Genomic DNA, 46,215 nt, shown 5'->3' with positions numbered 1-46,215 from the left:
AATCAGTAATCAGTAATCAGTAATCAGTAATCAGTAATCAGTAATCAGTAATCAGGGAGGAACTACATTTCTTGAATGATTATTGTCTTTTAAGTCAAAAAATTCGTAATTCTAACATATTCTTGAATGAAAATTTTTATTTATTTTTTTATCTCATTCTCTCTCATTTCTTTTTCAACCTTTGCCCAAGAAAAAGGACAAGCCAATGATATGTCGGAGGAAGAAGAAAAACTAGAACTCCCACGCAAAAGTTCTATTTCAACATTGATGCAGGAAATCGGACTAACAGAGTTTTATGTTCGTTATAGTCGCCCAAGTGTGAAGGGAAGAAAAGGCGATATTTGGGGAGAACTTGTGCCTTATGGCAAAGTTTGGCGAGCAGGTGCAAATGAGGCGACAACTATGGAATTTTCTAGTGATGTAAAAATTAATGGAAGACCATTGAAGAAAGGAAAATATGCTATTTTTGTTATTCCACAGAAAAGAGGAGACTGGACATTTATTTTCAATACGGCAGTAGATTCTTGGGGAAAAGAGGCATACGACTCTAAAAATGATGTTTTGCGTGTCAGTGCGACTGTTGAAAAATCAAAATTTCAAGAAACTTTAGCGTATGATTTTGATAAAATATTGGAAAACGAAGCTACTTTTATTTTGCGTTGGGAATGCAAATTAGCAAGAATTACAATCCAAGTAAATACAGTAGAAGAAGCCAAGAAAAATATTGCAGAAGCTATTTCAAAATATCCAAACGACTGGCAGGTATTAGTACGTAGTGCAGGATATTACAAAAACGAAAAAATAGAACTTCGTCAAGCACTAGACTGGGCAAATCAAGCTATAAAACTCAAAAATGACCACTACCTTCCCTACTGGGTAAAAGCTGAAATATTAGCCTTAGGAAATGACTACAAAGGAGCAATAGAAAACGCAAAAAAAGCATTAAAAGTAGGACAAGACGATGCCAATTTTATTTACCAAGAGACTATTCAAGCACAGATAGATACGTGGATTCTGAAATTAAATTAATGACGTAAAAAGCATTTATTCCAACTTATTAAAGACATAAACAAAAACTTTTTGTAATAGAATCCGTTTATCTAGGTACAGATTTTGCTAAAAAGGCGATTGCCTTTTATTTTTAATAGCATTCTCTTGCTTTTTATCTTACACATTTTTTTAACTTATTTCTTATGAATTACTTCCCATTTTACAAGAGATTTTTTCTTCTTACATTTTTACTCGCCTTCTTATTTCTTACTTTTTCATCTTGTAAACGAGACAAATTCGGACATACTACCGAAGAAATAGATATTGCTTACCTCATCCCAGAAGCTGAAATAGATACAGAAGAAGCTGAAATTTGGATAAAACAACTCATAGATGCCAAGCAAAGTGAGCTTTACTTTCCAGATTCTTTTGCTAGAAGTTTTTTGAAAGAGCAGTTGTATTTATTTTATCAGAAAAATAACTTTCAACCTGTTTGGTACTCTGCCACTACTGTTCTTCCTCATACACAATCTCTGATGGGCTACCTTAAAAGTGCAGGTTCGGAAGGACTAAACGAAGATGCTTATGCACTTGCTGATATAGACGAAACACAAACTGCTTTGTTGGGAACAGATGGAGATTATGACTTGCCTAAGCTCATGAAACTTGACGTTTTCACAACAGCTATGGCTCTCACTTACTTAAATCATATTAAGGCTGGTAGAGTCAAGCCAGATGAAGTAGGAGATGAACTAAATATTTGGCTAGAAGACTATCATCCTGCTGATTTTGTAGATGTGCTTTACAGTGCTACCCAAAACAATACATTTGATGATATTATCAAAAAGGCAGAACCTCAATACGAACTCTATGCAAAGCTAAAAGAAGCTAGAGAAGAGTATAAAAAAATAGTAAGAGAAGGAGGTTGGGAAAAAATTAATATTGAAAATTATAAAAAGATTAAAATAGATAGCACAGAAGAGTTTAACCGTCATGAACTTGTTCCTACTATTAGAAATATATTGAGCAAAACAGGAGACCTACAACTTACAGAAAATGATGCTTCTGATACCTCACAAGTATATGATAAAAAACTACAAGAAGCTGTCAAAAATTTTCAAGAACGCCATACTTTAGAAAGAGATGGAGTAGTAGGAAATAATTTGCTTAAAGAACTGGCTACTTCGGCAGAAACAAGATTAGAGCAAATAGAACTCAATATGGAACGTATGCGCTGGCTCAGAGATTCTTTGGGAGATAGCTATATTATTGTGAATGTTCCTTCGTATTGGATGCGTTTGTACGATTATGGAAAACGAAATTTTGAAACCAAAGTAATGGTAGGTCGTTCTTTTCACGCTACTCCTCTCTTTGTAGATACAATGAAATATGTCGTGATGAGTCCGAAATGGCATGTTCCTGTCAGCATTGCCACCAATGAGATGTTGCCTAAATTACGTCGTGGAGGTAGCTATTTTTCAAGGAATAATTTTAGTATTTATCAGCGCACCAGTAGTGGAGTAAGAGAAATTAGTCCAAGTTCTGTAAATTGGAGTAATGTAAGCAATATGGGTAATTATTCTATCGTACAAAATTCGGGAGCAGGAAATGCACTTGGTAGAGTAAAGTTTATTTTTCCAAATGCAAACAACGTTTATATGCACGATACACCTTCTACCCAGTTTGACAAAGCAGATAGAGCCTTGAGCCACGGTTGTATTCGTTTGCACGAACCAGAAGCATTAGCCAATTATATTTTAAAAGAAAAACCAGAAACATGGACTCCAGAAAAAATACATGAAACGATGTATGGTGGAACGACAACTAATGTTTACCTAGACAGGCAATGGGTTGTTCATATTGTCTATTGGACAACGTGGGTAGATGATAATGGAAAAGTTCATTTTTCAAAAGATGTTTATGGTTATGACCAAGCACAGAAGGATATTTTAGCAAAGCGTGATAAAAACCTAGAAGAATGGATGCAAAAACGTTCTAAGGAATTTAGTGTCTTGAAAAAAAATGAATTAGCAATGAAATAAAAGCATTCAGTGTAAATGATTATCGGTGAGATACCGACAATGGCGAAAAGTTTAGCACATTGAAACAGAAGCATTTATTCTAAACTAAACAATCTTTATAGTAAACCTCAAGAGAATTTATTTTCTTGAGGTTTGTTTTTTTGTAACTTTATAAAGAAGTTGTTTAATGCATTCTGCTTGGACTCACTTCTTCGTCAGTATATGCTGACGAAACGGTAAGCACAAGATGGAATCTTGCGCTAGAAAACCATCCTTAAACAAGTTCAAAGTTTCAATTCTTTAATTTTACTCAAATGCCAACTATCTATCCACCTTCTTCATTAGAAATCCCCTCAACCCATAAAAGTATTTTCTTAGCAGGCAGTATTGATATGGGAAATGCTATCGATTGGCAACAAGAAATCATTGATAATTTTGAAGAAAATCCAATGTTACATTTTTTCAATCCACGCCGAAAAGACTGGGATAGCTCTTGGGAACAAACCATTGAAAACACCTATTTCAAAGAACAAGTAACGTGGGAACTAGACGCACTAGAAAAAGCTGATTTGATTGTCTTTTATTTTGCTCCCACTTCAAAAGCTCCTATCAGTCTGTTGGAATTAGGACTTTTTGCCAGAAAAGAAAATATCGTAGTCTGCTGTCCGAAAGGCTATTGGCGAAAGGGAAATGTTGATATTGTCTGTGAGAGGTTTGGTATAAAACAAATAGAAACTCTAAAGCATCTGATAGAAGAAATAGAAAAAATAACTCATTGAAACAACAAGACCTACATCTTTTCAGATATAGGTCTTATTTTTATTTCTTGCTATCTAAAAAATTATTTTTTGTCTTTTTTAGGAGCTGGTTTTTCTGAACGTTTTGCAGGTGTTGGTTTAGAAGGTGTTTGTTTACCTTTCTGCGTGTTCGGAGTGTTTTCTTTCTTTGACATAATAAATAGAATAATAACAGATAAAAATTTGCCTACTCTATGAGCTTTTCGGCTACTGCTCCTCTATTTTACATCGTACAGGTAGATGTTCTGATTTGCAAATCTGATAGTATAACGCAAAGGCAAAAAATAAGTTGTTATTTGGACGAAAAAAATCAATTATTTTTTTACTTTTTTTCTACAAAAGAATGTATCTCACTGAGAGCTTGTAAAGCTCCTGTATCAATGCCAATATGTGGAGGTTTTATCTTGAAATCCTTTGGATTAATACGAACTACATTTGCCTTATATTTATTTTTTAAAAGACGTGTTTTCATACGAACAGCCTGCACATGTGGTCCTGAACCTATTTCAAAAACAATAATATTCTTTCCTTCATTGGCTTTCAGAAAGGTTTGAAAATTTTGTTCCTGTGCCTTTGTACGTGTATTGACAAACGTATCATCTCTAAACATATAGACATTTGGACGAGCCATTACCTTCGAATATGGACACATCGGAAAACGATTGTCATAAATTCCTAGGCGAATAACTTTGCCAGTCAGCTCAGTTTTCCAAATCTTATTAGAAAGTTTTGGGTTACTACTTTGAAAGTAAGCTAGTGAACCGTGTAGTTCTCTAATTTTTTCTTCCTCAAAACCAGCTTTCTGAAAGTGAGAATCTATATTTGAGGTAATGACAAAATAGTCTAAATTAAATTTTTCAATCCATTCTTTCAAGATATAAAATCCTTGATGTGGCTGTGTATTTTCATATTCTTCCATTCGCTTACCAAACAAATCCCAACTATACGCAGGGTTTTCCAAAAAAGCAGCAGGATTGACGGTTTCAAAAACTGTTTTCTCCGTTTCGGCTTCTACTTGTCCCCATTGTCCTCCTTCTTCTCCACGGTAGTCTGCCAGTCCAGAATCTACGCCCATTCCAGCCCCTGCCGTAATGACGAGGGCATCAGCTTCTTTGAGCCAGTTTTTGATAGTTTGTAAGTCTTGTGTTTTCATTTTTTATCAGTTTAGAATTTGCTGTGTATCTAATAGAAATATTTTATATTGTTAATAATTTTAACAAATGTTCATTAAAGTTGCAACTATTTTTTTTATCACTGCGTTGCGATAAAATAAACAAATTAATTCATAAATAATACAGAGATGAATAACATAGAAGAAATATTAGATAAAATATCTGAACAAAGTACAACACTAGTAGAAAGTATTTTAAGTGCAAATAAAATAAATCTCTCTAACTCTAATTTAAGTAGACATTACAGTAACAATGTGGATAAGTGGCTCATAAACTTACAAAGTCAAATAGATAAAAATCCTCGTAAAATGTCCATTTTACTTCAACACCTGTGGATGAGCAACTTTACTGTTAAATTTGCTAATGATTTTCAGCATATTAAAAGCTTTGAAATAAATAACTGGAGTGCTAAAGAAAAAATAGATTTTATCTCTCAAACATTTGAAAACTCTTATCATTATTTCATCTTAATTCTATTATCACAAGAAAATTGTAATACTTGCGACTTATATGATTCTTGGTACATTATAGAAAAAGCAATACAGAATAAATGGAGATTAGATGACAAAAAAACTTCTGGTAAAAACTGGATAATATCAGAACTGAAATTGTTTGATTTTTACGCAGGGGATATACTAAGACTTAGGGTGATTAGAAATCTGAATTCACACAGTAATATTATTATCAGAGATGAAGTTATATTATCACTTGAAGAAGATGAAACACAGGATATAACATTAGAGGTTAATCTTCTTACTAATTTTCTTATGGATGTTTTAACTGTAGGATTACACTTCACATACAAATTGATAATAGAAAAGAGTGCTTGGATTTATCCACTAACAGTACTCTATTTAGAGAATGAATCTAATATAAAGAAAGGGAATTTCGAAATTTTAAATAAGAAGGAAAACGAATATAGACTTTTTCTAAAAGATAAACCCAATTTAAGCCGTACGTTAGACTTCTGTTTTGAATTCAGAGATACGATTCTGTCATTTATAGATAGAAATTTTGATAAAGACAAGATGAAAAGTTTGGGAATTGATAGCGAAGATTTATTTTTAGGACTTCTAGGTTTGATATTCCACTACACTAGTATAGGTATTTGGAGAATTTTGTACAAAGGTACAGTAGATAAATTGCTTGAAGAATTTGGATTTATAGTGGACAAGAAAAAAATATCTAAGCTACACGAAAAATCTTTAAAGAAAATTCCTAAAAACTTTTTTGAGTATTCATTACTAATGAAAAAAATGATTTTAAGGCAAAAATTATCAAAGAACGAAGTAGCCTTGAAAAAAATAATTGCAAAGCCTAATAGTTCGCCAAACCTTAGTTTGTCGTTTGCAAAAAAAATTATGACACAGATGGTTAAGAAAGACACTAAAGTTGCATATGGTTTTTTATTATTGTTTATAATATTACAGATAGGGCTAAATATTGATGATTTTGATGGAGCAATTTCAAAGCTAGGTACAGATTAATTTTTATAGCAACTATTATTTACCCCTCCCACCCTCCAATCTATCAAAAATAGCTTCAAAAAGCTCCGAATTAAAATAAGGGACAGCAGCAAACAGATGGTCAAAAATATCAAAGATAATTTTTTCATACTCTGCCCTCTCTTTTGTATCAAAACGTATAAATCTATATCTCTTAGTCAAAAAGAACTTAATTTCGATACGTTTTTCTGATTCATAGTAAGGTCTGCTAACAATACTAGCATTTTTTTTTTACCTTTGTGAATTGTTTATTTATGGACAGTAAATAATCCTAAAAAATTGCCTGAAAACACTATCAATCCCTTTTAATTTTATCCCTTATCTTAAAAACTTAAACACACATATCAGAATGTATAAAATTAGTTTAAAAATAACTACACTTGTGTTAGCCTGTGTAATGTTTACAGGTTTTGCTCGTGCCGATGAAGGCATGTGGTTGCCTATGCTTGTCAAACGCTTAAATGAAGCTGACATGAAAGCAAATGGCTTAAAGCTAACAGCCGAAGAAATTTATAGTGTAAATAACTCTAGCCTTAAAGATGCTATTTTTGGCTTAGGGTATGGCGACCCTTCTTGGAACTTCTGTACTTCAGAAGCTATCTCTTCAAAAGGACTTTTACTAACCAATCATCACTGTGCTTTTGATATGATTCAGAATCATAGTACAGTAGAAAATGACTATCTAACAGATGGTTTTTGGGCAAAAACAATGGCAGAAGAACTTCCAAACAAAGGAATTACAGCTTCTGTACTTGTAAAAATGGAAGATGTAACTGAGCGCATCAAAAAAGAGCTTGATGGACTTAGTCTTGATGAGCAAGCAGAAAAACTAGAAGAAATTAAAGCTCAAATTATTGAAGAACACACAAAAGACACCCATTACAAAGGTTATATCAAAGATTTCTTTTTTGGAAATGAGTATTACCTTTTTGTATCAGAAGTATTTTTAGATGTTCGCTTAGTAGGTGCGCCTCCTTCATCTATTGGTAAGTTTGGTGGCGATACAGACAACTGGATGTGGCCACGCCATACAGGAGATTTCTCTTTGCTTCGTATTTATGCAGACAAAGACGGAAAGCCAGCCGAATATTCTACTGACAATGTTCCTTTGCAGCCTAAACACTCTTTACCTGTTTCGATGAATGGCGTAGAAGAAGGCGATTTTGCTATGGTTTTTGGTTTCCCTGGAGGAACAGAGCGTTTCAAAACTTCTTATGGATTAGATGTAGATTATGCTGTTACAAATCCTGCTCGTATCAAATTGCGTGAAAAAAGACTTTCTCTTATGAAAGAACAAATGGACATAGACGATGCTACTCGTATTGCTTATGCTTCAAAATATGCTTCAATTAGTAACTACTACAAGTATTTTATCGGACAAAATGAAGGTTTAAAGCGTTTGAAAACAATAGATAAGAAAAGAGAACAAGAAAAAGAGTACCAAAAATGGGCAGATGGCTTGGATAAGCAAGAGTATAGTAGCGCACTTTCTCGTGTTGAAAAAGCCTATGCAGGTTCGACAGATTATATGCTTTGGAGTGCCTACTGGCAAGAAGCATTCTTTGGAAGTGAAATCGTACAGTTTGGTTTGAATTTCAGACAATTAGATATGGCTTTAGCTGGTGGAAATAGTGAAGAAGCTGATGCAGCTATTGAAGGTCTGACAGCAAAACTGAAAGAAACTACTAAAAATCACTTTGAAGAATACAATGCAAAAGTAGATAAAAATGTTACTGGTGCTTTATTGGGAATGTTTTACAACGACATCAATGAAAAATATCATCCAGAGATATTTGCAACAGTAGCTAATGAATATGGAAAAGATTTTGACAAATATGCTGCTTATCTTTTCGAAAACTCTATTTTTGCCAGTGAAGAAAAAGCTATTAAGTTTTTGGAAAATCCAAATTCAGAAGTGCTTTCAAAAGACCCTGTAATGGAACTCATTCAGTCTGTAATTGCTAAATATAGAACTATTGCACCTCAACTTATGGCTGCTAATCAAGAAGTTGAATTAGCTATGAAAGACTATGTTGCAGGACTTTTAGAGAAAAACAAAGACAAGAAATATTATCCAGATGCAAACTCTACATTGCGCCTCTCTTACGGAAACGTAAAAGCCTACTCTCCAAAAGACGGTGTTAAATATCAGTATTATACTACGTTAGAAGGAGTGGCTGAAAAGTATGTTCCTAAAGACGATGAGTTTGATGCACCAAAAGAGCTTTTGGACATGCAAAAGAATAAAAACTATGGTAAGTATGCTGATAAAGATGGAAACTTGCGTGTAGGATTTATTACTAACAACGACATCACAGGTGGTAACTCTGGAAGTCCTGTTATTAATGGAAAGGGAGAACTTATCGGACTTGCCTTTGATGGAAACTGGGAAGCTATGACAGGCGACTTAGTGTTTGATGAGCAGTACAAGCGTTGTATCAACGTAGATATTCGTTACGTACTTTTCTGCATAGACAAACTTGCTGGTGCAACTCGCCTTATTGATGAGATGGAATTGGTTTCTACTAACAATCATAAGCACGAGTGTAAAAAAGAAAAATGCAAGAAGAAAGGAAAATGTGTGTGTAAAAAATCATAATTACAAAAAAAGCGATACTAAAATTTTAGTATCGCTTTTTTTATTGAATTTTTTAAGCTTCAAGAAAAATCAAAACCTATAAAAGAAATAAATCAGACCTTCTAACGAAAGTCTGATTTATTTTTAAGTTGTTCTACAACTTATAAGTTATAACTTGAGAGTTAATTACATACCAGGGCGAATAGAAAGAACTTCTTTCTTATTTTCTTGATAACGCTCTTGGCATTGCTTTACAATCTCTACGGCTTGTTTTTCATCTTGCCAATCTTCTACTGACACTTTCTTTTTTTCTAAGTCTTTATAAACTTCAAAGAAGTGTCCAATTTCTTTCAATAAGTGAGGATTTACATCTTCAAACTTATGAATACTATTCCAAATTGGGTCGGATACAGGAACACAAAGAACTTTTGCATCAGGACCTTTCTCATCTGTCATATTAAAAATACCAACAGCACGTACTTCAATCAAACAACCTGGGAAAGTTGGTTCAGAAACAAGCACCAAAACATCTAGTTCGTCGCCATCTAAAGCAAGCGTTTCTGGCACAAATCCATAATCGCTTGGGTAGTGCATAGAAGAAAAAATCATACGGTCGTAACGAATCATACGCTTTTCAGCATCGTATTCATACTTATTTCTACTTCCTTTAGGTATTTCTACAATTACATCGAAGGTAAAGTCATTCTGTTCTGCCATTATTTTTTTATTTATAATTAATATAAAATGATTACTATTTTTTCGGTGTGTTCCTCTTTTCAAATCTTAATTTAATAAAAAGGGAGTGCAAAGGTAGTTTTTTTAGTGTAATTTATCAACTTCTAGGCAAAGTTATACTTTACAAATTCATTAAAATTATCTTCCTATCATCACAAAAGCTCCCCAATATATTGGGTCTGCATAGTTCGGATTCTGACGTAGCTCTCGTTTTGCTTCTCTGATAGCAACTCGCTTATCTTGTGTTTCTTTCCATTTTTTATAGAAAATTTTCATTAACTCTTGTGTCGCATCATCATCTACTTTAAACAACGACATCAGAAGCGCATCTGCACCAGCTATCAAAAAAGCACTTTGCAAACCATATACTCCTTCTCCTACTTTGGTTTCGCCACGTCCTGTTTCACACGCACTCATTATGACAAGTGGAGAATTGAAATTAAGCGTAGCTACTTCAGAAGCTGTCAAGATACCTTCATCTCGGTTATACTCGTGAACACTTCTATTCTGTACCATATTTCCTCCTGCTTTAAAAAGAAGTCCAGAACGCATATAAGGGTCATTGTATGTTCCTAAAGCTGTCGAACGCTCACGTTCTTCCCTAGAAATGTCTTCTTTAAATACGCCATGTGTTGCAATATGATACACTGTATTCTCTCTAGCACTCAAATTTTTCATTTGATTTTCTTCAGCATTCTCATTCAGATAGGTAGTTACATTTTTATTTTCGCCTTTTAATTGTGAAGAAATAATCTCTACCTCACGTTCTGCTCCCAGCAATGTTGGATAACTCTGTGCGCCTTGATAATCTACATAAAAGAGTGGGTTTCCAAACAAAACAAAATTATTAGGAAAAACATTATTGACTTCCTTTTCTACAATTTGACGTGTACTGGTAAGCTGAGAGATAAAGTAGTTATCTATAACAAAATCGCTTTCGCCCATTCTGAATGTTTCGACATTGAGCTGATTATAAACTCCATCACAAGCAAGATAAATTTTACCTGCATCTTTTGCTATCTTGTCGCCAATAGGTTTCCAGTATATGTCATACGAATCATAATCTTCTAAAGAAAACTCCACTGTATTTTTATAATACTGCAAATCTCCGTCTTCCATTTTATTCCCATTCGGCATTTTTGCTAGTTTGATTTGTCCAGAAGAAGGCAAAACCAAAGCAATATAATTTACACTATCTGTAAAGTCTTTTTCAAACTGACGATAACGAATAATTTCGACAGCATATTCTTTATTTTTCAGATTTTTCTGAACATCTTTCCAAGTGATTGCCTCTTGTTGGGTGGCTGCTGCAAAATCAGAAGACTGGCGAGATAGTATCTTTGATAAATCTTCAATTTCCTTTTGCAAGCTACGAACATCTATATTTTCTTGTTTGAGTTGTTCTGGGCTTAGTGCCAAAGCAGAGTTGAGTTGTATCTTTTTCACTTGCCATTTTTCAAAATTTACACGAAGCGTATCGTCTGGACTTCGTTTATAAATTTCGTTACGCAACTTTTGCGACTGACCTAATAAAATTCCTTTTGTAAGGAGAATATTATCATACAAATCTTGTAATAGCTTTTTCTTTTTAGGTTGTAATTTGACAACAAGATGTGTAAAAAACTCAAAATCTGGACGAATCTGCTCCCAGTTTTTTGCTTTTTCTCTATCACTAAGTACTGCAAAAGTAGTGTTTATATACTCTTTGTGTTTGTCTAATACCTCACTCAAATATTTTTCTGCTCGCTTATAATCATTTTTTACGTAGTACATACGAGCAATTCGCCCTAGCACTCCTACATATTTCGGATGAACTTGACTAAATACTTTTGAGTATTTTTTACGAGCATCTTCATAAAATTCTTGTGCCGTTTCAGGATTATTTTGTTGAATTTCCAAATCTCCTAGCAATACATTTATTTCTGCCAAACTTACCAAAGATGCCGATGGTATTTTTTGTAAGATAGATAATGCTTTTCCTAGTTGGTCTAAAGCTGTTTGAATGTCTTTGTGAGCAACATATAGCTCTGCCGAAGTTTTCAAAAAACCTGCATATACTGGTGTATTCTCTCCTAAATTTTTTATTAAGGTCTTGTCTGCCTCTTCTAATTCTTGTGTTACTTCTTTCCAATCAGCATCAGAATAAAAATTAATTTTAGCAAGTTGAATCAGTGTGTTTGCCCTGTCTAAATGGTCTGCTCCTAATACATCTGTTTTTATTTTTAGTGCTTTTTGGGCAAACTCTTGTGCCTTTTCATAATCTCCAATAGCTAGATTATAATCTGCTAAAAGACTTAAACTTGTTACGGTACGGATAGAATTATCACCAAAAATATTTTGAGCAATAGATAGAGCTTTGTTGGCAAACTGCTCTGCCTCTACGTATTTTCCATTGGCAAAGGCTAAATTCGCACTCTGATTATACGTATTTATTAAAAAACGGCTGTCTCGTCCATATCTTTTTTCTTTTTCTGCAACTGTTTCTATCAAAAGCTGTTCGGCTGCACTAAAATCTGCCGTTTCTATGTAAAGAAAGGCTAATTCTTCGGCAGCACTAGAGTTAGCAATAGACTGGCTAGAACGGCTAAATCTTCTTTCAGCTTGGTTCAATAATTCTTCTGCACGGTCGTAAAGCCCCATCGTTACGTAATAATGCGCTGCTGTTTCCAATGCTTTTGCGTGTTCGAAGGCTAAAGAAGGATTGTACTGCTTATCATATATTTGTAGCATCTGAAAAACTTGTGCATCTACTTGCTTATAATTACTTTGTTGCATATTCAAGCGAGCAGCAACTTCTAACTGAGCAGCATAACGAGGATGGTCTGTACCATATCTTTTTTCAATAATTTGTAAGGCTTCTTTAGATTTTTCATTGGCTTTTTCAAACTCATCGTTTGCCATATAATAGTCTATCCAATCATTTAAAGAGCTGAGATAGATAAGACTTTGAGGTTCTACAAAGTTTGTCAGTTCTTTCATATGAAGATTGTAAAGCTCTCCTGCTCTTTTAAATTTCTCTGTATAATTAAAATAAAACTTTGCTAGTTTTATATTAGCAAGATGATAGCCTAATGTTTTTATACCGTGGATACGAGCATGAGAAGCCACCCACTCTTCCATAAGTTTTCCAGCTTCTTCATAATCATCAGCTGCCAAACGAACATAATAAATATCTTCTATGATGGCTAAACGCCTTTCTGTATCTTTTGGGACAAGTTTGGTATTTTTATACATATCAGTCAATAATCTAAGCGACTGTGCATAACGCTGATTTTCATAGTTCCACATAGCATCAGCTTGAAGTGCAATAGAATATTGCAAATGTCCTGTACCATAATATTTTGCTGCATTGCGTTCTAACTCCCAACGCTGTCTAACGTTTTGAGTATTGTACTGTATGTTTTGAAAAATTTTTGGCTTTAAAGAAAACCCTTGTTTTTCTATACTTTGCTGAATTACGAAGCCACTATTGATGTAGTAATCTATGAGTAGAGTATGTAGTTTGATATAATCTTTATGCACAGTTCCGACCGTTCTTTCAGCACGGTAGAGCGTTTTTTCTAGTAGCTTTCTTATTTTTTCTCTCTCACCTCCATTGTCTATCATTAACTGAATTTTGACATATTGATTTCGGACGTAGGCAAGCTGGCGAGTAGAAAGTTCCGATTTGATAAACTCATCTGCTTGCTCTACATATTTTCCTGCTTCTACATATCTTCCTGCCAAACGAGCAGCATCTGCACGAAGCGATATTGCTTGGACATAATCTGTTTTTTTGCGATTTTTTTCTCTTTCTGAAAGTTTGCGTGTTTGAGTCTGTTTGTTTGCATCGCTATAAAATTGAGCCTCATTAGCGATTAAATTTTTCCTAACACTTATCAAATCTTCTATTTGGTTATCCAACAGATTTAGGAAATTACCTCTTTGAAAATCGATAAGCACTTGGGTATAATACACCTCTGAAAGAATATACTCTTCAGTAGGTTTTTCCCCCAATATTTTTTTAGCTTCTGTTAAATATGTTTCAGCTTGCTGAGTAAAAGAATATTCAGCATAATATTTTGCAGCCTGTAAAAGAGCCAAGCCATGTCCTTTTCCATTCTCTCCTTGTTCTTTACGATGTTCTATAAATTTTTTTACTGTATTATGGAAATTTGTAATCTCTCCTGTTGCTTCATAATATTTAATAAGATATTTTTCTATTTGAGTGGCTATATCCTTTTTTCCTCTTTTATTGGCTTTCTTATACAGTTTTTCAGTTTCGGAAAGTGCTTTCTTATAGTCTCCATCTTCAAAATAGTGTTCAGAAATTTCTAAGTTTCTCAATAGCTGTTTTTCTGCTCCATCTCCTTGTGCAAAACTAGAAAAAGATAGAGTAGAGATAAGCAAAAGTATAAGTAGTGTATTCTTTTTTAGCATAAAATTATTTTCTTGATTTTGTTGAGAATGAGACTCTATTTCTAAAGTACTGGATGTTGAAGTAAGTATCGTCAGTCAGACACCGACAATGGCAAAAACATATACCAAAAAATGCCGTTGTTGGTGTTTTATTGTAGCGACACCACCAACTTTTTTATATCATGTCCAGCACTCTATTTTTTTTCATTCTAGCAAACCGTTAGTATCTTATTTTCACTTAAAGTTAGTGTATTTATATCTAAACTAAAGCGTTCAGTTATTTTCAGATTTATAGATACATCTAAATTACAAAAAATAATTATATAGAATGCCACAGCTTATTCTGTTTGTGATATATTTGTCTATTTATGCACTTTAACTTCTAATTCTTTATGTTTTATTTTTTATCCAAAACGCTTTTCTATTTTCTAATGCCTATCACTTGGATAACACTATTTTTACTAATTGCTGTTTTTTCTAAAAAATGGCGCACAAAATCTTTAAAAATAGGCGTAGTATTATTTCTAGTGGTTACGAATCCTTTTTTAGCTAATGAAATGTATTTGCTTTGGGAAGTTGCTCCCACTCCTATAAAAAAAGTAGAAAACTATCAAATAGGAATTGTCTTGACAGGAATGAGCAACTCAGGAAAAGAACCAAAAGATAGAGTTTATGCACAAGCAGGCATAGATAGGCTTTTACAGGCTATACGTTTATACAAAGAAGGAAAAATAAAAAAAATTTTAGTAGTGGGAATGTCTGAAGAAATAAACCTTACTACTGGAGAAGAAAAACTACCCAAACGCACCTACAAATATAAAGATATGCTCCAAGATATGTGCATTGCAGAAGAAGATATTTTAATAGAATCATTATCTAAAAACACCTATGAAAATGCGCAGTTTTCTGCTATTTTTTTAAAGGAAAAACTAAATTATCAGCCAAATAATAAAAATCAGATTTTAGTCATTACATCTGCATTTCATTTGAGAAGGGCTTTAGGTTGTTTTGAAAAAGCAGGTTTGAAAGTAGATGGGTTTTCTACGGATTTTATGGCAAACGAAAGAAAGAATATGCTTACTCTATTAAACCTAATTCCTACTGAAGATGCGATGGCAAAATGGGGAAAGATAATCCACGAAATTGTGGGCTATATTGTTTATGATATTACAGGGAAATTATAAAAAAAGGTAGAAACAACTGAATCCTGTCCCTACCTTCATATTTTCTAACCGTAAACGAGGACTAAAGCCGTCGTTTAGAATATTTTATTTATCGCTTCAAATTGATATTTGTACAGTTTTCAGAATAAATATCATATTTCAAAATAGACATAATTGCCAAAACTTCATCGTTAGGATGCGATTTAGCAACCAAATCTCCTTGTGTTCCATCGTCTGCAAGTCTAAAGATATCTCCTGTTTGTGTCCAACTATACATATTATCTCCTACTCTAACAGTGCGCTTTCCTCCTTTTCCATCTGGGTTTTCATAAACAAATTCAAAGTTACTTACCATAGTAGAATAGTTTTTTCCACTCGGAACAATCGTCTTTACTAAGTAATTTCCAGAATTAATGCCTGTACTAGATTTATAAAGTTCACACGAACAAACACCCTTGATGCGCTCGTCTTCTGTTCCAATCACTGAATAATGAGCTATTTTCCACTCTCCAGTACGCTTGTCGTTTCTAAAAACCATTGAAACCGTTTCTGTTCCCTTCGACCAAATCTCTTTATTTTTGGTAATTTCATATTCAACTAAATAAACAATGATTCCTATTGAGCCTCTTACATCGTTTCTCAATATTTCTGTTACATCATAATTGATTTTTAGACCGTCGGTACGTACAATTTTGGTAAGGTAACTATAAAAGCCTTCGTAATCGCTATTCAGTACAGAACCTCTGTCTGAAATATTAAAGGTTACGAGCGTAGAAGTAACATCTTTTGCCATGTGCTGCATAACAGCCTTAACATCTTTTGTTTCGCCTAGTTTTGAGTAAGCAGCAGCAAACTCCATTAGATTTTTTTTGATAATTACTTCGGCAGCTTTGTCTCTAGCTTTTTGTTTTTCTTCTTCACTTATTTTTCCTTTTTGGGCGTATAAGGTTGAATAAGACAGAGAAAGTACCATTAGCAATAAAAATTTAGAAAAAATGGTCTTGAAGGTTTTCATTGAATAGAAGGAAAAAAATGAATATATCATAAGAATATAAAAATAGGTTAAATTAAAGGGATTAACATCGATTAGGGAATCAATGTTTTTTCATTGCATATTTAAGATTGAGTAAATAGTAAAGTTAAAAATAACTTTATTTGTATGAAATACTTGTTTTTCTAGCTGTTTTTAGATAAAAAATCTTTGAACATAGGTAGTTTTACAAGAATTAATCCAACTGAACTACTTTACATTTCATAGTTTTTTAAAGTTACTGAGTATCATATTTTGACTTTCTTTGATTAAGATAGAATAAAGTTAGTTAAACTATTTTTGAAATAAATATTTCTATGAAAAATGTCCGTTCACAGAACTAAAGTCTATTTTTGTCTAAAAAGCATAAGTTAAACAAATTTGTAGTTCGATAAGGTTGTATTATTGCAGAGAAAGATGTAAAATTGTAAAGGTGTTTATAAAATTGTATATTTATAATTGGTTTAAGATAAAACACAAATCAAGTAAAGCTATATTTTGATTTGTCAAACTCCTTTTTAGTAGGATTCGGAAGACAAATTTAGAACATAAATTAATCAAAGCAAGACGCATGTCTGAACAACTATCTCCTATTCAGGTACTTATTGTAGATGATGTTCCGAGTAATTTATTTACTCTAAGGGCATTATTGGAAGAACATTTTGAAGAAATTGAAATTGTAGAGGCAAATTCGGGTATTGAAGCTCTTGAGGTTTTGATGCGTGAATCTATTGACCTTATTATTTTGGATATTCAAATGCCTGAAATGGATGGTTTCCAAACAGCAAAACTTATTCGAAGCCGAAAAAAGACAAGAAATATTCCGATTGTTTTCCTTACAGCAGCCTACAAATCAGAAGAGTTTAAAGAAAAAGGTTTTTCATTAGGAGCAACTGATTATCTTACCAAGCCAATTGACGATTATCAGCTTACAAGCCGAATCAATGCCTATTTGAGCATTATAAAGCTAGAGAAAAACCATAAATCAGAATTAGAAAGAAGAGTAGAAGAGCGCACTTCCGAACTCAAAAAAGCCCTCTCACAGATAAAAGAAACTAATCTCAAACTAGAAAGCACACTTAGCAAACTAAAGAATGCGCAAAAGCAAGTAATCGCACAAGAAAAACTAGCTTCTTTAGGAGAGCTAACAGCAGGAATTGCGCACGAGATAAAAAACCCATTGAATTTTATCATCAACTTTTCAGAACTTTCTAAAGAGATGATTAGCGAACTCAACGAAACCTTTACCAAGTTTAGTAACAGTATTGTTGATGGCGTATTAGAAAATATTTCGCAAGATGATGTAGAAGATATCACAGATATTCTACAAAATCTCAATGAAAACTCTGAAAAAATCCACGAACACGGAAAACGTGCTGATAGCATTATCAATAACATGCTTATGCACTCACAAGACCGAAAAGGAGTTTATCAGAAAACGCATATCAATACGATGTTGCAAGAGTATATCAGTTTGGCATACCACAGTACAATCAATAACTACAAAGGTTTTGCTGCCAAAATAGAAACCAATCTTGATACGAATGTAACTGATATAAAAATTATCCCACAAGATTTAGGACGTGTATTTTTAAATGTTGTGAGTAACTCTTTGTATGCGCTCTACAACAAAAAACGTAAGTTAGGAGATAGTTTTGAGCCTATGCTGACCGTAACCACTATCAATCATGATGATAATGTGGAAATTATTTTTAGAGACAACGGAACAGGCATTTCACAAGAAATGATGGATAAGATTTTTAATCCATTTTTCACCACCAAACCAGCAGGCGAAGGGACAGGCTTAGGGCTTTCTATCTGTTATGATATTGTCAGAAATATCCATAAGGGAGAGATTCAAGTGGATTCGAAAGAAGGAGAATATACAGATTTTAGTATTTTCTTGCCTAAGAATGTAGAATCAGAAGAAGGTGAAGAAAATGAAAGCGTGAAAGTTTCGGAGAAATAACATGGTAATGTAAAGTTACTACAATTCTATTTTTCTTTTTATATTAAGCACTAGTAAGAAAGATGATTTGATAAAATTGGTTTATTTGAAATTTAAGCCGTTTAACTAACAACTTTTTAGCTTATATGGCAATATCAAAAAAAGGTTTACGTACTATTATTGTAAATGATAAAAAATATCATTGGAAATTCAATGAGAAAGTTTTTATTGTTCCAAGTGAGAATGAAGATAATCTTTTAATAGTTGATTTTGGCTGGTATGATGTATTAGAGCCTAGTAGAAAAAATGCACAAATAGATTTTTATCCTAAAATTGCTACACCAAAGTTTGTAGAACGTTCTATTTTATTTGCTGTAGATAACGAGTGGAATGAAGAAATTATGGAGTTAAAATATAGAGAAGGAAACTACAGTTTGATTAAATAAATAACTAAAACTTCACTGACACACTTTTTGGGATACTCCCTTCTTTCAAATTTCTACTATTTTTATATCCTGCTCAATACAATACTTTCTTAACTTTTGTATTTTTTCTTCAAAATCAGTATAGGTCTTGATAATACGTTTTGGGGGAATATCAATCCAACGGCTGTGTGTTCTATATTCTTCAATACCTTTATTTCTAGTAATCATCCGATTTTTTTCAGAGAGAATAAAAATAACATCTACCTTAACACCCTTCTGAATCAAATATACTAGCTCCTCCAAATAATAAAAAGCATCTTCTATGTGTATGTTATGGTCAAACTGATTATCAAATACAAATTTGCATACACAGTCTAAAAATACCTCTCGCTCATCAAACATTGAATTGTAATCACAACCTAGTTCTGCTTTTTCGAAAGTTTGATAGCCTTTAGTTTTTTCAGAAATAGAAAAGTCTATTTTTTCCAAAAACAAACTAAAGGCTACATTTTTTCTGTGGGAGGAAAATAATGAAGGAGTATTCATTTGACAGATTACATTTCACGAACTGTTGTATCAGTACTTACTGGTTCTTCTTTTTCTTGCTGAGTATCTTGATTTTCTGTTTCTGTATTAGAATTTGTTCGACTATCTTCTTTGTTATTTCTTAACTCATTATTTTTCTGTCTAATCACATTGGTAATAAAATATTTTGTATCTCCACGCCACGCAAACGTACGATACCTTTCTACGTAAGAAATTCGGACACGCTCTCCAGTTAGGGCAGCGTCTTTCAAGTCTTCAATGACTTTGGTTTGGTCATCTTCTACCGAAAATTCAAACTTTTCTATGGTATTTCCTTGGTCATTGAGGTTCATTTCGCCTTCCCAAGTTTTGAAAAGATACCCTCTTTGGCTTACCTTAATAACTACTCCAGCTCTGTCGCCATTACTAAACGTGCCAAAATAAATAAAGCTACCTACTCCAAAAAATAAAAGTAAAATCACTGCTATTGTAATGAGTGATATAGATTTTGCTCTGCTCATTGCCATATTGATAAAATTTTAAAAGTGTTATGATAAAAATAAATTTGATTGTCGTGTGGAATGAATCGTTGGCAGGGACACCAACAATGGCTAAAATGATTCCTTTAAGATAAAAACGTTTTTAGCATGAATAAGTTTTTTCTCTAAAAATCACTAATATACACCATTTCTCCATTCACATAAGTTTGTAAAACATGGGTATTCCTCAAAAGGCGATTGTCTGTATTCATAATATCAGTATCAATGATAATAAAATCAGCAAACTTTCCAGCTTCAATGCTTCCTTTTTCGTTTTCTTCGAAAGCTGCATGAGCTGCCCAAATAGTCATTGCCTTTAAAGCTACTTCACGACTAACAGCATTTTCCATTTGAAAACCCTCTTTTGGATTTCCTAAGCCATCTTGCCTAGCCACAGCAGCATGGAAAGTAGCAAATGGATTGACAGCTTCTATCGGAAAATCTGTTCCAAAAGCTATCATATTGTTTTGTTCATAAAGTTCTCTGTATGTGTAAGCGTGGCGAACACGAACCTTCCCTAAGCGAGTTTCTACCCATGGCATATCCGAAATAGCATGTGTAGGCTGAACCGAAGGAATAACTTTAAATGTTTTGAATTTTTCTAAATCATCGTGATGAATCACTTGTGCATGTTCAATACGCCAACGTAAATCTTTATTTTTGTTTTCTTCTTTTCCTAAAAACTCGCCATACAAATCTAAAAATATACGATTAGCAGAATCGCCGATACAATGTGTATTGACTTGAAAGCCTTTGCCTGCAAATTTTTTGATAAGCTGTCTGTATTCGTCTGTACTTCTCCACATTGCTCCATAGGCTGTTTCATCGTCTGAATAAGGTTCTAACATTGCAGCACCATACGACCCCAATGTCCCATCAGCAAAAAGTTTTAATGCTCCTGCGTGCAAACGTTCAGTTTTGATAGTTCCTTTTTCTAAAAAATATTCTTGATTTTCTTCTGTTGGGTCAATCATCACATAAATACGCAATTTTAGAGAACCTTCACGGTGCATAGTGTCTAATAGCTCAAACATTTTCTTATCCATCAGTGCATCGCCTACTGAAGTTACACCATTCTGAAAGCAGGTTTTTTCTGCTCCTTGAAAAGCTCTTTTCATTTCATCTTCTGTTACTGGAGGCATTTTTTCTGTGGCTAAATTGATAGCTGTTTCATACAAAAGTCCGTTAAGCCCTTTCAAACCTTTCTCTTTGTTTTCTTCATTTTCTTCATACTCTCCCAAAGTTCCTCCTTTTGGCATTTTAGAGTATTTCGTAATTCTAGCTTCTGAAAGTGCTTTCTGATTTACTAAAGCTACATGTTCGTCTATTCGCTTTAAAAATACTGGAATATCTGGAAAGGCTTCATCTAATAACTCTTTGGTAGGCAGAGTGGCTGGTGTCCAATTATTCTGATTCCATCCATATCCTTTGAGCCATTTTTTATCTGGATTTGATTCTCTATATTGTTGTAAAATAGAAATTACTTCTTCTAGTGATTTTGCCCCACTTACATCAGCTTCTTCTAGCTTTTGTCCGAGCCAATACAGATGAGCATGTGCATCAATAAGACCAGGTAAAACATAATTTTTTTGAGCATCTACAATTCTTGGACTTGTATATTTTTTCAGAATTTCTTTACTCTTCCCCACTGCTACAAATTTTCCATCACGAATAGCAAAGGCTTCTTTTTGAGAAAACTTTTCATCTACAGTATAAACATGAGCATTATGGACAATCAAATCAACGACTTCTTTGGAAGAGCAAGAACTAGACATAATTAATAGTAAAAGAAATAGTGTGATATAGTGAGAAAAAAAAGATAAATGTAATTTCATAGTTTGATTTTCTTTAGCAAAATAAGTGGAAACAAGACGACAACTAAACTAGACTACTGGATATGAGATAAAAAGTTGTTGGTATCGCTACACGAAAACACCAACGAACAGTATTTTTTCCTATTCTGTGCCACACAGAAGAGAAAATATCTATTGATGTCCAGTACTCTACAACTAAACAAGTTTCAAACGACTATCAAAATTAGCTAATTTTAATCGTTTTTTGTTGCTTTTTGGTAAGACAGTTTGTGAGTTATATATTTTAGCGATAAAAATCTATTTTCAAATTCTGTAAATCTAAATTCTAAGTTCTACCTTTGCAGTATGGAAAACACAGAAAACTCTACATCGCTTTACCTTGTTCCGACTCCTATTGGAAACTTAGCAGACATTACATTACGAGCTTTAGAAACACTCAAGAAAGTAGATGTAATCCTTGCAGAAGATACACGCAAAACAGGTGTTTTGTTAAAACATTATGAAATAAAACAACCTCTACAAAGCTATCACGCTCATAATGAACATCATACAGTTCAGAAGTGGGTAGAACAGATGCAAGAAGGAAAAACGATTGCTCTTGTTTCTGATGCAGGAACGCCAGCCATCTCTGACCCTGGTTTTTTGCTTGTGCGTGAAGCCTTGAAAGCTGATTTACAGATAGAATGTTTGACAGGGGCAACAGCTTTTGTTCCAGCATTGGTAAAATCTGGCTTGCCGAGTGAGCGTTTTTGTTTTGAAGGATTCTTACCTCACAAAAAAGGTAGAAAAACGCATTTAGAAACCTTAGCCGAAGAAAAAAGAACTTTTATTTTGTACGAATCTCCTCACAGACTTCTCAAAACTCTTACACAACTTGCTGAATTTTGTGGAAATGATAGAAGTGCCTCTGTTTCTCGTGAACTGACAAAAGTATATGAGGAAACTAAAAATGGAACACTAGAAGAACTGATTACTTATTTTTCAGAAAATGGAAAGGTAAAAGGTGAATTTGTAATTGTGGTGGGAGGAAAAAATTAATAGTTTTTGATTACATTTGAGTAAAAACAACTTCAACAACAGCTTGAATCTGTACAAATTTTTACTGATTTGCTAAAAAATAACTCTGCTTAGAAAAAATGCTAGAAAAACTAGAAACTATTGATTGGCACAATCTACAACATGCTTACGGAGCAGCCTCTGATATTCCTGCAAATATACGTGCGCTTGCTAGTCCACATAGAGAAGTTCGAAAACAGGCTCTTTGGATACTTTATGGAAATATTTTTCATCAAGGAACACGCTATGAAGCAAGTCCTTATGCCATTCCGTTTTTGTATGAACTTGTGGAAAATGAAGAAGTTGAGGACAGGCATAAAATAATCTACTATATTGTTCAATTAGCATTAGGATATGAGAGTTCATATCTACAAGAAGGAATTAATCCAAGACAGATAAAAGCAGAACTACGACAAGCTCACGAAGGTATGTCGGAACAAGAAATCCAAAATAGCAAAGAATATGGCTATAGTTATTTGGCTCTTTTAGATTGTTACTGTTTTGCAGAAGATGGAGTTCCTATTTTACAAGAAATTATACTAAAAACTCCAAAAGACGAAAAAATAGAAAACCTAGCTTTGGTTAATGCTGCTGTCTATGCACTAGGTTGGTTTGCAGAAAAAGGAACAAGCTCGGCAGAACTTATAAAATCTCAAATTCCTTTGTTGAAAGACGAAGAAGATATAGCAAACTGTATTTTGTCAATTGGTTTGCTTGCAAAAAATACAATTCCACAGATAGATATGACTTTTTTAAAAGATTATCTACATTCTTCTTCTCCACTTTTAAAAACTTCGGCAGCGATTGCTTTGGCTGAAATGCCACTTACAGATACAATTATAGATATTCTCATTACAGCCATTACTTCTAATGAAGAATTGAGAGATGTAGATGTACGATTCAATAAAGGAGATTTGAATGGTTATGCTAGTGGAATCTTGACAAGATACGCTCAGACAAAAGAAGAAGAACAGAAAATACTTTTAGCTTTAAGCAAAGCATTAGCAGAATTGAATATGTATCAAGCTACATCTACTACCAGTTTTGTTTTGGAAATTTTGAATAAAGATAGAGAAATTCCCATCAAGGAAACCAAACTCAAAGACTTAGAAGAAAACGAAATTATTGCGCTAAAAGCCATTGCCAATTCCAATGGCTGGGGAGAAAATGGTGTCTCATTTGGCAACTTCAAACTTTTATTAAGAGATGCAGGCTTACCAGATGCTAAGAAAGAATTTTTGGAGTTTTTGGAAGAGTAAGTTCTACATCATAGATTAATTATAATCTGTAATGATTACACTTGCTATAACTATTATAAATAGTATGAATACCAAAATCATTGAAATACCAATAGACTTAAAATAAGATTTGAGATATTCGACAGCCTTTTGCAGAATAAAACTATCTGATTCTCTAAGTGCACTTTCAGCTTTCAAGGCAAAAACAAACAAATATACCAAGGGAATAATAAAAAAAGCAAGCATAATCCACATAACAACGGCATCACCTAAAATCATTTCTCTTTCAATTACCGACAAACCAAATAAAAGAGATAATAATACTACTGCCAGAAGCCCTAATATTGAGATAAATTTTGCCCAAAATACTACTCTTTTTAGCAACTTCTTCGTTTGACTATTCAGCCCAAAATGAATAGATTCTTCAAAAATATCTTTATCTAAATTTTCCATTAAAAAAGCCTTACCAAATTAGGGAATAAAATAATTAAAGTCATTAAAAGTAACTGAATAATAATAAAAGGAACAATTCCACGATACAAATGTCCCGTCTTGACTTCTGGAGGAGCAACACCTTTCAAATAAAACAATGAAAATCCAAAAGGAGGAGTTAGAAAAGAGGTTTGAAGATTCATAGAAACCAAAATAGCAATCCAAATCAAATCCATCTGATAGGCTGCAAAAATAGGCGTTACGACAGGCATAAAAATAAAGACAATCTCAATAAAATCAATAAAAAAACCAGCCACAAACACCAAAACCATCACTAAAGCTAAGAAAGCATAAGGACTAAGATTTGCTCCTTCAATAAAATCTATCAAAATTTTATCGCCTCCCATTCCACGAAAAACAAGCCCAAAAGCCGTTGCACCTACCAAAATTATAAAGACCATACAAGTAAGATACATCGTTTCTTTATTGACTTCCTTAATGATTTTCAGATTGAGCTTCCCTTCAAAAGCTGTTAGAATTGTAGCCACAAGTGCGCCCACACCAGCAGCTTCCGTAGGTGAGGCAATACCAGAAAAAATAGAACCTAATACTGACAAAATGAGTAACAATGGCAAAACAAAAGCCTTGAAAAGTAATGAGAAAGTCAGTTGGTCTTTAAATTCAGCTTGTTCTTCTTTCGGAATAGGTGGGGCAGCATTTGGGTTTTTCCACGCTGTAAAGAAAATATAAAGGATATATAAAATAACAAGCAAAATACTGGGTACAATAGCTCCCACAAACAAATCTCCGACTGATACGTTCATCACACTGCCCAATAAAACCAATACCACACTTGGAGGAATAATCTGCCCTAAAGTTCCTGCACTTGCGATAGTTCCTGTGGCAAGTTCGGGTTTATAACCACGTTTGAGCATTGTGGGAAGGCTGAAAAGTCCCATCGTTACGACAGTTGCTCCAACTACGCCAGTAGAAGCAGCCAAAAGCGCACCCACAATTACAACAGCAATTGCCAATCCACCACGCAAACGCCCTAAAAGCAAAGCCATTGTTTCTAAAAGCCGTTCTGCAATGCCCGATTTTTCTAGCATAACTCCCATGTAAACGAAAAGGGGTACAGAAATCAAAACAAAGTTTGTCATCGTACCATAAATACGAAGGGGAAGCAGATTAAAAAAGTCCCATCCAAAAAGATAAACACCAAACAAAACAGCTACTCCACCCAATGTAAAAGAGACAGGATACCCTTTAAGAAGCAGGACAAAAAGACAAGCAAATAGCAATAAGACGAGCATAGAAATATATGGATGTAGTTCCCTTTTAAGTCAAGCGAATACAGAAAGAATTATTTTTATGCAAATTAATGAAAAAAATGAAAGCTAAGGCTTCAAACCCACAACCAAAATATCATCTAGTTGAGATTGATTACCTTGCCACTCTTTCAGATTATCTTCTAAAATTTCTTTCTGTTTTTCAAAGGTAAGTTGATGATTCTGCTCTAATAGCTCTGTTAGGTAATTAGACTGAAAGCGTTTTCGGTCGGTTTGGTTTCCTCCAAATTGGTCTTGATAACCATCAGAAAACATATAGAAACAAGTAGAATCTTCAATAGAAATTGTATGGGTAGTAAACTCTCTTTTGAGTTCTTTTTGCTTTCCTCCAATAGTTTTTTTATCTCCTCTTATTTTTTGAGTAATTCCATTTTGAATATAAATGAGTGGAATTTTTGCTCCTGCGTAAGATACTTGTTTTTCTTCTTTATCTACCACCAAAATAGCTACTTCCATTCCATCAGAATTATCTTTTTGTTCTTGTTTGAGGGCATATCGCACACCTTTGTGCATACGCTCTAGTATTTTGGCTGGGTCAGTTACTCGGCTTTCTATTACAGCGTGAGTAAGCAAATCATTTCCTATCATAGACATAAACGCACCTGGAACGCCGTGTCCTGTGCAGTCTCCAACAGCAAATATTTTTTTATTGTCCAGTTCTCCAAACCAATAAAAATCTCCACTCACAATATCTCTTGGTTTAAACAAGACAAAATGTTCTTCGAAGGCTTGATTAAGCCTATTGGCTTTTGGAAGAAGGGCAAACTGAATATCCTTTGCATACCGAATACTGTCTGTAATGAGGCGATTTTGTTCCTCCATTTTTACATTTACCTTTTGGAGTTCCATGTGTTTGGCTTCTATAAAATCTCTTTGAGCCATTATTTCTTCCTGTTGCTGATGTAGCTCTTCATTTTGTGTCAGTATTTCTTCTTGTTTGAGAGTGATTTCTTGTGTGCGTTCCTTGACTAGAACTTCTAGCTTTTCAGTTTGCTCTTGTTGCATTTCCAAAAGTTCTTTTTGCATACTTTCTTTTTCTTTCTTGAAAATACGGTATCTATCACTCAAAGCCACCGAAAACAATACAATTTGAAGAATAAAACCAATATCAGAACCATATCTAGTGATGAAATTATCTGTGATAATGCCTTGTATCGATAAAGAACTTAGCACAGCTCCTACAAAAAAGCAGCTCCAAGCTAGTAAAAAAATACGAGTTGCTTTGACTCCTTTTCTCCATGTATAAATACAAACTCCCAGCATTAAAAATTGAGTAAAAATAGTAAATAAAACTCCTATTTTGGCAACTGTGCTATATGAAAAAATAAAACTAGACAATATGAAAACTCCTCCCAATACTGATAGAAATATAAAAAACTTATCTAGAGTCTTGTTTACCTTGTTTAAAGAAAGAAAAAAGCGAGTAAACATATATACAAACACATAATATACTCCCATTGACATAGATATTAAGGAGTGGTCAAGCCAACTAATATGTCCATGTACAAACAAATATCCGTGTCCAAACAGATTGAGAGCATACGTTCCAGCTCCTGCTAACAGAAAAATATAGGCTAAATAAGTTCTATCTTTTAAGAAGATAAATAAAACCAAATTATACACTATCATTACCAAAAACACTCCGTAGTATGCTCCAACAATAACATTGTATAGCAAATTACTCCAAACTAATTCTTCTAAACTTTTTATTTGTAAAGGAATGGTTACTTTTCCATTAGAAACAACTCTGATAAATATTTCTGTTGGGTCTTCTGCTTGTTTTTTAAGAAGAAAGAGGGGTTGATAGTGTTTATAATTAATGTCTTGTATTGCTCTTGTGTCTCCAAAATATTCTTCTTTCCACTCCCCATTCTTTTGATAGAAAAAAGTAACAGAATCTAAAGCAGGATAACCTACTTCTAAAAATACTGGGTTTGATGTAGATATATCTAACTTTAGCTTTGCCCAATAAACAGAGGAAGAAATACCAAAATTATGTTCTGTAGTAGAAGTAAACTTTGCATCTTTGATTTGCTCAAAAGTAAGTTTGTGCGAAGCATCTTCTATATACCATAGTGTATCTAACACGATAGTCTTGCTTTTATCAGATACATAAACAGTATTTTGTCCTTTTAATAATGAGATAAAAAACAAAAAGAAACTGCTAAGTAGTATTATTTTTTTGTATAATGATGTGTGCATATATTTAGACTATCATACAAGTTGTTCAATAGTGATTTATTAAGATACATTTTTTTACTGATACAGACAACACTTGAAGTGATATAATCTTCAATGATTTTATCTATATTTTTAAAATACCTCATTGATATGCCCTTTACTTTTGCTCATCCTGCTATTGTTTTGCCTTTCGGCACTATTTGGAAACGCTATTTTTCACTAACAGCTCTCTTTGTTGGAAGCATGACACCAGATTTTGAGTATTTTTTACGCCTAAAAGTGCGTAGCGAATATTCTCATACCATTTTTGGAGTCTTTTGGTTTGACTTGCCTTTGGGAATTATCCTTTGTTTTATTTTTCACTTGTTTGTAAAAAAGCCCCTTTTTCAAAATCTACCTCATTTTCTACAAACTCGTTTCAAGCAATTTATCAACTTTGATTTTACAAGTTATTTTAGATACAATTATGTAGTTGTTATATTCTCGGTTCTTTTAGGAGCTTTTTCTCATCTATTTTGGGATGCTTTCACACATCACGACGGATTTTTTGTAGAGCAGTTTTCTATTCTGCAAACAAAGAGCAGACAAGAAGTCATTAGTGTTTTTTCTATACCTATATTTTCTTTTCCACTCTATAAATTTTTACAGCACTTTAGTACGTTTGTAGGTGGAATTACGATTTTATTTTGGATATATAAATTGCCAAAAAATTTGGAAGTAGTATGTCCTGTTTCATTAAGTTATTGGCTTTCTGTCGTTGGAATTTTTGTCTTACTTTTTAGCCTTCGTATTTTATTTATGTCTCATTTACATATTGGAAATTTTATTGTCAGTGGCATAGCTTTCATGATGCTTTCGCTCATTTTGGTAGGTCTTTTTTATAAAAACCGATAAACTGTCAAACTATCTTTGCCTACAAGGAGTTTAGCTGTCTATTTCGTATTTTTGCAATTCATTATTCAATTAGCTACAAAAAGCATTACAAAACATAAATTAATGTCTATACAAGTTACAAAAGAAGGAGTTTTAGAAGCACTCTCCACAGTAGATGACCCAGATTTGAAAAAAGATTTGGTAACGTTGGGAATGATAAAAAATATATCTATCGAACAAGAGCCTAGCCGAACCACAGTTCATTTTACAGTTGTTTTGACAACACCTGCCTGCCCTTTGAAGGAACTGATCAGAAATAACTGTGAAAAAGCCATTCATGAAAAGTATGATGAAACAGTTCGTTGTCAGATAGAAATGACTTCAAATGTTACCAGTATCCGAACAGGAAAAATACTTCCAGAAGTAAAAAATATTATTGCTGTTGCCTCTGGAAAAGGTGGTGTTGGAAAATCTACGGTAGCTTCAAATTTAGCTGTTGCGCTTGCTCAAACTGGTGCTAAAGTAGGCTTGATAGATGCCGATATTTTTGGACCTTCTATTCCTACAATGTTTGATTGTGAGACGGCACGCCCTGGTGTTCGTCAAGAAGGAGAGCGTTATATCATCTTGCCTTTTGAAAAGCATGGTGTAAAACTTCTCTCTATCGGATTTCTTGCCCCTCCAGATGATGCGATTGTGTGGCGTGGTCCTATGGCAAGTTCTGCCTTTCGTCAGTTTTTAGCTGATACAGATTGGGGAGAATTAGATTATCTATTCATTGACCTTCCTCCCGGAACGAGCGATATTCATCTCACATTGGTTCAGACTGTGCCTGTAACAGGAGCAGTAATAGTAACTACGCCTCAAAGAGTTGCCCTAGCAGATGCACAAAAAGGAGTGGCAATGTTTACACAACCTAAAATTAATGTTCCTATTTTGGGAATTATAGAAAATATGGCATATTTTACTCCTGCCGAACTTCCAAACAACAAATATTATCTTTTTGGAGAAAATGGAGGAAAAGTGTTGGCAAAGCGCAATGATGTGCCGTTCTTGGGAGAAGTTCCATTAGTACAGGCAATTCGTGAGGCTGGCGATGAAGGCATTCCACTAGCAGCCCAAGAAGCTGAAGGAAAAAGTCTTGAAACTCAGTCAGAACTTGTTACAGAAACATTTAAAGAAATTGCTCAAAAATTGGCACAAAGTGTAGCCCTAAGAAATGCAGAGCAAAATCCAACAGAAGCCGTTTCGCTATCCTAAAATTGTTTCAAAAATTAGTTATCTTTGAATAAGAATAGTTTTTATAGAGCTTTTACAAATTAGTAGAAGCTCTATTTTACAAAAAATATAAAAGTAATACCATTATGAGTTTAACAGAAAGAGTAGAAAAAGCGTTGGACACAGTACGTCCTTATTTGAAAGCAGATGGAGGAGATGTAAAAGTAGTAGAAATTACAGAGGATGGAATAGTAAAAGTAGAAATGATTGGAGCATGTGGTTCTTGTTCTATTTCTCCTATTACCCTCAAAACAGGCATAGAACAAGCGATTTTAAACGAAGTAGAAGAAATAAAAAGTGTTGAGGCTATCAACCTAACAGGTAGAGAACAAAAAAATGTAGCTGTTTAGAAAACTTAAAATGTAAGCAAAACAGAAGAGAACTTACTCAAAAAAGTTTTATCGTTGGTTTGTTGGAAAGATTGTATAACCTTGTGTATTTGAACTTTAATTAGGTATAATATAAAATAATTTCAATTTTTTAACCAAATTTTAAGAAATAGCTTGCAATTATCAGTATCAAATCATACATTTGAGAATAGAAATATACTTATACTTGGTATAAGAAAATTTCTAAGCTTTTTCATAGCTGGTTGAAAGCCTTGAGGGGGAGGCATTGCTTCCCTCACAAGTTTCAAAAAAGGATTATTTCTTGTATGGTTTCGAATGAGGCAAGCCTTATCCCTACACAAATAATCATATAGCTTTATGGAATTTTTTTTTAGCTCTTCTCTGATTGCTGCATTTCGCCCTCTCAATTTATTTCTCATTGTTCTTACGCAAACACTAAGTAGTGTTTTTTTATTAAACCATTCACTTTGTATTTCAAAATTATTTAATCAAAATCAGTACATAAATTTTTATCTGATTGTTTTGGCTACTGTTTTGAGCGCAGCAGGAGGCTATATTTTAAACGATTGTTTTGATAGAAAAATAGATGCCATTAATACTCCTGAGCGTAGTCAGTTTACAGAAAAAAATCTTTCTTTACTCTATTTTTTTAGCTTTATTTTATTTGGAGTCTCTATTTTTATAGGATTTGTTATTAATTTAAAAATTGGTTTTTCAGTTTTACTAAGTATCTTGATACTCATTTTTTATGCTAAATACAGTAAGAAAGTAGGAATTTTAAAACCAATTTTAGTTTCCTTTCTGACAGCTTTTTCGATTTTTATTGTTAGTATTTTAGAATCTTCTATTCCTGTTTCTATTTACTTTTTTAGCCTGTGGGCATTTTTTCTATCTATGCTTAGGGAAATTGTCAAAGATTTGGAAGACTGGAAGGGAGACGTTTTTCAAAACAGCTTTACTTCTGCCATTCAGTTGGGAAAACAGAAAAGCCATTGGTTTCTCTATATTCTTTCTACTTTGCTGATTTTCTCAATACTTCTTTCCATATTTTTTGTTCCCAATACAGTTTCAAATACGACACATAAAATTATAATGATAAGTCTGATACTATTTTTTATGATTAAGCTGAATAATGCACATTCTGTTTCTTATAAAAAACTAAGTTTGTTTTGTAAAATTATGATGCTTGTAGGAATTTTGGGAATGGTCGTATATTAATAAAACCCTAAGGGTCTTGAAGCCCCTTAGGGTTTGTATTTTATTCATCCTCTTTCAAAGAAGCTGTCTGTACATTCGTTTCTGTCTTTTTACTAAGAGAATCTACCAACGCTGTGAGTTGCTTTTCTAGTTGCTCTACTTTCTTAGCTAGAGTAGAATTAGCATTTTGGTTTTCTTCAAGAGAAGCAACTAATGTTTTAAGCTCTGAAAGCTGCTTTTTGAGCATTTCTATTTCAGACTTTTGTGTTTGGATTTCCTCTTTTTGGTTCTCTATGATAGTTTGCTGCTCTTTAGTCGCTTCTATCAAGACAGGAATTAAATCTATATAGTGAACAGACTTAAATCCTTCTGAATCTGTACGTACCAAATTAGGAAAAACCTCTTCTACTTCTTGTGCAATTACACCAAATTGTAATCTGTTACCTCTTTTTTCCTTGTTCTTCCAAAAATACTGAGTTCCACGTAAAGATAAGATATTTTGAAGAGAATTATTAAGTGTACTTATTTGTGTTTTATAGCGCATATCACTAGAGAAAGGACTATTTGTTGTTGTTCCTGCAACATTTAAGTCTCCTGCGATATCTACATCTCCATTATTTTCGACAAAAAACCTATCTACACCACTATTTTGAAGTGTCAATATTCTTTGTGTTCCTATTGTACTTCTAGAGTTTACAGAAAGAGCTGCTGTACTTGTGTTGCCACCATTGATACGCAGGGTAGGTGCTGAACTATCATTGTTACCTTCGTTTATGAGGACTATAGGTTGTGGTGATATGTTTCCTGTACCTGTTCTACTAAAAAAAGCAGCCCTAGACTGTCCTACTGATGATGCTTCCAGTGTGTTGATTGTACTTGCAGTATTAGTTCCTACTAGAGATAATACATCTCCATTATTTTGCACATTCAGCTTTGCTGTTCCTGTTGTTGTTCCCATGTTTACCAAGCCATTACTTCTTATCCTCATATTTTCTACTCCATTTGTATAAAAGCTCATCTCAGCCTCCAAAGAAGGAGAAATAGCAGTAGTAACCATTTCTATTCTTCCTACATCTTGAAAAGTAGAGCCATTATATCCATTAAAAACTACTTCTCCTATCTTATCAGTTATTGCAAGTCCAGCAGGAGAACCAGCAGAACCATTAGCACTAGAAAGTTTAATATTTGCAGGCAATCCTGTTCCTTCTCTCTTAATATGTAAGTCGGCATCAGCTACTGTCGAAAAGTCTCCTATTCCTACTTTACTTTGTCTTATTACATCTCCACCTAATTCTTGCCACAAAGAAGCTCCACCAGAGAGGTCTTGATTTCCCCAGAACAGGTTTCCTCCATCTGCATATAAGAAATTACCAGATATAGGTGTAACACCTCCAAAATTTGGCATATTAATTAAGCCGTTTACTTGAAGTTCAGACTCTCCTCTTCCTATTTCTACATTTCCCTCATTAAAAAACTGTAGAAATACTGTTCCTTGATTTCCATCTCCTGCTCCTGCATCTAAAAACACATCTCCTCCTCTAAGAGATCCATCTGCATCTGCTCCCTGTAAGTCTAATTTCGCTCCTTCATAGATATTAACTCCATCTGTTATATCTTGAGCTTTTAATTCTATGCTTCCACCGAAAGACGAAGAACCTATATCTACACTAGCTAATTGAACCTCAAATTCATTCACTCCAACTGCATCCCTTCCTAAAAACAACAATTCATTAGGTGTAGCCTCATCATCTTCAATAATAAATTCAGCCTGTGGAACAAGCGTTATTTGCATTGCATTATCTGCAATATTCATTTTTTTATTTCCATCTACGTGAAAGCTAAGTTCATTTTTAGAATTAGCGAAATTTAAAAGACGAGTTTCTATTTTAGCTCCTTCTTGAAAACTTCCATTGTAGCCTTCAAAAATAATTTTACCAAGTAATTGATTATCTGCTATATCCTGCTCATTGTCTGTAACGCTTCTTCTAGCTGTTCTGAGTACAATTTTGGAAGCATCATTTAAATTAGCTGCTCCTACTAAAGTTGCTATTCTCATTTCAGCTTCTGTTCCTAAACTTCGTATGTGTAAATCAGCATTTGGTAGTGCAGAAGTGAAGTTTCCAATACCTACATTTCCTAAATCATAATAAATATTACTTCCTTGAAAAAGCCAAGGATTTGTAGCTCCAGCAGAAATGTTTTGTCCATCCCAAAATAAATCTCCACCATTCGCATATAAATTATTAGTTCCAGTAGGTGCAGATATATTAGATAAGTTCAAGCGTCCATTAAGAAATATTGGTCTATTATTAGTAAAACTGCCTATTGTTGTGTTACCTTGAACACTCAAATCGCTACCTAGGGTTGTAGTTCCTGATATATCAGTATCACCAGAAAGAAATATTCCTCCGTCTCCTGAATCCCCTGTTCCAGCAGTTATGTTCACATTTCCTCCTATTCCATTACCATTACCACTAATTTCATTACCTGCTGTTATATTTACATTTCCACCTTGAAGAGAAGGTCCAGAAAAGGTTTCTCCAGCATCAGCAGCTTTGAGTGTGATAGAACTTCCATTAAAATCAGTAGCAGTTCCTAAATCTAAATTAAATAAACTTGTTCCATTGCCAATAAGGTCTATATCACTTCCAAATGTTCCTCCTAAGTTTATGTGATTACCTGCAGCAGTAGTTCCATTACCATCAGTTAGTGTACTGCTTGTAACGATTTGACTTCCATTCCAAAATAAATTTCCAGTTTGTGCATATAAATTATTTGAACCAATAGGTATGGTAGAAATATCTGGCAAATTTAACCACCCATTTAAAAGCAACTTAGAATCTAGATTGACATCATCTCCAATTTCTACATTTCCTCCATTGTCTTGTAGAAAAACTGTTCCGATAGTTCCTGTACTGGCAGCAAAACCTCCTCCTTTTAAATATAGATCTCCCCCTTTGGTATTAGAGGTTTCACCTCCTTGTAGATTTAGACTAGCTCCTTTATAAAAATCACTCCCACTTGTTGTGGTTTGCGCTACAATATTTATAGTTCCACCTGTGTTTTCTGTAGTTTGTCCTAAAACTAAATCTGAATCAATTCTTTCTGAAGTTGTTTTAATAATTTGAAATATACTTGTATTTGTCGCTTGATTTCTAATATCAAATTTGCTACCCACTAGATTTGTTAGATATGAATTTGTTGTATATGTTCCACTATTGGTACTAGTAAAAAATGAAGCATTTGCTCCATCTGTAACGCTAAAGGGAGCGTTTATGATAGACAAATTAGATGGAGAACCACTAGCAGTTGAGAAAACAAAGTTCTGATTATTCAAATCAATCGTAGTGGGTCCAGTTAAAGCTCCTCCTAAATTTATTTGATTGCTTGGACTTGGACTAATGGTGATTCCATTTCCAGAACTCAAAGCAGCACCACTAAGCTGAGTAGCAACATAATTTTCTACAGCTGCTTCTGTTACTAAGTTTAGATTACTTGTCGGACTACCTATAGAAGTTGCAATATTATTTACACTATGAGAGTTTAATATCAAGCTATCACCTATACTCAAATTTTGGCTAATAGTAGTAGTAGTAGAATTTATACTTACATTTCCACTAGAACTTAGTGAAACCTCTCCCCCTGCATTTACAGAAAAATCAGCACTTGGATTCACCTCAACATCACTTCCATCATCTGTAATAGAACCATTTATTAACTCTTGATTTGTGTTGTCCCAACGAGGAACAGAACCATCTGATAAAGTCCCTACTTTGGGGTCAGTTTCCAAAGAAGAAATAGGCTGCCATTCTACTATGTTACTAGCATTGGTTGATAGTACTTCATTTACTCCTCCTGCTTCCATATCTTCTGCTTTGATACTTCCATTAATTATTTTATTACTTGTTATAGCATTATCTGCAATTTTTGGTTCTGTAACGGCATTATCTTCTAAATCTAGCCTATTAATAGTTCCATCAGCTATGTCATTCCCATTAATAGAACCATTAACTATATTAGTAGAATCGATGACATCATTTGCAATAGTAGGATTGGGAAAAGTCCCTGTCAAATCTCCTCCTGCTGTTCCAGTTGGTACAGAGGCTGCACTTCTATCAATCCAAACTACGTCTCCATTGGCATTCGTCCCCAAAATTTTATTTTGTCCTCCACTCGCTATATCTATGGTTTGAATAGTTCCATTATCTATTTTTATAGAGGTTATGGAATTATTGGCTACTGAACGTGCTGCATGTGCATACGGAACAGCACGCAAAACAGTAAGAGGGGTTAGTGTATTTCCATTTACGCTTACCCGTAAGCCCAAAGTAGGATTGTTTACAAAAAAATTGGGAGCAAAAGGAGCATCAGTACCTAAAACAACAGAATAGAGTCCGTCTTCCACATTTACCGTCTGTGTTTCAGTCCATTCAATAGCGTTAGTCGTGGGATTGATAAGTTCGAATACCATCGTTACAGAACCTGAAAAAGGAATTCCATTTTCTACCAGTTTTCCTTGATAGGTAATTTGTTGTGATGGTGTTTGGGCTTGCAGTGTAGCAACAAACAAACAAGTAAACACTGCTATCAGCAATGCCATTTTTACTAAACCACTCCTTTTTAAATGGTTAGTTTGATGTAATAATGAGTAGTACAGATTCATAGAAGTAGTATTGATATTTAATTAATTAATAAGTTTGATAAAAATAGTTTTTATCTGTGTATATGATTACACTAATTTACATTTTTTTCATAACAATATTTATAACAACGTACCCACAAATTCAAAAGTTCGGTTTTTAGAGTACTGGACATAAATATAAAAAGTTGTTGGAGTCGCTTTGCTAAAACACCAACGAACGGTACTTTTCCCTGTTCTGTGACTCGCAGGACAACAAATATCTATGGATGTCCAGTACTTTATTCGGTTTTATCTTTAGATGCTTACTTAAAATTTTTCCATAAAAAAACCTTTGCCTACCCACTAAGCAAAGGTTTTTTATTTATTTCAAAAGCAGATTTTTAATTCTAATTCTTAGAATAACTAAGTATTTTTTCTATTACATTATTTGATGGTTTGTGCCTTGTTTGACAATCATCCATTTGCTTCTTTAAATTTACTACCTCATAAAAAAATTGTTTTAATTTTTCGTTTGATTGAAGCAATGATTCTATGTCTGTATTTTCTATGGATGATGTTTCTTTGTACACATAACGTACTATCATATTTTGTAATTCTTGAAAATTATTTTCTTTCAGAATAGATGATAAGTTATGATTTTCTGATAGGATTGGATTTTTCATACGCTTTTTAGCTTATATGGTAGAATAACCTTTGTTTTTTTGAGTTGTCCTGATTGTAAGCTCGTATTCAATCCCTTCCAACGATTATGCTTAATGAGTAAGTTTATTTAGATTTTTATTCATCTCTTCACTTGCCTCCATAAGTTTTCTAAGATTGATAAGAGCATAACGCATTCTTCCCAAAGCAGTATTTATACTAACATGTGTTGCATCTGCAATTTCTTGAAAACTCATATTAAAGTACTGACGCATAATCAAGACTTCTCTTTGAGCATCAGGAAGCTGACGAACATGTTTTTTCAAATTCTCACAAATCTCTTGCTCTATATGAGCTTCTTCCGAAGATTTTTGAGTAAATTCTATAGTATTAAAAACCGTACTACCGTCTTCTACGGTAATGGTAGGGTAGCGTTTTTGCTTTCTAAAGTAATCTATTCCCAAGTTGTGAGCAATACGAGACAACCAAGGCAAAAATTTACCCTCTTCATTGTATTTGCCCAAACGAATAGTATCTACTACTTTTATAAATGCCTCTTGCATCAAATCTTCTGCGATATAAGTATCTTTTACAATCGTAATAAGAATAGTAAAAATTCTATTTTTATGGCGATTGAGCAAAACAGCAAAAGCATTGTCGTTACCAGCTTTGTATAAACTGATGAGTTGGCTATCGTCTGCTTGTAGTAAATCTTCTAAAGGAAAAGCATCTATTTGCTTCTTGACCTTATTCGTTATTTTCTTTGATTTTAAATTACTCTTAGTTTGCATCTTCTTAACGTGGCTTAATAGTGGGTATTGCTTTAAACAGAAGTACAAAGCGTACTGCATCTGTAATAATTGCTTGATATAGACAAATATAACAACGTTTTATTAAAAATAAAAGTTACACCTAAAATTTATTGAATTAAAAAACAAAACCCCTTATCATGAATAGTGCCATTTACGACAAACACAACCTTTACATCGGTAAACAAATCTTTATTTTCGACGAATGATTAATAATTAACGATTAATTTTACAAATAAATAGACTGATTTGCGATTTAGCAATCAATTTTATATGTATTTATAACAATTTTTATTACACAAATAATTTATAACAAAAATGAGTACTTTTTTAACAAACTTCTCTCACGATTTTTTTATGTATGAAGCCTTGAAAGAGGCTCAAAAGAGTTTTGAAGTAGGTGAAATTCCTGTGGGAGCTATCATCGTTCACGAGAATACAATAATAGCTAGAGCGCATAATATGACAGAAAAACTACAAGATGTAACTGCTCACGCAGAACTTATTGCCATTACTTCGGCTTCCAATACCTTAAATTTTAAGTATTTGACAGGTTGTAAGTTGTATGTAACCCTTGAACCCTGTGTAATGTGTGCAGGTGCGCTGGCGTGGTCTCAAATTTCGGAAATCTATTATGGGGCAAATGATTTGCAACGTGGTTTTTCTGTGCTAACAGATTCAAAATTATTTCCAAAAAAGATAAAAATAGAAAATGAAATCTTGACGCAAGAATGTGAAGAGTTATTAAAAAAATTCTTTAAAAAACTTCGTCATTAGTTATTTATTTTGACAAAACCATTTTCAACCAAACCTTAATTGGTTTAAAAAGCAAATGCAAATGATACGATTTTGCTATCAGTTAATTTTTTTTCACTTTTTTTTCTTGCCGTTTGTATGAGAAAAATTCTTTGATAATAGCAAATAAAAAAAAGTCAATTTCAAAACTGTATTCTACAATTTTAAAACTGACTTCAAGTTAAAATCATCTTATAATTTAACTTTTATTAACTTATTATCACCTAAAATATATTCTGTTTTGAGATACTTTACTCAAATTTGGTTACCAAATTAGCCATTTCTAAGAATGGAGTTGGTAGTTCTTCAATATTGCTTATCAAATTAGGATGTTTTGTATTATAGGTGTGGTCTGCTTTTTCAATCAAAACTAGCTTTGCATTTTGGTTCGGATTTGTACCTGTATTAGTCCATTCATAAATCTCTTCTGCATCTTGTTGTGTAACAGATTGGTCGTCTGCTCCGTGGATAATCAGTTGAGGCATTTTTACTCTTGCTAATTTTTCTGTGGCATCTTTTACAGAGTAGTTTTGAGGTTGCTTTTTAAAATCTTCGTAAAAAGATTCAAATAAAGGCATATCTTGATTGGTTCGTCCGTTTTTGATAATTACAACACCTTTTGAATGCCATTGCTTTTTGTTTTGCTCATTGAAATAACGTTTTTCTAAATCGCTAACGGCTGAAAGTGTAATTACTTTTTTAATTCTCTGGTCTTTCGACGCATAAATAATAGCTGTGCTTCCTCCTCTGCTATGCCCAACCAGACGAATATCTTCTATATTGCGTTTTGGCAGGTCTGAATTTTTGTTGTAAATAAAATTTATTACTGTAGCTGTATCAGAAAGTTCTTTTGTTATGGTATTTTGTCCGAAGGCTTCCAAATCTTCAAAATCTACAGGGTTTTCAGCAGTTGTTCCATTGTGTGAAAAACTGACTTTAAAAACCAAAAAACCTTTTTGTGTCCATATTTGTGCAAGCTGGTCGAAAGCTCCCCAATCTTTAAAGCCTTTAAAGCCGTGTAAAAAAACAATAACTGGGGTTTTGTAACTTGTCCTCTGTTCTGGAACGTGATAGTCTATAAGAATAGATTTTGCAGGAGCTAAAGTATTAGGTAATTTTATTTCAATTTTTTTCATGTGTGTGAGAGGTTTGTCGTTGATGAAAACATCAAAAACGGCTGAATTTTGAATTGCTAATTTACTCAGTTGCTGACTTTCAAATCTTTTACAAACGAAAAATAATCAGACGAAAAATTAGTAAAGTTTTTATATGAAATCTTTGGTGTTTTTTCAAAAAGATGAGGATACATCTGTCTCCACGTTTCTAAAATAAAATCTATACGCTTTGTAATCAAGTTTTTATTTAATACAGTTTCATCTTCTCTAGTGTCTGCAAAAGTATGTTTTGCTCCAAGTGCATCGAAAAAATCAGCATGTATAATTTGAAAATAAAGGTGTAAGCACTCTTTTGTAGGACGAGCCAAGCCATAATTAAACAAACAATAGCCAGCAATATATTCAAATACAAAAGGAGTAAGATGTTCTTGGTCATTTTTTTCAAACCATAGGGCAGCCTGCAACTGTTTTTCTATAATTTCTTTAATATCTTGCTCATAAGCAGGTTTTGCTATGCCGAAAGTAGATTTGGTTTCATAGAAATTGAGTAAGAGTTCTTTGTCTGACATCGTCAATATTTTCTCAAACTCTTTAATGGCATAGTCATTTCTCTGAACAGGCAAACGGTTTTGGTCGTAAAAAACAATTTTATGAATATCTTCTAAAATGGCTGTTAGTGTTCCCTCTGGCGTAAGCAAATAATCTATTCTATATAGCAGTGTAAGGAGCATATACGATATAGCCGAAGCCAATCTCTCTGTGTGTAGCGTCTTTACTTTTTCTAAAGTTTCTTTTATCCATTTTTTCAGAAAGCGTAATTTTACTTGTTGCTGCTCTTCTGATAAGTATTCGATGTGTTTGTCATCAATAGCTTCCAACTGATTTTTAAACTCACTCAAAAGTAAATCGTCTTGAGAATCTGAACGAGTTGCAATTTCTCTAAGTCCGTTGTAGAGCTTGCCAGCAAAACTATCTACTGTATTGGTTGTGAAACGAATCCAAATCACGCCATTTTCATCTAATGAAAAACCACTATATAAAAGTTCGTAATTCATTTCCATCAGTCGTCGTCCAAGTGCTACGTGTAGGTTGTCTTTTATCTTTACGAGCTTCACTTCTCCAACAAACTCTTCCGAATTGGCAAAACCACGAACTATCTTTGAGCCTTGCTGAAGGGTAAAATCTATTTTAAAATCTGTAATATCTCCACCTTCGTTTACTTGCACAGTTTCGTAACTCAAATTACTCTCATCGTCATCTAACAAGTAATTAAAAAACTCTAAATAGGCTTGCAAATAGTTTTTTTGTTCGAAAAAGCTCGTCGACCTTGCCCAAGCATCATATTTTTCTAATGTTTTGTGTGCATCAGAATATCTGCCAAAGCGTATCGTAATTCCGTCGCTAGTATCTGTTTGTCCGACAAAAGCAGTTATTATTTTTTTAAAAAGCATTTAATTAATTGAAAATGGACAATGGATAATTGTAAAAACTTCAACTTCAAGTATGTGAATTACATAAAAAATAATACACACCAGTTCTACACAGTTCCTTTAATTCTTAGAAAGAATATCAAAAATAAGACTTAATTTTTTGAAATTCGGCTTGATTGTTCGTATTTTTAATAAAAAAAGAAACGTTACTCATCTAAAAGACTTTAAGATAAGGATAAAACCCTAACTTTGAAACTTATCTTGTAAGTATGAGTTTTCTAATCGTTAAGCTACTTTCAATTTTCCATCAAAGAAAATTTAGCCAATATTTATGAACCTATTTTTCTACAAAAAATATATTTTTCTGTCTCTCTTTTTTTTAGGTCTTGTCGTAGGCTTTTTTAGGTGTGTGCCGATTGAAGACCTTTTGCCTCCTGTCGTTAGAGACTTTACGATAGAATCAGAATATAACGTAACGGAAACCATTTTCTTAAATGCTGCTCTTTCAGATAATTTCGGCATTGGAAGTGTACGAATAGAGATTGAATACACGGGAACAGGAAGTAGTACGCTAAACGATACGATATTCTTAGATAGCGATAGCATTAGAGCTAGATTGGTGAGTTTGAATGAATATAGAATCAAAACCATTCCAGTAGATGCAAAAACAGGAATATATGACTTTAGACTTATCGTAACTGACCGTCAGACTGCAGAAGGAAAAGAACCCAATGTAACAAGAATTGAAAGGACATTTGCTGTTGGGGGAGATAATTCTATACCAGACCCTTCTGGCTTAAATATAAATATAGATTTGAATTCAGAATTTAATATAGAGGAAAATTTGCATATTATACTTTTAGACGAAGCAAATAGAAAGTATCAAGCCTGCCGAGGAAGCGTCATACCTATATCAGGTTCAGTAAGTGATAATGTTGCTTTAGACAAAATATCTGCTCGTTTTGAAGGATTTTCTGATTCCGTTCTTATTGACTTAGAGAACCAAAATTCTGTACAATTAAAAGAGCTATTTCAACGAGAGCAAGTTAAAGTCCCATCCGTGCCTAATAGAACAACACTTAACTTGATATTTAGAGTATGGGACGGTGTTGGTAACATTAGCACAACTAATTTTTCTTTTTTGGTAGACTGTGATGATCAAAGTCCAGAGATAAAAAATGTTATCACTAACCCTAACAACATAAACGAGGAAGGAGAAATAGAAGTAATAGAAGGACAAGAATTATTTATTACTAGAGTAGAAGTAATTGATAAACTCGAATCAAGTTCTCTTGATAATGATGGTAAACTAAAAGACTTATTTATTTATTTTGATAGTCAAGAAAATAATCCTTTTTATAGTCTTATAGATATTAATAAATCTGACACTATTATTACCTCTTTTAATGATTCTATCGTACCTATCCCCTCTGATGCACAAAAAGGAGACATGTACAAAATTATTACAGTAGCTACTGACACTGCTGGTAATGCTCCTACTACTCAAGAGACAGTTATTAGAATCATAGAAAATGCAGCCCCTAGTATAAACGTCAATAATATTGGTAAGGATAATTCAAGTGAACTAATTCCTATTGGTTCAGATACAACAAATATTTTGGCAGGTACTACTTATAGGTTATTTGATAAAATTATTGATCTTTCAATATTGAAAAATTACGTAGCTACTTGGCAAAAGGAACAAGGATCTCCAATTACAATAGGACAATTAAATGATATAAACTCTGTTGAAATTAACTTTGTAGCTAGAAATATTATCGATATTAATGATCCAACGAAACAATATGTTCCATTTACAGTAGAAGATGGTATAAGGAGTGGTACTGTTTATACTCTTACGATACAAGCAGAAGATATTTCAGGTAAAATAAGTCGAAGAATTTATTACTTCAAGGTAGAGTAAAACCACAAAATCAAAAACTCATACAAAAAACGAGGATAACCCTATCAAAAAGTTATTCTCGTTTTTGTTTTAAATAAAATGAAAACTATTTTTTTATTGTTAGGAGGAAATCTAGGAGATAGAAATGAGAATCTTGCAGCAGCAAGAGAGTATATTTCTGTGCAAATAGGAACAATACAGAAGGTTTCTTCTATCTATCAAACGGCAGCGTGGGGCGTAGAAAATCAGCCTGCTTTTCTCAATCAAGTGGTGGAAGTTTCGTCTTTACTCTCTTCTCAAAAAACTCTCACTCAGATAAATGAAATAGAGAAAAAATTAGGTAGAAAGCGTTATCAGAAATGGTATGCTCGTACGATAGACATTGATATTCTCTACTATGAAAATGAGGTTGTAGATGAAGAAAATTTAAAAATACCTCATCCATTTTTACATCAGCGTCGTTTTACACTTGTTCCTTTGGCTGAAATTGCACCTAATTTTGTTCATCCTACTTTGAAAAAGACGAATCAAGAGCTTTTGGAAACATGTGAAGATGATTTGCCAGTGGAGTTGCAATTAGTAGAAAGCAGATAAAAACTGGTTATTTTCTATTATTTTTGTATTCTATTCTCAACTATTCACTACCCTACATTTATAAAATGAAAAAAATTCTCTTTATAGACCGTGACGGCACTATCATAAAAGAACCTGCCGATGAACAGATAGATTCATTGGAAAAACTAGAGTTTCTGCCAACCGTTTTGAGAAACCTTTATGAACTAAAAGCCAGCAACGAGTATCATTTTGTGATGGTAACAAATCAAGATGGATTAGGAACAGTAAGTTTTCCAGAACATACGTTTCATCCTGCCCACAACAAAATGCTCAAAACGCTAGAAAATGAAGGCATCGTGTTCGATGAAATTTTAATTGACAAAACGTTTCCTCATGAAAAATCGCCTAATCGTAAGCCAGAAATTGGATTAGTAAAACATTATCTAAACAACCCTAACTTTGATATACAAAATTCTTTTGTTTTAGGTGACAGATTTAGTGATATTCAACTAGCTAAAAACTTAGGTTGTAAAGGAATTTTGATTGCAGAAGATGATAAAAAAATCAAGGAAGAAAATCCAGAGCTTGCTAAAACTTGTACTTTCGTAAGTGAAGACTGGACAGCAATAAAAGACTTTTTACTTGCTCCACAGGCAAAATTTGGTTCAAGAATCGGAAAAGTAAAACGCACAACCAAAGAAACAGATATTGATATAGAAATAGATTTGGATGGCACAGGAAAAGCAGACATCCATACGGGTCTTGCCTTTTTTGACCACATGTTAGAGCAAATTGCCAAACATGGAGAAGTAGATTTGAAAATTCAGACTAAAGGAGATTTGCATATAGACGAGCATCACACTATCGAAGATACAGCTTTAGCTCTTGGGGAAGCTCTTTTGAAAGCCTTTGGAAACAAACGAGGTATCGAACGCTATGGTTTTTGTCTGCCAATGGACGAAGTTTTGGCACAAGTTGCCCTTGATTTTGGAGGCAGACCATGGCTAGTTTGGGAAGCTGATTTTAAGCGAGAAAAAATTGGAGATGTTCCGACAGAAATGTTTATGCACTTCTTCAAATCGCTTAGTGATACATCAAAATCAAATATCAATATCAAGGCAGAACCAAACGAAGGAGCTAACGAGCATCATAAAATTGAAGCCATCTTTAAAGCTTTTGCTAAAGCCCTAAAAATGGCAAAAACTCATACAGGCTCTTCCGAATTGCCTTCTACAAAAGGAGTTTTGTAACAAATCCTCTACAAAAAATTTTAAATAATAAACCCTCGTTGAGGTTCAAACGCAACCATCAAAGAGGGTTTTATTTTTAGTTTCTAGCCAACCACTTTTTAAGCTCTGTTACTTTTTCTGTGTTTTCCTCTACCCACTTGGCAGCCTTTTCACTAGAAGACTGACTAACCCAGTAACAGTATGTTTCCAGATGCTCAGACTCTGAGAGTGCATGAAAAATAGGTGCATACAACGACCACCAAATATTTTCTTTATTATCCTTAGACTCTAAGAGACTAAAAAAACTTTTTGTATTAAATCTGAATTTTCCTTCTTCTGTATCTAAGTCATCAAACAACACTATTTTTTCTGTTTTGGTGCTGTCGTTTTCTTCTAGTTTTTCATTGATAGAATCTTCTAATTCTTTGCTAGAATACATAGCTTTTGTAGCATTGACTAATGACATTGCCATCTCAATGACTGTAAACTCATCATCTTTTGCTCCTCCAATATTAATCGTAAACTCATTATTCCCATTTTTCTTTACATTACCTACAAGTTGTTTTTGTAATATTTCGAATGCTTTTTCTGACCTCTGGGATGAAGGTTCTAAAAGCAAGAAAAAATTTAAAGCCATCATACTAGGAATTTTTCGTCCCCTATCATACTCTACAAAACCAAGTATGAGGTGACTACTAGCATGCTCTGGATTCAGACCAATAGAGTTCATCAGTTCTTCTTCAGCTTTCTTTAAGTCTCCTATTTTATAATAATTGAGAGCAAGATTGTAGCGTATTAGATGATTCTGAGGGTATTTTTTAGCTGCACCATCAAGCAATTTGATAGACTTTTTGGTCTTTCCGAGCATATCTAATGCAGAGCCTTTAATAATATAGCCTTGTTCTGTACTTGTGGAGTTAGATTTAATAACCTTATCACTATACTTGATAGCCGTCTTATAGTCTCGTTTGTGAAAATAGGTAAGTGCCATTTCATAGAGAATAACTGGCGATTTAGGAACTATTTTGAGAGCTTCTTCATATTTTTTTAAGGCTTCATTGTATTTTCCTTTGTCGTGCAGAGCTATTCCTTCTTGCAAAAGCTGATTAGCATCTTGGGCATACAGACTAGAAAAACTCATAAAAAACAAACAGAAAAAGAGCGAAAAAGCAAATAACTTGGGTTGTAATAACTTCATAGATAAAATAAGATAAGGAGTAAATAGATAATTTCTAAAAGTACGAATAAATGTACAATTTCAAGTTACAAATACATAAAACAGGAGAAATTGGATGTTATTGTAGTATTGGAAAATAAAAAATAGACATCCTTTTAGAAAGAATGTCTATCTCATTAGAGTACTGAATATCAATAGATATTTGCTGTTCTGTGAGCCACAGAACAGTGACAAGTTGTTTAAGACCTGAAAAACGGTAAGCACAAGATAGAACCCTTATCTTGTCCCATAAAACTTTGAATTTTGGCTATTGTTTTGCGCTGTTCT

The 46,215-nt window shown here is 33.5% G+C and carries 35 protein-coding genes; 18 read left to right on the top strand and 17 right to left on the bottom strand.

Annotated elements, in window-relative coordinates:
- The first annotated feature begins 126 nt into the window (after positions 1-126).
- The 3 genes from QZ659_RS12010 (at position 127) to QZ659_RS12000 (ending at position 3,790) form a co-directional block, all read left to right on the top strand.
- A complete protein-coding gene (locus QZ659_RS12010; RefSeq protein ID WP_291726064.1) occupies positions 127-1,029 on the top strand; it encodes a DUF2911 domain-containing protein in 903 nt (300 codons plus the stop codon).
- Positions 1,030-1,193: 164 nt separating this feature from the next.
- Complete coding sequence (locus QZ659_RS12005) at positions 1,194-3,032, top strand: L,D-transpeptidase family protein (RefSeq protein WP_291726063.1); 1,839 nt, start codon at positions 1,194-1,196, stop codon at positions 3,030-3,032.
- A gap of 293 nt (positions 3,033-3,325) precedes the next feature.
- Entirely contained in the window at positions 3,326-3,790 is a 465-nt protein-coding gene (locus QZ659_RS12000) for a nucleoside 2-deoxyribosyltransferase domain-containing protein (protein WP_291726062.1), read from the top strand.
- A gap of 340 nt (positions 3,791-4,130) precedes the next feature.
- Here the strand turns inward: QZ659_RS12000 and QZ659_RS11995 are convergent, their stop codons facing one another.
- Entirely contained in the window at positions 4,131-4,961 is an 831-nt protein-coding gene (locus QZ659_RS11995) for an SIR2 family NAD-dependent protein deacylase (protein WP_291726061.1), read from the bottom strand.
- A gap of 147 nt (positions 4,962-5,108) precedes the next feature.
- Between QZ659_RS11995 and QZ659_RS11990 the strand changes: the two genes are divergently transcribed.
- Positions 5,109-6,467 (top strand): hypothetical protein, encoded by a 1,359-nt coding sequence (locus QZ659_RS11990; RefSeq protein ID WP_291726060.1) that lies wholly within the window; start codon positions 5,109-5,111, stop codon positions 6,465-6,467.
- A 15-nt stretch (positions 6,468-6,482) separates the two neighbouring features.
- Here the strand turns inward: QZ659_RS11990 and QZ659_RS11985 are convergent, their stop codons facing one another.
- A complete protein-coding gene (locus QZ659_RS11985) occupies positions 6,483-6,647 on the bottom strand; it encodes a hypothetical protein (RefSeq protein ID WP_291726059.1) in 165 nt (54 codons plus the stop codon).
- Between the two features lie 187 nt (positions 6,648-6,834).
- Here QZ659_RS11985 and QZ659_RS11980 point away from each other — a divergent pair, with 187 nt between their 5' ends.
- Entirely contained in the window at positions 6,835-9,084 is a 2,250-nt protein-coding gene (locus QZ659_RS11980; RefSeq protein WP_291726058.1) for a S46 family peptidase, read from the top strand.
- Positions 9,085-9,249: 165 nt separating this feature from the next.
- On the opposite strand, the gene QZ659_RS11975 is transcribed toward QZ659_RS11980, so the two are convergent.
- Entirely contained in the window at positions 9,250-9,780 is a 531-nt protein-coding gene (locus QZ659_RS11975; protein ID WP_291726057.1) for an inorganic diphosphatase, read from the bottom strand.
- Between the two features lie 156 nt (positions 9,781-9,936).
- Positions 9,937-14,217, bottom strand: a complete 4,281-nt coding sequence (locus QZ659_RS11970; RefSeq protein WP_291726056.1) for a CHAT domain-containing protein — start codon at positions 14,215-14,217, stop codon at positions 9,937-9,939.
- Between the two features lie 371 nt (positions 14,218-14,588).
- Here QZ659_RS11970 and QZ659_RS11965 point away from each other — a divergent pair, with 371 nt between their 5' ends.
- The gene (locus QZ659_RS11965; protein ID WP_291726055.1) at positions 14,589-15,380 is read left to right on the top strand and encodes a YdcF family protein; all 792 of its coding nucleotides are present in this window, start codon (positions 14,589-14,591) and stop codon (positions 15,378-15,380) included.
- 88 nt (positions 15,381-15,468) lie between these two features.
- Here the strand turns inward: QZ659_RS11965 and QZ659_RS11960 are convergent, their stop codons facing one another.
- The gene (locus QZ659_RS11960; protein WP_291726054.1) at positions 15,469-16,332 is read right to left on the bottom strand and encodes a nuclear transport factor 2 family protein; all 864 of its coding nucleotides are present in this window, start codon (positions 16,330-16,332) and stop codon (positions 15,469-15,471) included.
- A 628-nt stretch (positions 16,333-16,960) separates the two neighbouring features.
- On the opposite strand from QZ659_RS11960, the gene QZ659_RS11955 reads away from it, so the two are divergent.
- Both QZ659_RS11955 and QZ659_RS11950 read left to right on the top strand, forming a co-directional pair.
- Entirely contained in the window at positions 16,961-18,358 is a 1,398-nt protein-coding gene (locus tag QZ659_RS11955; protein WP_291726053.1) for a response regulator, read from the top strand.
- 125 nt (positions 18,359-18,483) lie between these two features.
- Positions 18,484-18,783 (top strand): hypothetical protein, encoded by a 300-nt coding sequence (locus QZ659_RS11950; RefSeq protein ID WP_291726052.1) that lies wholly within the window; start codon positions 18,484-18,486, stop codon positions 18,781-18,783.
- A gap of 45 nt (positions 18,784-18,828) precedes the next feature.
- Here the strand turns inward: QZ659_RS11950 and QZ659_RS11945 are convergent, their stop codons facing one another.
- The 3 genes from QZ659_RS11945 to QZ659_RS11935 all read right to left on the bottom strand — a co-directional run bounded on the left by QZ659_RS11945 (position 18,829) and on the right by QZ659_RS11935 (position 21,661).
- Complete coding sequence (locus QZ659_RS11945; protein ID WP_291726051.1) at positions 18,829-19,308, bottom strand: hypothetical protein; 480 nt, start codon at positions 19,306-19,308, stop codon at positions 18,829-18,831.
- A gap of 8 nt (positions 19,309-19,316) precedes the next feature.
- Positions 19,317-19,814 carry a hypothetical protein gene (locus QZ659_RS11940; RefSeq protein WP_291726050.1) on the bottom strand — a complete coding sequence of 166 codons (498 nt, stop codon included), beginning with the start codon at positions 19,812-19,814 and terminating at the stop codon, positions 19,317-19,319.
- Between the two features lie 137 nt (positions 19,815-19,951).
- Positions 19,952-21,661 carry an amidohydrolase gene (locus tag QZ659_RS11935; protein ID WP_291726049.1) on the bottom strand — a complete coding sequence of 570 codons (1,710 nt, stop codon included), beginning with the start codon at positions 21,659-21,661 and terminating at the stop codon, positions 19,952-19,954.
- A 324-nt stretch (positions 21,662-21,985) separates the two neighbouring features.
- On the opposite strand from QZ659_RS11935, the gene rsmI reads away from it, so the two are divergent.
- A complete protein-coding gene (gene rsmI / locus QZ659_RS11930) occupies positions 21,986-22,678 on the top strand; it encodes a 16S rRNA (cytidine(1402)-2'-O)-methyltransferase (RefSeq protein WP_291726048.1) in 693 nt (230 codons plus the stop codon).
- Positions 22,679-22,776: 98 nt separating this feature from the next.
- Positions 22,777-23,955: a hypothetical protein gene (locus QZ659_RS11925; RefSeq protein ID WP_291726047.1), complete on the top strand. Its 1,179-nt coding sequence runs from the start codon at positions 22,777-22,779 to the stop codon at positions 23,953-23,955.
- Between the two features lie 15 nt (positions 23,956-23,970).
- On the opposite strand, the gene QZ659_RS11920 is transcribed toward QZ659_RS11925, so the two are convergent.
- The 3 genes from QZ659_RS11920 to QZ659_RS11910 form a co-directional block, all read right to left on the bottom strand.
- Positions 23,971-24,387, bottom strand: a complete 417-nt coding sequence (locus QZ659_RS11920) for a hypothetical protein (RefSeq protein ID WP_291726046.1) — start codon at positions 24,385-24,387, stop codon at positions 23,971-23,973.
- The gene (locus QZ659_RS11915; protein WP_291726045.1) at positions 24,387-25,679 is read right to left on the bottom strand and encodes a TRAP transporter large permease; all 1,293 of its coding nucleotides are present in this window, start codon (positions 25,677-25,679) and stop codon (positions 24,387-24,389) included. The genes QZ659_RS11920 and QZ659_RS11915 overlap by 1 nt, the downstream gene beginning before the upstream one ends.
- 84 nt (positions 25,680-25,763) lie before the next feature.
- Positions 25,764-27,917, bottom strand: coding sequence for a 7TM diverse intracellular signaling domain-containing protein (locus tag QZ659_RS11910; RefSeq protein WP_291726044.1), 2,154 nt, complete (start codon positions 27,915-27,917; stop codon positions 25,764-25,766).
- Between the two features lie 129 nt (positions 27,918-28,046).
- Here QZ659_RS11910 and QZ659_RS11905 point away from each other — a divergent pair, with 129 nt between their 5' ends.
- From QZ659_RS11905 to QZ659_RS11890, 4 genes are all read left to right on the top strand, one after another.
- Positions 28,047-28,790, top strand: coding sequence for a DUF4184 family protein (locus QZ659_RS11905; RefSeq protein WP_291726043.1), 744 nt, complete (start codon positions 28,047-28,049; stop codon positions 28,788-28,790).
- Between the two features lie 108 nt (positions 28,791-28,898).
- Entirely contained in the window at positions 28,899-30,029 is a 1,131-nt protein-coding gene (locus tag QZ659_RS11900; protein ID WP_412728042.1) for an Mrp/NBP35 family ATP-binding protein, read from the top strand.
- A gap of 104 nt (positions 30,030-30,133) precedes the next feature.
- Entirely contained in the window at positions 30,134-30,397 is a 264-nt protein-coding gene (locus tag QZ659_RS11895) for a NifU family protein (protein WP_291726041.1), read from the top strand.
- 357 nt (positions 30,398-30,754) lie between these two features.
- Positions 30,755-31,615: a geranylgeranylglycerol-phosphate geranylgeranyltransferase gene (locus tag QZ659_RS11890; RefSeq protein WP_291726040.1), complete on the top strand. Its 861-nt coding sequence runs from the start codon at positions 30,755-30,757 to the stop codon at positions 31,613-31,615.
- Between the two features lie 40 nt (positions 31,616-31,655).
- On the opposite strand, the gene QZ659_RS11885 is transcribed toward QZ659_RS11890, so the two are convergent.
- The 3 genes from QZ659_RS11885 to QZ659_RS11875 all read right to left on the bottom strand — a co-directional run bounded on the left by QZ659_RS11885 (position 31,656) and on the right by QZ659_RS11875 (position 37,666).
- The gene (locus QZ659_RS11885) at positions 31,656-36,194 is read right to left on the bottom strand and encodes a tail fiber domain-containing protein (RefSeq protein WP_291726039.1); all 4,539 of its coding nucleotides are present in this window, start codon (positions 36,192-36,194) and stop codon (positions 31,656-31,658) included.
- A 428-nt stretch (positions 36,195-36,622) separates the two neighbouring features.
- On the bottom strand, positions 36,623-36,898 hold the full coding sequence (locus tag QZ659_RS11880) for a hypothetical protein (RefSeq protein WP_291726038.1): 276 nt from the start codon (positions 36,896-36,898) through the stop codon (positions 36,623-36,625).
- A 90-nt stretch (positions 36,899-36,988) separates the two neighbouring features.
- The gene (locus QZ659_RS11875; RefSeq protein WP_291726037.1) at positions 36,989-37,666 is read right to left on the bottom strand and encodes an RNA polymerase sigma factor; all 678 of its coding nucleotides are present in this window, start codon (positions 37,664-37,666) and stop codon (positions 36,989-36,991) included.
- Positions 37,667-38,002: 336 nt separating this feature from the next.
- On the opposite strand from QZ659_RS11875, the gene QZ659_RS11870 reads away from it, so the two are divergent.
- Positions 38,003-38,461, top strand: coding sequence for a nucleoside deaminase (locus QZ659_RS11870; protein ID WP_291726036.1), 459 nt, complete (start codon positions 38,003-38,005; stop codon positions 38,459-38,461).
- A gap of 269 nt (positions 38,462-38,730) precedes the next feature.
- On the opposite strand, the gene QZ659_RS11865 is transcribed toward QZ659_RS11870, so the two are convergent.
- Positions 38,731-39,669, bottom strand: a complete 939-nt coding sequence (locus tag QZ659_RS11865) for an alpha/beta hydrolase family protein (RefSeq protein ID WP_291726065.1) — start codon at positions 39,667-39,669, stop codon at positions 38,731-38,733.
- 11 nt (positions 39,670-39,680) lie between these two features.
- On the bottom strand, positions 39,681-41,045 hold the full coding sequence (locus QZ659_RS11860; RefSeq protein WP_291726035.1) for a hypothetical protein: 1,365 nt from the start codon (positions 41,043-41,045) through the stop codon (positions 39,681-39,683).
- Between the two features lie 310 nt (positions 41,046-41,355).
- On the opposite strand from QZ659_RS11860, the gene QZ659_RS11855 reads away from it, so the two are divergent.
- The 3 genes from QZ659_RS11855 to hisB all read left to right on the top strand — a co-directional run bounded on the left by QZ659_RS11855 (position 41,356) and on the right by hisB (position 44,732).
- Positions 41,356-42,948 (top strand): hypothetical protein, encoded by a 1,593-nt coding sequence (locus tag QZ659_RS11855; RefSeq protein ID WP_291726034.1) that lies wholly within the window; start codon positions 41,356-41,358, stop codon positions 42,946-42,948.
- Positions 42,949-43,026: 78 nt separating this feature from the next.
- A complete protein-coding gene (gene folK / locus QZ659_RS11850) occupies positions 43,027-43,521 on the top strand; it encodes a 2-amino-4-hydroxy-6-hydroxymethyldihydropteridine diphosphokinase (protein WP_291726033.1) in 495 nt (164 codons plus the stop codon).
- A 65-nt stretch (positions 43,522-43,586) separates the two neighbouring features.
- Positions 43,587-44,732: a bifunctional histidinol-phosphatase/imidazoleglycerol-phosphate dehydratase HisB gene (gene hisB / locus QZ659_RS11845; protein WP_291726032.1), complete on the top strand. Its 1,146-nt coding sequence runs from the start codon at positions 43,587-43,589 to the stop codon at positions 44,730-44,732.
- Between the two features lie 76 nt (positions 44,733-44,808).
- Here hisB and QZ659_RS11840 read toward each other — a convergent pair whose 3' ends face one another.
- Positions 44,809-45,909: a tetratricopeptide repeat protein gene (locus QZ659_RS11840; protein WP_291726031.1), complete on the bottom strand. Its 1,101-nt coding sequence runs from the start codon at positions 45,907-45,909 to the stop codon at positions 44,809-44,811.
- Positions 45,910-46,215 lie beyond the last annotated feature (306 nt).

Origin of the sequence: Bernardetia sp., assembly GCF_020630935.1 — a bacterium.
In the GTDB taxonomy this organism is placed as follows: domain Bacteria; phylum Bacteroidota; class Bacteroidia; order Cytophagales; family Bernardetiaceae; genus Bernardetia.
This window is presented reverse-complemented; position numbering and strand designations above follow the sequence as displayed.

What these genes read in the sequence shown, in the direction of transcription:
- QZ659_RS11975 (WP_291726057.1), bottom strand. Translation starts at nt 9,780, where the DNA reads ATGGCAGAACAGAATGACTTTACCTTCGATGTAATTGTAGAAATACCT.
- QZ659_RS11925 (WP_291726047.1), top strand. Translation starts at nt 22,777, where the DNA reads ATGCTAGAAAAACTAGAAACTATTGATTGGCACAATCTACAACATGCT.
- QZ659_RS11840 (WP_291726031.1), bottom strand. Translation starts at nt 45,909, where the DNA reads ATGAAGTTATTACAACCCAAGTTATTTGCTTTTTCGCTCTTTTTCTGT.
- QZ659_RS12000 (WP_291726062.1), top strand. Translation starts at nt 3,326, where the DNA reads ATGCCAACTATCTATCCACCTTCTTCATTAGAAATCCCCTCAACCCAT.
- QZ659_RS12010 (WP_291726064.1), top strand. Translation starts at nt 127, where the DNA reads ATGAAAATTTTTATTTATTTTTTTATCTCATTCTCTCTCATTTCTTTT.
- rsmI (WP_291726048.1), top strand. Translation starts at nt 21,986, where the DNA reads ATGGAAAACACAGAAAACTCTACATCGCTTTACCTTGTTCCGACTCCT.
- QZ659_RS11940 (WP_291726050.1), bottom strand. Translation starts at nt 19,814, where the DNA reads ATGGCAATGAGCAGAGCAAAATCTATATCACTCATTACAATAGCAGTG.
- QZ659_RS12005 (WP_291726063.1), top strand. Translation starts at nt 1,194, where the DNA reads ATGAATTACTTCCCATTTTACAAGAGATTTTTTCTTCTTACATTTTTA.
- QZ659_RS11890 (WP_291726040.1), top strand. Translation starts at nt 30,755, where the DNA reads ATGGAATTTTTTTTTAGCTCTTCTCTGATTGCTGCATTTCGCCCTCTC.
- QZ659_RS11935 (WP_291726049.1), bottom strand. Translation starts at nt 21,661, where the DNA reads ATGAAATTACATTTATCTTTTTTTTCTCACTATATCACACTATTTCTT.
- QZ659_RS11950 (WP_291726052.1), top strand. Translation starts at nt 18,484, where the DNA reads ATGGCAATATCAAAAAAAGGTTTACGTACTATTATTGTAAATGATAAA.
- QZ659_RS11955 (WP_291726053.1), top strand. Translation starts at nt 16,961, where the DNA reads ATGTCTGAACAACTATCTCCTATTCAGGTACTTATTGTAGATGATGTT.
- QZ659_RS11945 (WP_291726051.1), bottom strand. Translation starts at nt 19,308, where the DNA reads ATGAATACTCCTTCATTATTTTCCTCCCACAGAAAAAATGTAGCCTTT.
- QZ659_RS11885 (WP_291726039.1), bottom strand. Translation starts at nt 36,194, where the DNA reads ATGGCATTGCTGATAGCAGTGTTTACTTGTTTGTTTGTTGCTACACTG.
- QZ659_RS11965 (WP_291726055.1), top strand. Translation starts at nt 14,589, where the DNA reads ATGTTTTATTTTTTATCCAAAACGCTTTTCTATTTTCTAATGCCTATC.
- QZ659_RS11995 (WP_291726061.1), bottom strand. Translation starts at nt 4,961, where the DNA reads ATGAAAACACAAGACTTACAAACTATCAAAAACTGGCTCAAAGAAGCT.
- QZ659_RS11970 (WP_291726056.1), bottom strand. Translation starts at nt 14,217, where the DNA reads ATGCTAAAAAAGAATACACTACTTATACTTTTGCTTATCTCTACTCTA.
- QZ659_RS11905 (WP_291726043.1), top strand. Translation starts at nt 28,047, where the DNA reads ATGCCCTTTACTTTTGCTCATCCTGCTATTGTTTTGCCTTTCGGCACT.
- QZ659_RS11855 (WP_291726034.1), top strand. Translation starts at nt 41,356, where the DNA reads ATGAACCTATTTTTCTACAAAAAATATATTTTTCTGTCTCTCTTTTTT.
- hisB (WP_291726032.1), top strand. Translation starts at nt 43,587, where the DNA reads ATGAAAAAAATTCTCTTTATAGACCGTGACGGCACTATCATAAAAGAA.
- QZ659_RS11875 (WP_291726037.1), bottom strand. Translation starts at nt 37,666, where the DNA reads ATGCAAACTAAGAGTAATTTAAAATCAAAGAAAATAACGAATAAGGTC.
- QZ659_RS11870 (WP_291726036.1), top strand. Translation starts at nt 38,003, where the DNA reads ATGAGTACTTTTTTAACAAACTTCTCTCACGATTTTTTTATGTATGAA.
- QZ659_RS11990 (WP_291726060.1), top strand. Translation starts at nt 5,109, where the DNA reads ATGAATAACATAGAAGAAATATTAGATAAAATATCTGAACAAAGTACA.
- QZ659_RS11980 (WP_291726058.1), top strand. Translation starts at nt 6,835, where the DNA reads ATGTATAAAATTAGTTTAAAAATAACTACACTTGTGTTAGCCTGTGTA.
- QZ659_RS11915 (WP_291726045.1), bottom strand. Translation starts at nt 25,679, where the DNA reads ATGCTCGTCTTATTGCTATTTGCTTGTCTTTTTGTCCTGCTTCTTAAA.
- QZ659_RS11895 (WP_291726041.1), top strand. Translation starts at nt 30,134, where the DNA reads ATGAGTTTAACAGAAAGAGTAGAAAAAGCGTTGGACACAGTACGTCCT.
- QZ659_RS11910 (WP_291726044.1), bottom strand. Translation starts at nt 27,917, where the DNA reads ATGCACACATCATTATACAAAAAAATAATACTACTTAGCAGTTTCTTT.
- QZ659_RS11860 (WP_291726035.1), bottom strand. Translation starts at nt 41,045, where the DNA reads ATGCTTTTTAAAAAAATAATAACTGCTTTTGTCGGACAAACAGATACT.
- QZ659_RS11960 (WP_291726054.1), bottom strand. Translation starts at nt 16,332, where the DNA reads ATGGTACTTTCTCTGTCTTATTCAACCTTATACGCCCAAAAAGGAAAA.
- QZ659_RS11920 (WP_291726046.1), bottom strand. Translation starts at nt 24,387, where the DNA reads ATGGAAAATTTAGATAAAGATATTTTTGAAGAATCTATTCATTTTGGG.
- QZ659_RS11880 (WP_291726038.1), bottom strand. Translation starts at nt 36,898, where the DNA reads ATGAAAAATCCAATCCTATCAGAAAATCATAACTTATCATCTATTCTG.
- folK (WP_291726033.1), top strand. Translation starts at nt 43,027, where the DNA reads ATGAAAACTATTTTTTTATTGTTAGGAGGAAATCTAGGAGATAGAAAT.